At 57.1% G+C, this 57671-nt stretch carries 49 protein-coding genes and 1 tRNA gene (2 of these 50 only partly in view); 22 read left to right on the forward strand and 28 right to left on the reverse strand.

The features are described from left to right. Together FHT87_RS28840 and FHT87_RS28845 are read right to left on the reverse strand one after the other, a co-directional pair. Positions 1 to 493, reverse strand: the 5' end (the start) of a protein-coding gene (locus FHT87_RS28840; RefSeq protein WP_210277930.1) for an asparagine synthase-related protein. The gene continues 1049 nt to the left of window position 1, outside the view; only the first 493 of its 1542 coding nucleotides appear in the window; its start codon is at positions 491 to 493; its stop codon lies off the left edge, out of view. A 15-nt stretch (positions 494 to 508) separates the two neighbouring features. Then, entirely contained in the window at positions 509 to 1513 is a 1005-nt protein-coding gene (locus FHT87_RS28845; protein ID WP_183806071.1) for a class I SAM-dependent methyltransferase, read from the reverse strand. A 492-nt stretch (positions 1514 to 2005) separates the two neighbouring features. On the opposite strand from FHT87_RS28845, the gene FHT87_RS28850 reads away from it, so the two are divergent. Both FHT87_RS28850 and FHT87_RS28855 read left to right on the forward strand, forming a co-directional pair. Further along, positions 2006 to 2263, forward strand: a complete 258-nt coding sequence (locus tag FHT87_RS28850) for a CrpP-related protein (protein WP_183806072.1) — start codon at positions 2006 to 2008, stop codon at positions 2261 to 2263. A gap of 222 nt (positions 2264 to 2485) precedes the next feature. After that, positions 2486 to 2854, forward strand: coding sequence for a hypothetical protein (locus FHT87_RS28855; protein ID WP_183806074.1), 369 nt, complete (start codon positions 2486 to 2488; stop codon positions 2852 to 2854). On the opposite strand, the gene FHT87_RS28860 is transcribed toward FHT87_RS28855, so the two are convergent. After that, positions 2814 to 3167 (reverse strand): hypothetical protein, encoded by a 354-nt coding sequence (locus FHT87_RS28860; protein ID WP_183806076.1) that lies wholly within the window; start codon positions 3165 to 3167, stop codon positions 2814 to 2816. The genes FHT87_RS28855 and FHT87_RS28860 overlap by 41 nt on opposite strands. Positions 3168 to 3588: 421 nt before the next feature. Between FHT87_RS28860 and FHT87_RS28865 the strand changes: the two genes are divergently transcribed. The 4 genes from FHT87_RS28865 (at position 3589) to FHT87_RS28880 (ending at position 7964) form a co-directional block, all read left to right on the forward strand. After that, on the forward strand, positions 3589 to 4335 hold the full coding sequence (locus FHT87_RS28865) for a hypothetical protein (RefSeq protein WP_183806078.1): 747 nt from the start codon (positions 3589 to 3591) through the stop codon (positions 4333 to 4335). A gap of 24 nt (positions 4336 to 4359) precedes the next feature. Beyond that, positions 4360 to 6189, forward strand: a complete 1830-nt coding sequence (locus tag FHT87_RS28870; protein WP_183806086.1) for a peptidoglycan-binding protein — start codon at positions 4360 to 4362, stop codon at positions 6187 to 6189. 45 nt (positions 6190 to 6234) lie between these two features. Continuing rightward, positions 6235 to 7344 carry a hypothetical protein gene (locus FHT87_RS28875; RefSeq protein WP_183806088.1) on the forward strand — a complete coding sequence of 370 codons (1110 nt, stop codon included), beginning with the start codon at positions 6235 to 6237 and terminating at the stop codon, positions 7342 to 7344. A gap of 83 nt (positions 7345 to 7427) precedes the next feature. Further along, positions 7428 to 7964 (forward strand): hypothetical protein, encoded by a 537-nt coding sequence (locus FHT87_RS28880; RefSeq protein ID WP_183806089.1) that lies wholly within the window; start codon positions 7428 to 7430, stop codon positions 7962 to 7964. A 101-nt stretch (positions 7965 to 8065) separates the two neighbouring features. Here FHT87_RS28880 and FHT87_RS28885 read toward each other — a convergent pair whose 3' ends face one another. From FHT87_RS28885 to FHT87_RS31325, 6 genes are all read right to left on the reverse strand, one after another. Continuing rightward, positions 8066 to 8836: an SOS response-associated peptidase gene (locus FHT87_RS28885; RefSeq protein ID WP_183806091.1), complete on the reverse strand. Its 771-nt coding sequence runs from the start codon at positions 8834 to 8836 to the stop codon at positions 8066 to 8068. 76 nt (positions 8837 to 8912) lie between these two features. Beyond that, positions 8913 to 9392, reverse strand: a complete 480-nt coding sequence (locus FHT87_RS28890; protein ID WP_183806093.1) for a hypothetical protein — start codon at positions 9390 to 9392, stop codon at positions 8913 to 8915. 267 nt (positions 9393 to 9659) lie between these two features. After that, complete coding sequence (locus tag FHT87_RS28895; protein ID WP_183806095.1) at positions 9660 to 10916, reverse strand: hypothetical protein; 1257 nt, start codon at positions 10914 to 10916, stop codon at positions 9660 to 9662. A 156-nt stretch (positions 10917 to 11072) separates the two neighbouring features. After that, positions 11073 to 14333, reverse strand: a complete 3261-nt coding sequence (locus FHT87_RS28900; RefSeq protein WP_183806097.1) for an error-prone DNA polymerase — start codon at positions 14331 to 14333, stop codon at positions 11073 to 11075. Then, positions 14330 to 15844 carry a DNA polymerase Y family protein gene (locus FHT87_RS28905; RefSeq protein ID WP_183806140.1) on the reverse strand — a complete coding sequence of 505 codons (1515 nt, stop codon included), beginning with the start codon at positions 15842 to 15844 and terminating at the stop codon, positions 14330 to 14332. Before FHT87_RS28905 ends, FHT87_RS28900 begins: the two co-directional genes overlap by 4 nt. Then, positions 15765 to 16520: an ImuA family protein gene (locus tag FHT87_RS31325; RefSeq protein ID WP_246699684.1), complete on the reverse strand. Its 756-nt coding sequence runs from the start codon at positions 16518 to 16520 to the stop codon at positions 15765 to 15767. The genes FHT87_RS28905 and FHT87_RS31325 overlap by 80 nt, the downstream gene beginning before the upstream one ends. Before the next feature lie 145 nt (positions 16521 to 16665). Between FHT87_RS31325 and FHT87_RS28915 the strand changes: the two genes are divergently transcribed. Together FHT87_RS28915 and dinB are read left to right on the forward strand one after the other, a co-directional pair. Then, positions 16666 to 17109, forward strand: coding sequence for a hypothetical protein (locus FHT87_RS28915; protein WP_348649394.1), 444 nt, complete (start codon positions 16666 to 16668; stop codon positions 17107 to 17109). Positions 17110 to 17124: 15 nt separating this feature from the next. Continuing rightward, positions 17125 to 18216 carry a DNA polymerase IV gene (gene dinB / locus FHT87_RS28920; RefSeq protein WP_183806149.1) on the forward strand — a complete coding sequence of 364 codons (1092 nt, stop codon included), beginning with the start codon at positions 17125 to 17127 and terminating at the stop codon, positions 18214 to 18216. A 58-nt stretch (positions 18217 to 18274) separates the two neighbouring features. Here the strand turns inward: dinB and FHT87_RS28925 are convergent, their stop codons facing one another. Further along, a complete protein-coding gene (locus FHT87_RS28925) occupies positions 18275 to 19201 on the reverse strand; it encodes a Kiwa anti-phage protein KwaB-like domain-containing protein (RefSeq protein WP_183806101.1) in 927 nt (308 codons plus the stop codon). Continuing rightward, the gene (locus FHT87_RS28930) at positions 19201 to 19806 is read right to left on the reverse strand and encodes a hypothetical protein (protein WP_183806103.1); all 606 of its coding nucleotides are present in this window, start codon (positions 19804 to 19806) and stop codon (positions 19201 to 19203) included. Before FHT87_RS28930 ends, FHT87_RS28925 begins: the two co-directional genes overlap by 1 nt. 186 nt (positions 19807 to 19992) lie before the next feature. Here FHT87_RS28930 and FHT87_RS28935 point away from each other — a divergent pair, with 186 nt between their 5' ends. Together FHT87_RS28935 and FHT87_RS28940 are read left to right on the forward strand one after the other, a co-directional pair. After that, positions 19993 to 20895 carry a Ku protein gene (locus FHT87_RS28935; protein ID WP_183806105.1) on the forward strand — a complete coding sequence of 301 codons (903 nt, stop codon included), beginning with the start codon at positions 19993 to 19995 and terminating at the stop codon, positions 20893 to 20895. 11 nt (positions 20896 to 20906) lie between these two features. Then, on the forward strand, positions 20907 to 21731 hold the full coding sequence (locus FHT87_RS28940) for a Ku protein (RefSeq protein ID WP_183806107.1): 825 nt from the start codon (positions 20907 to 20909) through the stop codon (positions 21729 to 21731). 912 nt (positions 21732 to 22643) lie between these two features. Here FHT87_RS28940 and FHT87_RS28945 read toward each other — a convergent pair. From FHT87_RS28945 to FHT87_RS28955, 3 genes are all read right to left on the reverse strand, one after another. Continuing rightward, positions 22644 to 23318: a hypothetical protein gene (locus tag FHT87_RS28945; protein ID WP_183806109.1), complete on the reverse strand. Its 675-nt coding sequence runs from the start codon at positions 23316 to 23318 to the stop codon at positions 22644 to 22646. Beyond that, positions 23315 to 26191 carry a VPA1269 family protein gene (locus tag FHT87_RS28950; protein ID WP_183806110.1) on the reverse strand — a complete coding sequence of 959 codons (2877 nt, stop codon included), beginning with the start codon at positions 26189 to 26191 and terminating at the stop codon, positions 23315 to 23317. The genes FHT87_RS28945 and FHT87_RS28950 overlap by 4 nt, the downstream gene beginning before the upstream one ends. Positions 26192 to 26373: 182 nt before the next feature. Beyond that, positions 26374 to 27939, reverse strand: coding sequence for a site-specific integrase (locus FHT87_RS28955; RefSeq protein ID WP_183806112.1), 1566 nt, complete (start codon positions 27937 to 27939; stop codon positions 26374 to 26376). Between the two features lie 1068 nt (positions 27940 to 29007). Between FHT87_RS28955 and FHT87_RS28960 the strand changes: the two genes are divergently transcribed. The 3 genes from FHT87_RS28960 to FHT87_RS28970 all read left to right on the forward strand — a co-directional run bounded on the left by FHT87_RS28960 (position 29008) and on the right by FHT87_RS28970 (position 30066). Next, positions 29008 to 29475 (forward strand): hypothetical protein, encoded by a 468-nt coding sequence (locus FHT87_RS28960; RefSeq protein ID WP_183806113.1) that lies wholly within the window; start codon positions 29008 to 29010, stop codon positions 29473 to 29475. Between the two features lie 216 nt (positions 29476 to 29691). Then, a tRNA-Arg gene (locus tag FHT87_RS28965) sits at positions 29692 to 29789 on the forward strand. 115 nt (positions 29790 to 29904) lie between these two features. Next, positions 29905 to 30066, forward strand: a complete 162-nt coding sequence (locus tag FHT87_RS28970; RefSeq protein ID WP_183806115.1) for a hypothetical protein — start codon at positions 29905 to 29907, stop codon at positions 30064 to 30066. Between the two features lie 71 nt (positions 30067 to 30137). Here the strand turns inward: FHT87_RS28970 and FHT87_RS28975 are convergent, their stop codons facing one another. Together FHT87_RS28975 and FHT87_RS28980 are read right to left on the reverse strand one after the other, a co-directional pair. Next, positions 30138 to 30428 (reverse strand): BON domain-containing protein, encoded by a 291-nt coding sequence (locus FHT87_RS28975; RefSeq protein ID WP_183806117.1) that lies wholly within the window; start codon positions 30426 to 30428, stop codon positions 30138 to 30140. Positions 30429 to 30488: 60 nt separating this feature from the next. Continuing rightward, complete coding sequence (locus FHT87_RS28980; protein ID WP_183806151.1) at positions 30489 to 31136, reverse strand: hypothetical protein; 648 nt, start codon at positions 31134 to 31136, stop codon at positions 30489 to 30491. 379 nt (positions 31137 to 31515) lie between these two features. Here FHT87_RS28980 and dxr point away from each other — a divergent pair, with 379 nt between their 5' ends. Next, entirely contained in the window at positions 31516 to 32688 is a 1173-nt protein-coding gene (gene dxr / locus FHT87_RS28985; RefSeq protein ID WP_183806119.1) for a 1-deoxy-D-xylulose-5-phosphate reductoisomerase, read from the forward strand. Positions 32689 to 32721: 33 nt separating this feature from the next. Here dxr and hemA read toward each other — a convergent pair whose 3' ends face one another. Next, positions 32722 to 33936 carry a 5-aminolevulinate synthase gene (gene hemA, locus FHT87_RS28990; RefSeq protein WP_183806153.1) on the reverse strand — a complete coding sequence of 405 codons (1215 nt, stop codon included), beginning with the start codon at positions 33934 to 33936 and terminating at the stop codon, positions 32722 to 32724. A gap of 344 nt (positions 33937 to 34280) precedes the next feature. Here hemA and FHT87_RS28995 point away from each other — a divergent pair, with 344 nt between their 5' ends. The 3 genes from FHT87_RS28995 to FHT87_RS29005 all read left to right on the forward strand — a co-directional run bounded on the left by FHT87_RS28995 (position 34281) and on the right by FHT87_RS29005 (position 42822). Further along, the gene (locus tag FHT87_RS28995; RefSeq protein WP_183734325.1) at positions 34281 to 34535 is read left to right on the forward strand and encodes a YMGG-like glycine zipper-containing protein; all 255 of its coding nucleotides are present in this window, start codon (positions 34281 to 34283) and stop codon (positions 34533 to 34535) included. 173 nt (positions 34536 to 34708) lie between these two features. After that, positions 34709 to 36634: an autotransporter assembly complex family protein gene (locus tag FHT87_RS29000; RefSeq protein ID WP_183806121.1), complete on the forward strand. Its 1926-nt coding sequence runs from the start codon at positions 34709 to 34711 to the stop codon at positions 36632 to 36634. An 80-nt stretch (positions 36635 to 36714) separates the two neighbouring features. Beyond that, on the forward strand, positions 36715 to 42822 hold the full coding sequence (locus FHT87_RS29005; protein ID WP_183806159.1) for a translocation/assembly module TamB domain-containing protein: 6108 nt from the start codon (positions 36715 to 36717) through the stop codon (positions 42820 to 42822). Positions 42823 to 42845: 23 nt separating this feature from the next. Here FHT87_RS29005 and FHT87_RS29010 read toward each other — a convergent pair whose 3' ends face one another. Continuing rightward, entirely contained in the window at positions 42846 to 43274 is a 429-nt protein-coding gene (locus tag FHT87_RS29010) for an Lrp/AsnC family transcriptional regulator (RefSeq protein WP_183806123.1), read from the reverse strand. A gap of 131 nt (positions 43275 to 43405) precedes the next feature. On the opposite strand from FHT87_RS29010, the gene rocF reads away from it, so the two are divergent. From rocF to FHT87_RS29030, 4 genes are all read left to right on the forward strand, one after another. Continuing rightward, positions 43406 to 44341, forward strand: a complete 936-nt coding sequence (gene rocF / locus FHT87_RS29015; RefSeq protein WP_183806125.1) for an arginase — start codon at positions 43406 to 43408, stop codon at positions 44339 to 44341. A 13-nt stretch (positions 44342 to 44354) separates the two neighbouring features. Beyond that, positions 44355 to 45554, forward strand: coding sequence for an ornithine--oxo-acid transaminase (gene rocD, locus FHT87_RS29020; RefSeq protein ID WP_183806127.1), 1200 nt, complete (start codon positions 44355 to 44357; stop codon positions 45552 to 45554). Positions 45555 to 45634: 80 nt separating this feature from the next. Then, positions 45635 to 45898: a hypothetical protein gene (locus FHT87_RS29025; protein ID WP_183806129.1), complete on the forward strand. Its 264-nt coding sequence runs from the start codon at positions 45635 to 45637 to the stop codon at positions 45896 to 45898. Continuing rightward, positions 45898 to 46374, forward strand: a complete 477-nt coding sequence (locus FHT87_RS29030) for a chemotaxis protein CheW (protein WP_183734330.1) — start codon at positions 45898 to 45900, stop codon at positions 46372 to 46374. The genes FHT87_RS29025 and FHT87_RS29030 overlap by 1 nt, the downstream gene beginning before the upstream one ends. 206 nt (positions 46375 to 46580) lie before the next feature. Here the strand turns inward: FHT87_RS29030 and FHT87_RS29035 are convergent, their stop codons facing one another. The 10 genes from FHT87_RS29035 to soxR form a co-directional block, all read right to left on the reverse strand. Beyond that, a complete protein-coding gene (locus tag FHT87_RS29035) occupies positions 46581 to 48239 on the reverse strand; it encodes an OFA family MFS transporter (protein WP_183734331.1) in 1659 nt (552 codons plus the stop codon). Between the two features lie 93 nt (positions 48240 to 48332). Next, the gene (locus tag FHT87_RS29040; protein WP_183734332.1) at positions 48333 to 48578 is read right to left on the reverse strand and encodes a formate dehydrogenase subunit delta; all 246 of its coding nucleotides are present in this window, start codon (positions 48576 to 48578) and stop codon (positions 48333 to 48335) included. Then, on the reverse strand, positions 48568 to 49395 hold the full coding sequence (gene fdhD, locus FHT87_RS29045) for a formate dehydrogenase accessory sulfurtransferase FdhD (protein ID WP_183734333.1): 828 nt from the start codon (positions 49393 to 49395) through the stop codon (positions 48568 to 48570). Before fdhD ends, FHT87_RS29040 begins: the two co-directional genes overlap by 11 nt. Further along, positions 49395 to 52274 (reverse strand): formate dehydrogenase subunit alpha, encoded by a 2880-nt coding sequence (gene fdhF, locus FHT87_RS29050; RefSeq protein ID WP_183734334.1) that lies wholly within the window; start codon positions 52272 to 52274, stop codon positions 49395 to 49397. Before fdhF ends, fdhD begins: the two co-directional genes overlap by 1 nt. Positions 52275 to 52277: 3 nt before the next feature. Next, positions 52278 to 53834 carry an NADH-quinone oxidoreductase subunit NuoF gene (locus tag FHT87_RS29055; protein WP_183734335.1) on the reverse strand — a complete coding sequence of 519 codons (1557 nt, stop codon included), beginning with the start codon at positions 53832 to 53834 and terminating at the stop codon, positions 52278 to 52280. Further along, positions 53831 to 54310 carry a formate dehydrogenase subunit gamma gene (locus tag FHT87_RS29060; protein ID WP_183734336.1) on the reverse strand — a complete coding sequence of 160 codons (480 nt, stop codon included), beginning with the start codon at positions 54308 to 54310 and terminating at the stop codon, positions 53831 to 53833. The genes FHT87_RS29055 and FHT87_RS29060 overlap by 4 nt, the downstream gene beginning before the upstream one ends. 135 nt (positions 54311 to 54445) lie before the next feature. Continuing rightward, positions 54446 to 55339: a LysR family transcriptional regulator gene (locus FHT87_RS29065; protein ID WP_183734337.1), complete on the reverse strand. Its 894-nt coding sequence runs from the start codon at positions 55337 to 55339 to the stop codon at positions 54446 to 54448. A gap of 73 nt (positions 55340 to 55412) precedes the next feature. Then, positions 55413 to 55754, reverse strand: a complete 342-nt coding sequence (locus FHT87_RS29070) for a metalloregulator ArsR/SmtB family transcription factor (RefSeq protein ID WP_183734338.1) — start codon at positions 55752 to 55754, stop codon at positions 55413 to 55415. 101 nt (positions 55755 to 55855) lie between these two features. Beyond that, on the reverse strand, positions 55856 to 56626 hold the full coding sequence (locus FHT87_RS29075) for an SDR family oxidoreductase (RefSeq protein ID WP_183734339.1): 771 nt from the start codon (positions 56624 to 56626) through the stop codon (positions 55856 to 55858). A gap of 91 nt (positions 56627 to 56717) precedes the next feature. Continuing rightward, complete coding sequence (gene soxR / locus FHT87_RS29080; RefSeq protein WP_183734340.1) at positions 56718 to 57182, reverse strand: redox-sensitive transcriptional activator SoxR; 465 nt, start codon at positions 57180 to 57182, stop codon at positions 56718 to 56720. A gap of 81 nt (positions 57183 to 57263) precedes the next feature. Here soxR and FHT87_RS29085 point away from each other — a divergent pair, with 81 nt between their 5' ends. Further along, positions 57264 to 57671, forward strand: partial view of an NAD(P)H-dependent oxidoreductase gene (locus tag FHT87_RS29085; protein WP_183734341.1) — the 5' portion only. The gene runs 168 nt beyond the window's last position; the window shows 408 of its 576 coding nt (coding positions 1–408); the start codon lies at positions 57264 to 57266; the stop codon falls past the right edge of the window.

The following is a 57671-nucleotide window of genomic DNA, read 5'->3' on the forward strand; positions in this document are numbered from 1 at the left end:
AGGCGAAGCAGACGAGGCCGTCACCCTCGCTGTAATAGAGCGGCTTGATACCGATGTGGTCGCGGGCGGCAAAGGTGTCACCCGTTTCCGGATCGTAAATGACAAAGGCGAAGATGCCGTCTAGCCTCTGCAGGCAAAGGGAGCCCCACGCGATGAAAGCCTGAAGCACTACTTCGGTATCGCTGGACGTGCGAAAGACATAACCCAGGCTCTGCAGTTCGATCCGCAGCTCGCGATGATTATAGATTTCGCCGTTCATAACGATCACTCTGCGTGAGGCCGGATCGACAATGGGCTGCTTGGCCTGATCCCTATCCACGATGGCGAGACGATTCGTGCCCATCGCTCCCTTATCGAAGACGAGACGTTCAGCGAAATTGTATGCGTCGCCTCGATGCCGGATTGCGCCAAGCATGTGCAGCAATGCAGCTTCGAGGTCTCTTGGATCGCTCGGGCTGTTTTGAGATGAGAATACGGCGGCGATTCCACACATGTCTGATCCTCCGGATTAGGATTTCGTACCGACGGCGACGAGCGCCTTGCGCGGTATGGTCGCGACGAAATCGTCTTCCGCCTTGTTGACGTGAATTTCGCCCAGCGTTTGCTCGACACAACGTGCAACGCGATTGGTGATATCGCCGCTTCCGTTGGCGATCTTTACCAGGTCGTACATGTGGTACATGTGCATGAGCGCATTCGATACGGCCTCATCAGCAGTAGCGCCCGGTAGAGTGAAGGGATCGTTCAAATCGAAGACGCGCACATCACGGAAACCGGCCGCACTGAAGCGCTCCCACATTTCCGGTCGCGTAAAATGCGGATGGGGATGGCCGGTTCTGGAATAGACGTGCACTACCTCCTCGAACCAACGTGCAGTCTCCCCGCCGGTCTCGAAATCGTGCAGGACCAGCCGTCCGCCGGGTTTCAAAGTCCTATAGGCTTCCGAGATCGCCAATTGTCGATCATCGTCAGCCAAGTGATGGCTGCCGTATGCGATCAGCACGCCATCAAGTGAGTTGTCTTTGAACAGGCTCCTCGTAGCGGACTGACGGACACACGGCAGACCCTGCCTCATGCACGCATCCACCATGAAGCGTGAAAGATCGGCGGTAAAGATCGTTGGTCGTGGCCCATCAAGGCTATGGACAAACCGGGCGATTGTCCCATCGCCACCAAGGACGTCAAGAATTTTGGTGTCAGCGTCCGGCATGTCACGGAAACTGGGCGAAAAGCACTTCAATAGAGCGACCATGCCCTGTTGACGATTGCCTACGACCTTCTGGGCGACGTTATAGGCGGCACCCCTGCCACCATCCGCCAAGTCCTCGAACTCCCAAGAGAGCGAGTTCATGACTCGCAGATAGTCGTCGAGCCTGTCGCCAGTTATCGCATCCTCATCTAGAAGGTCGCATAGGTCAGGGTGGGACGTTACCGCCGTGCGGTAGTAGTCGGAGAAGGTCATCCCCGTCAGATATTCCAAACTCGGGAAAGCGGCATTTACTCTATTCAGCATTCCGGCTCCTTTCAGTTTCACGTATCATTACGTGTAAATAATTCCAGAATCAACACCTATGGTTGCACATAATTTCGCCATGAGGTGTGCTGAAATTAGGCAATGCGTCTGATTTATTTGCTACTCCTGCGATTAATTGGCTGGGGCTACGATCCAGAAGGGTTGGACCCGCGACACTCTTGAACCTCCCGATGCACCCCGTGGTGCCATCGGTCACTCGCGGTCCGGCGCAGCCGAGATGTAGTCGCCACCTCAACGAACGGTCCGTATTGACGAAGCACTTATTGCACCGTTGGCGGTCACTATTGCATCACCGGCAGCGGGCCGAAGAGCTATCTGCGGCGCTGAAACATCTGGGCCTCACAAAGTGTTTCTGAACCGGTCGATCAGAGGCGCTCTCTACTCGCAACTGTCCTGAATTAACCCATATTTTAGTGCTCTCTTGTATGCGCAGACTACGATGCTACCGTCGCCGTCATCGTGGGAGCGCATATGACAATTGAAGAATTGATCGATTTGCAGGAAGCAGGCTCAAGGGCACGGGTGCTCGGCCTGAAGGCTCACGAGAACCCATACCTTGCGGCCCACAGGATGCCTACTGGCGATGCCGGTGCTCTCGGGGATTGGCTGGCAAGTCACGATGCATGGAAGTTCGGCTGGGAAGCGGAGGACGCCAGCCGTGAAGGTAAGATCGTTGATCACTTCAAGGAGTTGATTTCGATTGCTAAGCGACGTGCGGTCGATGTGTGACCTTACTAAGGTGGTTGTGGCTCCGACATAAGGTCGTAGAGCGCCCCTTCTTCTGCGTTCGGCAGCCTCGCGTCCAAAACGGGTAGCGGGTAGAAGACCTGATACGACCCTAAACGCAATTTTCCAGAGCATTAACCTGAAAGCAAAATCTGTCGTTTTGCTCGGTGACAGACCTGTCCAGACAACATAAGACCGCTTCATCTTTCGACGAGGGCAAAATAGATGATCGGAAATCCGAAAAAAGAGACCATCCGAGACCTGCGCGTTGGAATCATTCTGATCGACGGCATCGATCTCTATTTCGCTCGGATCAATGGCGCGGCCTCTCAACTCGTCCGAGGGGTGGACCAACTTGCGAAACTTCTCGGTGGGATTTCTGACGAAGAGCTGAAAGAACATATCAAGGAATCTCTGAAGAACCTTCGAACTCTTGCAGAGGACGGCACCTCAGTAACTGCGCTCTTCGCCAACCAGGAGTTTCGAGGATTTGAGGTCGCATCGGTCGTCCCAGGCGGAGAAACAGAGTTAATTCCGGACTGGGACGCTTTGGTTAAGTATTTCTCGGATACCAAAGCCAAGCTTGGCCATTAAGCCGCTTGTATGCCTCAGCATTTCCGATTTCCCTGTCCATTTCATCTTTTGGCAGACGGCGCAGGTATCTCCGGACACTTTCGTCATCGATGTTGAGCGCCGCGCCGACGCCATGTACCGCGTCAATCGCGCTCCATTTTTGCAGCAGCTCCTCCCAATCGGCCTTCTGCCGTAAGTCGGTTTCCGTAGCCTCTTGAGCGAACCACTCTCCGTATCGCTTCAGCCAGTAACCTAAGACCTTCACGTCACCGGTTTGCGCATGCCAGCTTAGCTGCTCCATTGGTGGGATATGTCGATAAAGTCGCTCGTCCACTGTTCGTCACCCTTCTTATTCTTATCAGCAGAAATAAAGGTACGGACAAATCTCGTCGGCCGAAAGGTTAAACTACATGGCTAGGTTACTATCCGCGTCGCACTGGAGCCCCGTCTCAGATTCTCAAACAAAAGGCTGAGGTTTGCCCCAAGCCCATTGCTCATTTGTTGGACACGGCACGCATCCTTCTAAGAAAAACAAGAATACTATTCACTCTATACAAATATTAAAAACATCTATAACGTGCATTTGAAGAAGGCCGAGGGGGTCTTCTGGTGAGGTTTAGCACAATATGGTGTACTTGTCGCGATATCTTCTATCGCCATTTCAACTCGTCCTAATGTTTGGCTTATTGAGTTCCTGCACAGCAGCGGGATACCAAGAATTTCAACTATATAGCCAAGCCTATGACGCCCAATATGTGCAAGCCGATACGGTGCTGCAGGCCGTCGGAAGTGCAGAACGTTCAATTTGGACACATCGTCAAACACGAACGAACAAATTCGGGTACTTCGAACCAAATGATGCAGCCTATTACATAGATACGGTCGAACCTCCAAAAACTGCGGCCATCCGGGCCAGCCTTCTGGTGATCAAGAGCTACAATGAGGCGATGATCGGGCTTGCCAGCGGGGAGAACGCAAAAGCGCTGTCCGCCAAGATTTCGACACTGACGGTCAACGTCGCGTCCGCAGCGCTCGCTGTTGCCGCTATGACCACACCGGCCGCGACTACGGCACAAGTTGCGGCGTCGAAAACAGGTCAGTTTGCGAGAGCTATGACAGGGTATCTCGATTACTTGCCATTCGTGACCGAGGTCGCAAACGTCGCCAGTCGGGAGGCGTTTCGAAAGCAACTGATCGAGTCCTATCCGACGATCAGAAATATGCTGCTGACGCTTAGAAATGATGGCACACGCGTGATGTACGAGGTACTGCGCACGCCGGACGATAACGGCGTCGACAGCCCGGCTCCGAAGACGGACGCGGGGGCGCAGAAACTGCTAGCAGGCTGGGTGCTCCTACTGGACAAGACCAACCTCGCTCTCGAAGCCGCTGTGAACGCCGCCAGGAGCGGGTCTCAGATCAATCTTGATTCACTGTCGCAGGCGTCTGTCGAACTCACCGTTCTCGCAGAGCAAGTGAGGGCTGCAAAACTGAAGAAATAAGAATTGCACTCTGGGGAGAGACCAATGGCAAATGACGTGTTGGACCCAATTAAGGAGTTGGATCAGCTGAGGTCGGATACCTGGTACGCCAGGGAAGATGCAAAGGCCAAGGGTGACAACGATTCGGTCGAGAAGCTGACTACGCTCCTTATCGAGATACGCGATGCTCGTGAGGACGCTGTCTTCGACCTTTTAGGAGGGATTGCAGCGAAACTGGCTGATTTCGCCAGTCGTCTGGCAAAGATCGTGGCGCGGGTTAAGAGCTGGCCGTTTGGTACCTCTACAGAGCACGAAAAGCAATTCCACGACCAACACCTGCCTGACAACGACTTCGAGGACGAAGGGCCGGATGCCGCACCGATCAAACCGGCACCCGTCCCAGCGGGAAAGCTCCCGGTGGTTTCTGCTGCCTGGGCTGAGAACTATCAGACTTTATGGGATACGATGACAGTCGCCGATGACTGGCAGTCGAAAGCGGTGAAGATTGCCAAGGACATCGTGAGTGGCCAGGCAAAATATGCGGCAGTTGTCAGTGGCACGAATGTGCCTTGGTGGTTCGTCGGGGTCGTTCATTCGATGGAGTGCGGGCTGGACTTCATGACACACCTGCACAATGGCGATCCGCTGACGGATCGAACGCGAAATGTCCCCGCCGGGCGACCGCCGATCATTCAAGGATTACCCATCGATTGGGTCTACAGTGCTCGGGACGCAATAACCTACGAGAAGCTTGACAAGATCGTAGACTGGTCGCTCCCTAGCGTCCTTTATCACTGGCATCGCTACAATGGCATAAATAACGAATATAAGGCGCGACATATCCCGACGCCCTATCTCTGGAGCGGGTCACAGCACTACATCAAGGGAAAGTACGACCTCGACGGCCACTTCAATCCAAGCATGGTTTCGAAGCAGGTTGGCGCAGCAGTCCTCCTGTGGGCCCTGATCACGATCAAGGCCGTTATCCTGGGCGGCGCAGGTTCGGCGACCAAAAAGAAAGCTGAAGCGGGGCCTCAGACCCCGGTCTCCAATCCGGCAGCTGCGGCGCAGCACGTTGCGTCTCTTGATCTCGATTTGAGCGGCACTCCGTTCAAACATCTCGCGGTGGAGCTGAACTTTCCCGGCGCGCTTGAAGCTGGCTCTACAAAGACGGCCGCTGTCAAACGAATGCAGGAGTGGTTGAACCTTCACGGGTTCGTCACATCGATTGACAGCGATTTCGGTCCCTCGACTGAAAAGCAGCTCGGAAGGTTCGCAACCGCAAACAGCAGACCCGCTACAAGCAAGCTCGATGAAGAGCTTTGGGCTCTTCTCACGGCTCCCTTGCGCAAGGCCCTTGCTCCGATCCCAGCGACGCCATCGCTTGAGGATGCGGTCGTTAAAGTAGCCCGTCAGCATATCGCTCAAATGCCCACCGAAATTGGCGGAAACAACTGCGGCCCGTGGGTCAGAGCATATATGCGCGGCGACGAAGGCGAAGATTGGAAGTGGTGCGGTGGCTTCGTCAGCTTCATGATTGAACAGGCCACGCGTGACCTGGGGGTGGACATCGACTTCAAACGACAGGTCGGTGTTGATGAACTTGTCAATGACGCCAAGAAGGCGGGCCGCTTTATTCGTGAGAATGAAGTTTCAACACCGTTGCTGCGCCAGTCGAAATTAAGTCCCGGATATCTCTTCGTGGTTCGCGAAACGGCAACCAACTGGACCCATGTCGGGATCGTTTCGTCCGTGATGTCCCAGACCTTCGACACCCTTGAGGGCAACACGGGCGGAGATGGAGGGACTGACGGCGCAAACGCTCGCGAAGGTAACCGGAGCTATCCGGATCGCGACTTTATTCGACTGCTTTGAAGGGGACGCTGCCAAAACGTCGACATGACACGATTGGGGGATACAATGGGATTATCATTCAGCGGCATCCTAGACATCGCGATCAGCCTGATTTTTCTGTATCTTTTGATCAGCTTGGTCTGCACCTCCCTATGTGAATCCATCGCCACGCTTCTCAAATTGAGAAGTCGTTCCCTCAGCGTTGGGGTTGCTAAAATCTTGGAGAACCCAGAGCTGATCGATAGGTTTTACGCGAATGGTCTCGTTAAAGGAGCGATTTCAGCGTCTCAATGGAAAAGCGCTCCAGTTGAAGGTGTTCCAACGAAATATGGACACTCGTCCTATATGGACAGCCGCAGTTTCTCGATGGCCCTTTTGGCTAGCCTCAATCCCGACAAGCCGGTACCGGGCGTGGCCGACATTGAGGAAAGCCTAAAATCAGCGAACCTGCCGAGCGCAATTAAGGACGTCTTGTCCGCCGCGCTGACTACGGGCGTGAAAGACATGACCGCGCTGCGAGACGAAGTCGCATCCTGGTTCGACAGTGCCATGGATCGGTTGAGCGGCGAGTACAAACGACAGCTCAAGTGGATTTCGTTTGGCGTCGGCCTGTTTATCGCCATCCTTCTGAATGTCGACAGCGTCGATGTAGCAACGAGGCTCTGGAAAGACCAAGCGCTTCGCCAACAGCTCGCCAGCGCGGCCGAGACCTACGTGAATGGTAAACAAGTCTCCTGCCCTGTCGGTGGTGGGCAAAAATCGGGGACAACGCCTGCGAAGAAAGACGCTGCTTCTACTCCTCCGAAGCAAGATTCCGGAAGTCAGACACCTGCTGCTAGCGATGCTGAGAGTGGCGGAACGAAGCCGGAGGACGTGGGGAACCAGGTGGTATCAGAGTTGAATTGCCAACTCCGTACAATGAATGATGCTTTGTCGGCCGCTCGCCCCTTCCCCATTGGTTGGACCACCACTACGCCTGTGGACGGCGACAAAGATACTTCTCGTAACTTCCCGGCAATCCTCCACGATATGCCGCTTATGTTCAGTAAGATTGTAGGTTGGCTCTTTACGGCCGTCGCACTGTCGTTGGGTGCACCGTTCTGGTTTGACACACTGTCGAAATTCATGAACGTCCGTGGTGCTGGAAAGAAACCAGAGAAAGTTCAGGTTAACTGACGGAACGAGTTGGGCTCGCAGCGGAGATTTGGCGTGAAGAAGTCTAAGTCGGTTATCTGTGGAATATCGAAATAGGTGGCAGAATGGATGTATCTTTAACGTCTATTGTCTCGTTAGCAGCAGGCATTATTGGCTCCGCAGTTGGCTTTGCGGGATATCAGGTCCGCAGAGCAGATCGACGGTACGTGATATACGATGAGCTGCGGCGCATCTTTGATGAGTCGCCCGAATATAGCCGAATCTTTAATGCCTTGGACCTCATCGATGACAAAGACGAGAAGAAACGAAATAAGGGGCGAGACCAGCTCTCCGAGATCAAACCAGAGGTTCGCCATGGGTTTCTTGCGTTTCTTGAGCGCATTGCGCTTATCTGGCGCTCAGGTTTAGTCAATATTCGAGTCTTAAACTACAACTTCGGATACTGGATCGTGCTTGCGTTCGATACCGACGAGATGTGGCCAAATGGAGAAGATCGGTCGCATCCTTATTACGCTTCGCTTAGCAATTTCGTCGATCAATTGCGTCGAGAGAAAGAAAAGCTGGAAGGCAATCCAGGAAGATACGCAAAATACGTGAAGGTGGGTGGCTTCAGAGATTTGCTTTGGAATCCATTTTCCTAATTTTCACTTTGATCAGAGGGGAAAATCGGTCACTGCAGCCCGGGTCGGGCTCACAAATACCAAATAATCCGAAACCATGGTCGGAGCGGCCCTGCCCTATTTTAAAGCAAGGTTGGTTGAGATATCGGTTCCCCAGAGTTCGTAACAATGGTCGAACCATACGACTCACGCGACGTCACCACGATCTGGTCGTTCGGAAGCGGCCGGGCAAGCGCCTTCGCCTCTTCCCATGGCGCATGCATCCATACATCGGTCTCCTCCTTGGTCAGCAGTAAGACCGGCATCGCCTTCTGATGGATTGGCTTCACAACGTCATTGGGATCGGTTGTCAGGAACCCGTAGAGATCGTCGGTCGTCAGTCCGTCCTTGACCTTTCTGACGCTTGTCCATTGAGGGACCCAGATTCCGGCGAAAAACATCAGTGACTTGTTTTCGTCGCGTGCAAACCACGCGTTAGGAGTGGCTCCCCCGTTTTTGCTGGCGGGGTCCGGTTCGGCAAAGCTCGTTACAGGCACGAGGCATCGATGCTCCACGCCGAACCACTGTATCCAATGTTTCAGGTGGAGCTTTCTAACGTTGGTGACGCCCGGGTCCAATGCCATACGGGTCAGCAGCTCCATGTCAACAGATTGTCCCTTCTTCCGCAAATGCTCTGCCTTGCTTTCGGCCGCCTCCTCAAGCACCCGACGTGGCGACGGGAGACCCCAACGAACGTGAGCAAGTTGCTTGCGACCGTGGGCCGTGTTGCGAACCACCGGACCCATTTGGTTTTTGTAGACCTGATAGGTTGGCATCAAATTGACTAGGCTCTCAGCGTCCTGAGCCCATTTAGCGACCCAATCCCGGTCTTCCATGCGGTAGAGATTGCACATTTGATGCCACCGTCTTTCACAATGTGGCCAGCCTACCCTACGGGTGAAGGGCTGGCCACAGTAACGATGTTCGCGTTCAAGCACCTGCGGCCAATCTATGGCCCGAACCAGCTGTTCCAGGATTGTCGTCGAAAGGAACATACAATCCTGCATCATCTGCCCATATTGCCTGCGCGAGTTCTTCTTCTTCCGCCGACATTTGATAGACAACCAGCTTCTCGATGATCGCGTCGACCTCAGCCAAAAGACGGAGCAGCTCGACGCTTTTCCCCATATGCCCTCCATCCCCAAACGTGTCGAAGCAATCGCCGCCAACATGTTGATAAAGGTCGACGATCCTCTTTGCTATCTTGGCAGGGACAACTGGGTCCGCGCCAAAATCGAGACCATCAATGACATCGCGAACTTTGCTTGCCAGACTGTCGGAACGTGCTTTCTCGCCACCCTTAGAAAACTCGTCGAAGCATTTCTGCCCGACGTGCTCGACAAAGGTAGCTACCGCCCTGATCTCGTCCGGAAGAATGCTCGGATCGTTCAAATACAAAATCGTAGGCATGCATAATCCTCCTTACTCGTGTGGATTTAGTGCGGTTGCCGTACGGATGTTCTTATTTTGTTCTATTTCTTCACAGAGTCAAGAGCGACGTTTTCTAAGGGCTGCCAGTGCCGCTTCAAGATCAGTATTGGCTGCAAACATCAGGGCGTGGTTGTCCGCCAATTCGATGATGGTGGTCAACACTTCGTCAGCCTGCCAACCAAGCGCGACCGCTCGATCTACAAAATTCGCAAATGTCGCCTCGGCTTCTTGCGAAGACTCTTGACCTCACTTAGTCCCTTCAAACGCGATCAATGCAAGACGGCCTGTAGATTCAGCAAATTTCCGCGCGACGGTAAAAATGTCAGGCGGGGGCTCCTCAATACCGTAGACAAAGTAGTTATTAAGATCGACGAAGAATTTTTCGTAATTAGAAATTCTCGAAATATCCAACATGAGAGCGTGGTCCCAATCCATTACCTCAATCGACATCGATCCTGTATTTGACTTGACAAAAATTATGGACATGCTGGGAGGATTTTTCTTAGTGATTTTTCCTATTGTCTTTAGTACCGCAGTGGAAAAATCGTAGTTATACCCCTTGGCGATAGCGCTGATCTCGTTCGAATTCTCAGAATCCCACCCACCCGCATTGAACCCTTGATAGATGTCATCGGATGAAAAATTAGTTGGATATACTAATACGGCAAGCTTGCTTCGTGGGACACCAAATGAATCGGAATTGAATTTCGGTAAGATCGACAAATACGCCTTCGCCAAATCTGCTTTGCGGCTTGCATCAACACCCCGATCACGAAGAAGAACAAATGCATACATGCCAAAACCTGAATATGATTTTTTATTGGGCCTCTTCGGCAGGAATGCTCGGCAGAGAGCTTCGATCTCAAGACCGTTAGCGGTCTGATAGTCCTTCAAATTAGTGCTTGGAAAATCCAGAAGCATACCGAAATTTCCGCCACCGCCAGAATACAGGTCATATAAATCGAAAGCGTATGCCGTGTTTCCTTCTGAGTCAGAGATGATACTCTGTACAGCGGAGTTGAACATTTTGTCATAATTACAAAATGTCGCCCTAAATTTTCCGTCCCCAGCTCGTGTGTAGGTCAAGCACTTTGTCTTCTCCTCCGGAGTGGATGGCGTATCCGTCATTTCCAACTGGCTAAAAGGGAATTTAAACCGTATCAAAGAAAGTTGTGCCAGATCAATATTGTGGACGCCGCCCTTCGGTATGTCGATTATCTTAAGCTGATCTGCGTTCGCGTGGTTGAGGGGCAAAAAAAGGCAGGCGATTACGAATGAAAGGAAAGCTTTGATCAATATTCGAGAAAGGCGGCAGGCAAGCCAAAGTGCAAGAAAAATTATTATTGCAAACCCAATAACTTCATATCTGCTAAGTGGCGCAGCAATGTAAATGTCGGCATATAACCATATAAGGACCAGAGATATCGTTGTCCCTATTAACGGGACAGTTTGCGCCCAGATAAACCCAGCTATTTTTTCGAGATACGGCTTCAATATATCCATGATGGCCCCCTCGGAATTAACATATCTCGCGCCACCGAAAATTATGACGGTGGCCAGCTCATTTCCCTCTGTATACTACCACAGGACTAGAAATAGTTTCTAACAAGATTTGACAATTAAAGTATCGAACCTATGCGAGTTCCGATCTGAGCGAGATTAGCAGAAATTTCTCGACTTCGTCCTCAATGTATCAATGGGTAAATCCGGTATGAAAATGTCCATTGGCTTGATTTCCACTTTCTGACCTTTTGAATCCGTTTTGTCAGCTTTGCCATGAGCGAATTCATCACCTCTCCCTGTCGGCAGCCTGAGTTTCAGGTCGCGATCCGCCAAGCCTGTCAGGTTTCCTGAAAGATCGAACAGCTGCTGGGCCACCAGGTGAACGACGTCACCTTCCCGCTGAATGCGGCCATTGATCGCCATCATCGAGGCTCCAAGCGCAATTCGTCTCGACCGCTCGAACAGCTTGGGCCAGATCACCACATTCGCAACGCCCGTCTCGTCTTCAATCGTCATGAAGATGACGCCCTTTGCGGAGCCCGGCCGCTGGCGCACCAGAACCAGCCCGGCCGCCATCAGCCAACGACCGTCGCGTGCTGACATCGCTTCCGTGCAGGTGACGATCCGCCGTTCAGCGAGTTCCCGCCGAAGAAAGCTGACGGGATGCTCACGAAGGGTCAGGCCGGTGTGCGAGTAGTCCAAGACGACGTTGTGGCCTTGTGTCATCTGTCGAAGATCGACCTCGGGTTCTTGTTGCTCAGCAATCGTCCTGGCTTCTCTTTCGGCTGCGGCAGCGAACAACGGTAGAGGCTCGTCTCGCAATGCCTTGATCGCCCAGAGCGCATCGCGACGTTCCAATCCAAGAGACGGTCGAAAGGCATCCGCCTCGGCCAGCTCCACCAGCGATGCAGCCGGAACGCCTGATCGCCGCCACATATCGTCAACGCTGTCGAACGGCTGATCGGCACGGGCAGCAACGATCCTGGCAGCGTCGCCGGTGGCGAGCCCGCGCACCATCCGCATACCCAGACGAACGGCATGTCGGTCGGACCCCTCGATGGGTTCCAGCGTGCAATCCCATCGCGACCGGTTGATGCATATTGGCCGGACTTCGACGCCATGTTCGCGGGCATCCCGGACGATCTGGGCAGGCGCGTAAAAGCCCATCGGTTGCGAGTTCAGCAGAGCCGCACAGAAGACGTCGGGGAAATGGCATTTGATATAGCTGGACGCATAAGCGATCAGCGCAAACGATGCGGCATGGCTTTCTGGGAAACCATAGGACCCGAAACCTTCGAGCTGGCCGAACGTCTTCTCGGCAAATTCGGGCGCGTAGCCGTTCCGGATCATCCCAGAGATAAGCTTGTCCTTGAAACGGCTTACGCCCCCTGTGAATTTGAACGTTGCCATGCTCTTTCGGAGCTGGTCCGCTTCTCCACCCGTAAACCCGGCACAGACCATGGCCACCTTCATGGCGCTTTCCTGAAACAACGGAACGCCAAGCGTTTTGCTGAGGACGGCCTCCAGTTCAGGCGTCGGGTATTCGACCTTCTCCTTCCCTTCCCGGCGACGAAGATAGGGATGGACCATATCACCCTGGATCGGCCCCGGCCGAACAATTGCGACCTGGATCACGAGGTCGTAGAAGGTTCGCGGCTTCAGTCGGGGCAGCATCGACATCTGCGCCCGACTTTCGATCTGGAAGGTGCCCAGCGTGTCGGCCTTCCGGATCATGGCATAGGTGGCCGGGTCTTCCTGATGGATCGTTGCCAGATCGAGGCAGATGTCTTTTTCTTCAGCAAGGAACGCGAAACTCTTGGCCATGCAGGTCAGCATGCCGAGCGCCAGCACGTCGACCTTCATCATCTTCAGAGCCTCGACATCATCCTTGTCCCACTCGATGACCTGGCGATCCACCATGGACGCCGGTTCGATTGGTACGAGGTCATCGAGCCGGTCATGGGTCAACACGAAACCGCCGGGATGTTGACCCAGATGACGAGGTGCGCCCATCAGCTGCTGCGCCAATTGAAGTGTCAGGGCAAGACGCCGATCATCCGGATTGAGGTTGAGGTCCCTGACCTGCTTTTCGCTGACCGCTTCCGACCATGCCCAGACACCAGATGACAGCGCCTTGATCAGGTCCTCGGGCAGGCCCAATGCCTTGCCGACGTCCCGGATCGCACCCTTGGTCCTATAGCGTGTGACCGTCGCGCAAAGTGCCGCCTTGTCGTGGCCATAGGTTCGGTAAATCCACTGGATGACCTCCTCGCGCCGCTCGTGCTCGAAATCCACGTCGATGTCCGGCGGTTCATCGCGTTCCTTGCTGACGAAACGCTCGAACAGGAGGTCATTGGTTTCCGGATCAATTGAGGTGATGCCAAGGACGAAACAGACCGCTGAGTTGGCGGCGGAACCACGCCCCTGGCATAGGATGCCCTGGCTGCGAGCAAACCGGACAATGGAAAAAACTGTCAAAAAATAGGGGGCGTAGCGCATCGTCTTGATGAGCCCAAGTTCGTGATTGATCGTCTTTTCGACGTGCTCGGGCAGCCCGTCCGGATAACGATTGGGGATGCATTCTCGGACATAGTGCTCCAGCGATTGCTGAGCATCCATTCCCGGCAGCAGGGTTTCCTCTGGGTATTGGTAGGTCAGCTCTTCCATGCTGAAGCAACAGCGCTCAACGATTTCCATCGTGCGGGAAAGCGCCTCGGGATAGCGGGCGAACAGACGCTCCATTTCTTCCGGTGGCTTCAGATACCTATCGGCGTGCCGTTCACGCTCGAAGCCGACGTCATCAATGGTCGTCTTCGTCCTTATGCAGGTGACGACATCCTGGAGTTGGCGGCGGCCGGGCTCGTGGAACAAGACGTCATTCGTGACGACCGCCTTCACCTTGTGCCGAACGGCCATGTTGGAAATATCATGCAGCCGCATCTGGTCGTTCGGTCTTCTGCGCAGGCAGAGCGAAACATAAGCACGGTCATCGAAAACTGCCGCCATTTTCCGAAGCTGGATCGCGCAGCTCTCATCCGGTAGATCGGGCACGAGGATGCCGATCAGGCCTTCGGAATAGCGGGCAACGTCATCAAGCGTCAGGATGCACTTGGCTTTGCCGCCCCGGGATTTGCCGAGCGTCAGCAACTGGGTCAGACGAGAGTAAGCAGCTCTGTCCGTCGGATATACGAGGATCGACATGCCATCATGCAGATCGAGGCGGCACCCGACGACCAGCCGCAGACCTGTGGCACGCGACGCTTCCACCGCCCGCACGATACCGGCCAGAGAGTTTCTATCGGCGACACCGATGGCATCGATGCCGAGCATCTTTGCTGTCGCGAATAGCTCGTCAGCACTGCTCGCGCCGCGCAGGAAGGAAAAATGCGTTGTGACCTGAAGTTCCGCGTACGTCATGCGAAAACCCCATGGATGAACCACCGATGCGATCCCGTGTCCGCGTCAACACCATCACCGGAGCGGAATATCCAGTAGCGTTCGCCGGTATCATCCTCGACGGTGAAATAGTCACGGACGGCTGCCCATTCGGATGTTCGCTGCCACCATTCTCCGAAGATGCGCTCAGGTCCGTCCGCCCGCTTCACACGCCGCCGCTTGCCACGCCAGGTAAACCAGACGGGCGGGTGGTCGGGAAGCAGAGCCATGACTTCGATCAGCTCCGGGCGATCCATCAAACGAACGGGTCGCGGCCAGATCATTGGCCAAGATTGGCCCTCCTCCTTGGCGACCGGTGAGACCCTCTGTATTGAGCGCTCCGGCACATCGCTGGCGACCGGTGCCATGCGATAGATGCGATAGGTTCCCCTGTTGCCGAGAACGTCGACGAATGCACCAACATCAACCGTGGTATCTTCCACGAGGCTGGATGCGATTTGCTTGTCATCCAGCGGTTCGACCAGGGTCGCAGCGAGACTGAGCTTCTCGATGCCGAAGCCTGGATCGATCCTTTCGATGCGATCATGAAGGAGCTTCGTCAGCCAAGCCACATCTCGTACTGGCTTTGCCGTCCCCGCCCTGAGTGCCTGGATCGTGTTGTCGACACGTTGCACAATCAAGTCGGCACGACGCACGCCCAGGCCTTTTGCCTGAAGTTCAAGACAGAGTTTTACGACAAGGCGAGCAATGTACTTTGCGATGGTCTCAGCCGCGCCAATCGGCTCAGCGAAGGCTCGATGGACTTCGACGATCTCAGGACAGCGGATCGGGTCAATGGGCTCGGCGACCCTGCCGAACATCTGGTCAAGACGACGGCCGATCTCAGGGCCGAAACGTAACGTCAGCGGCGCACGAGGCGTCACAGCCAGATCACCGACCGTTTTGAAGCCAAGGGTCCGCAGGCTCACTATGGTCTCAGCATTCAACCGCAGCGACGACAGAGGAAGTCGGGCAACGGCATCAGCCGTTTTCCCAATGGGAATGACCCTCGTCTCCGCCGTCATTGATCGAGCCAATCCGAATGCGGCTCCCCACGTGTCGGCGACGACAGCACGGGCCACCAGACCCCGGGCGCGAAACCGGTTCACGAGACCGGACAGCATCAGTTCTTCACCCCCTTGAAGATGATCGGCTCCTTCGGTGTCCATGACGATGCCATCCGGTGGATCAGCTGCTACGACCGGCGAGTATTGAGACAGCGCCCAGAGCGTCAGGCGTTCGAGGGCCGCAAGGTCAGCGACGGGATCGGCATCGACCATGTGGAGCCCTTGCACCAATGCCTGAGCCTTCGCAGCAGCCATGCCAACGTGCAGGCCGAGTTCGGCGGCGTTTGCATCGACCGCCGACAGCCAGCGTTTCGAGCCGCTCCTTGCGACAACGACGAGCGGCGTCTCAACCGGTATGGACGGATCGGCGCGTCTGATCCGATCCGTCGGCAGCGTCGGAAGAAATACTGATACGACCCTGACCATCACATGCACCTATTACGAAATCGGCACTCTCTCCTGCTTTCACCCTGATCAACTCCGCCAGCCATCGCGCCCGACCGATACCTGGCACCGGAAGCGGCTCCGACGGCAGAACGGAAATTCGCCATCGTGTTGCGGCCGCTGTCGGATGCCCGAAATCTCCGGCCTCGGTCTGCCGCCGCCATCGTCGGACAACGAGGCCAATGGTGCCGGAGCCTTCGGCGGCCAGCTGCAGACGGCGCGAAACGATCATTGGCAAACGGACTGTTTCGGCGACGACCGCACCAAGACCACCGAAACGGAGAGCTTCCTCGCAGGCTTCAACGACGTATTCTTCCTTGATCGCTTCGACGTAGATGACGCGATCCGGATGAAGGCCGACCTGGGCAAGTGCGGGTGCGAACAGGTCAGATCGGGCGAAGCACCAAACCACCTTTCCCTTCGTCCGAGCAGCGACCCCTCCTGCGAACGTGGCTGCGGCAGCCCCGTCAACAGCACCCGCCCCTCCTCCAGCAAACTCGTGGATCGCTCCATATGCCAGGCCGCCGCCGGGAAGCCGCTCGTCGATCTCGCGAACACCAAATGGCAGAACGGTTTTCGGACGGGCCACCCCGCCTTCGAGATGCTGGATGCGATCTCGAAGATCGGAAATAATCGCGCTCGCACCTGTCTGGGCCATTCGAAGCCTTCGTCAAAATCGGGTTTTCATCTCACTCGAAAGCGAGTATGTTCTGTATTTGTTCCCAATCCACATATGAGTCAATGTGCATGTAGTGGCGAGTGATCCGAGAACTGCAACCTGACCACATGTTGTCGAAGCCGAAGTGCGAATAGATTCAATTACCTGCAGCGAGACCGCCAACGTTCGTCAAAATGTCATCGATAAGAAAAAATACCTATGGCCGCTTATGTCAGAGAATGGGACCTCTTTCGACGCAAGCCTGCAAATCGGAGCGCCTTTTGGAACCACAGCAGAGGAATTGCGCATCGCTGCGATTGGATCGAGAATCCAGTTTGCCCAAAGCGAGCTTCAGACGGTCCAGGCCTACATCGACGTCATCCATGCAGGAAAGATCATGGTGACGCCTGACGACGGCAGCGAGTTGCCTGCTGACTCTCTCGTACATCTCGGGAGCGTCCTTTCAAACTACGAGCAGACGTTGTTCGACCAGATCGCGGAGCTTGAATATAAGCAAGAGATGCTGCTGTTCCCGCCAGACGAGGATAGCCGCGACGATGACGGCATCCCGGATAATGAAGACGCCTAATTGAACATGGACGATGTGATACGCGACAACGGAAACAGACAGCGCAAGATCATTCATGTCGACATGGATGCCTTTTACGCCTCCGTCGAACAACGCGATAATCCCGATCTTCGCGGCAAACCGGTTGCGGTTGGTGGTTCAGAAGCACGTGGCATCGTCGCAGCAGCAAGCTACGAGGCCCGAAAGTATGGCGTTCATTCGGCGATGCCGTCGGTCACGGCCAAACGCAAATGTCCCGACCTCATCTTCGTGAAGCCGCGTTTCGATGTCTACAAGGCGGTTTCGCTGCAAATCCGGCAGATATTTGCCGAGTACACACCGATAATCGAGCCGCTGTCGCTCGACGAGGCCTATCTCGACGTCAGCGAAAACCTCAAGGGAATGGAAATCGCGACGGAAATTGCTGCTGAGATCCGCGCGAAAATCAAAGCTACCACAGGACTCAATGCGTCGGCCGGAATCGCTTACAACAAGTTCCTGGCAAAAATGGCGAGCGATCTCAACAAGCCGAATGGACAGGCGGTGATCACTCCGAAGAACGGCCCCGCGTTCGTGGAAGCTCTCCCAGTCAAGAAGTTCCATGGTGTCGGTCCGGCAACAGCCGAGAAAATGCATCGGCTCGGCATCGAGACCGGAGCCGATCTCAAAGCCCGCAGCTTGGACTTCCTGATCGATCATTTCGGGAAGTCAGGACCCTATTTCTACGGCATAGCACGCGGCATCGATGACCGGCAGGTCAAGCCAAATCGCGTCAGGAAATCCGTCGGCGCGGAGGACACATTCATGGCCGATATTCATTCGTTCGACCCGGCCCGAGAAGGCATCCAACCGTTGATCGAAAAAGTCTGGGCCTATTGCGACGCCAACGAGACCAGCGCCAAAACGGTGACGCTGAAGGTGAAGTATGCTGATTTCACTCAAATCACGCGCAGCAAAACGATGGCGTTGCCGTTTGGATCGCTCGACGACTTGGAGGATGCGGTGAACTTGCTCCTGCAGGCGATCTTCCCGGTCAGCCGGGGGATTAGATTACTTGGTGTGACGCTGTCGTCGCTGGAGCGCAAAGTGGCTGAGAGCGAGCCACCACAGTTGCTGCTATTCAAGTAATTCTGGACCAACTTCGCCTTTGAACGCATGTTCCAAAGCTTCGAACAAACTCGATATCTCAGAGCTGTACCGGAGTGGTATCCTGAACGTCGTAGACCAATGTCGAGAAGCCAGATTTAAGTCGGTGATCCAGCAATGCCTTAATGATTTGGGCACATGTTTCGGGCGTTGCAACGATTTTCCCGTCGCCATCGAATTGAATAACCAGCCCGTATTCGGCTTGATTCTCTCTCAACCGCTGCATGAAATCAGCGTCGCGATAATGGCCTTTTTCTCGTATCGCACAGGCGCGTCTTAGCTGAATCTTGTTGTCTCCAACATATTCGACGAGTGGTGCGACGTCCACGAATGCGGCCAAGAATTCTTCTTCAGCCTGAAGTTCAACAAAGTCTTCTCGCTGAGTGCTTTTATAACGCAGCAATGACTCGAACGCGGCTTTGTTTCGAACCAGGATCGTGTCGCCAAATATGACGAAGTCAAACGTCTTGCTTAGCTCGAAGTGCGGCCTATCATCGATGGCCAGCTGTTGGTCCGCGAAATAAAGGTTCCTGAAAGACGCAGCTTTTTTCGTCTTCCAGCTGGGTTCTGTTTTGCGAACGGCAAAAGCGATCTGCTCATCGACTATGAATTTCGCGACGTAGAATTTCGAGTTCAACAGGTGATTGATCTGAGAAGCTTTTTTGCCATCCAACTCGGCAGCAACCTCGTCCAACAATAGGCCTGCGTGCGTCTCATCGGCGGGTATTTGAAGGGCGCTGGCTTCGTTGTTCTGGGCGAGTAGGCCATATTCGATCACCTCCTCTATCTTAGCGAGTTCGGCAACGAGAGATTCTTTCAATGCGGCATCGACCTCATCCGTTGTCTCCACCCATCGACCCGAAAAGTGGGGCGCTTCCGCCGCTGCTCCGGTAGGTCCCTTTATAGTCCACAGTGTTACCTGGGCAGTCGCCAGGTCAAGCGCTCTTAAGTCCTCTAGTGCTGGCATCAGTCACCGCCCTCTGATGTGGTCAATTTTATAATCCTGACATCTTGAATGGTCGCGACATTGCAGCGGTTTCCAGGCTGCAGGTTGTCTTTTGATAAGGCCCAAGATGAGATTTTTGTTTCGCTTTTGCCTGGATATGAAAGCGTTACCTCGTAGAGTCGCCATCCAAAAACAATGAGAAGCGGGTTGAGGATCAACTGCCCCGATCTGTAGGTGATGACAAACATCCAACCCAAGAAGATAAGTAACCCAACAAGTTTTCCCGTATCCTTATATTCAAGGCTCATGAACGAAACGACATACGGAAGCGTATAAGCCATCAGCTCGGCTGGAATGTACTTAGCCTCTTCGATGTCTACGGGTATTTTCGGTTTTACCGTCGCTAGAACCCCTAAAGAAAACAATAGGCAGATTAAGCAAACGGCGAAAATAATTAGGGAAAGCGCCCCATTTTGGAGAGGAACAACGCATTTCCCTGTGCCAGGAGGCCAACAAAACGGAGCCCACAACAAATCATAACGATAGTCTTGGGCAAGAAGGATCAAGCTCAGGGGAAAATATGAGCCAATAAATACAGTGAGTGATGCTACAAACCTGAATTGCAATTCTCGCGCCCGCCCTTTCTTGCAATATGCACGAGGCCGGTTGCAAATGCGAGGGATGACTACCTAAAATGAACAGCTTTTGACTGCAACACCCCTCATCTCGCGAAATAATACTTGCATTGATTCGGAACGAATCGCCTCTGGAACGATTGAGTCGCGACTCAGTGTTTCGGGGAGTAACGCGTCATGCCAAGTGGTCACCGCGCTCAGTGGAAGGGGTTCATCAAGTTTGGCGAAGTAAGCTGCGGTGTCGGCCTTTATACTGCTGCCAGCACATCCGAGCGGATCACGTTCAACACCATCGATAAAGCCACCGGCAACCGCGTGAACCGCGTGTTCGTCGACAGCGATACCGGCGACCCGGTGCCACGCGAAGCTCAGGTCAAGGGGTTCGAGATCGAGAACCACCAGTACATCATGATCGATCCCGAAGAAGTGACCGCCGTCATTCCGGAGAGCAACAAGACGCTGGAGATTGAAGCGTTCATCCCCTGCTCGGACGTGGACGACGTCTATTTCGACAAACCCTATTATCTCACCCCGACCGACAAGGTTTCCGAGGATGCCTTCACTGCTCTACGGGATGGCATGCGCAAATCGAAGGTCGCGGCGATTGCGAGAACGGTACTGTTCCGGCGCATGCGGACAGTGCTTATCCGCGCTCATGGGAAGGGGCTGATCGCGACCACCCTGAATTACGACTATGAGGTCCGGTCGAGTGCGAAAGCGTTCGAAGCGATGCCGAAGATCAAAATCGAGGGTGAAATGCTCGATCTCGCCAAGCATATCATTTCCACGAAGAAGGGCAGCTTCAATCCGGCCGAGTTCGACGACCGCTACGAGAGCGCTCTGGCGGAACTCGTCAAAGCGAAGATCGAGGGGCGCTCTCTGCCGCAGAAGAAGCCGGTCAAGGTATCGCAGCCTAACGAACTGCTGGCTGCGCTGCGTGAGAGCGCTGGCATGATGAAAGCGACCCAGAAGCCCAAGCGCACGGCCGCCAACGCTAATGCAGGCGCGAGCCGTGAGAAGGCCCGCCGTGCATCGCCGAAATCTCGGACTGCGTCAGCTGGGCACCGCAAAGCGAGCTGAGGAGATTAGTCATGGCACCGAGACCGTACTGGAAGGGCTATCTCAAGCTTTCGCTGGTCACCTGTCCAGTGGCGATGTCACCAGCCACCAGTGAAAGCGAGAAGGTTCGATTCCACACGCTGAACAAGGAGACGGGCAATCGCGTCGTCTCACAATACGTGGACTCGGTAACCGGCAAGCCGGTGAAGGATCAGAACGAGGCAAAAGGCTACGCTCGCGGTGAGAACGATTACATCATTCTGACCGACGACGATCTCGACGCAGTAGCGTTAGAAACCGTTCGAACCATCGATATCGAGAAGTTCGTTCCGAGAGACAGCATCGAATGGGTCTACTTTGAAAAGCCCCATTATCTGATGCCGGATGATCCGGTCGGCCACGAGGCCTTCGCCGTTATCCGCGATGCGATGGCGGCCGAGAAAGTCGTCGGCGTTTCCCGGTTGGTCATTGGCCGCCGCGAACGAGCCGTGATCCTCGAACCCCGTAGTGAAGGCATCGTTCTCTGGACTCTGCGGTTCGGCGATGAGGTTCGGCCGGAAGATAGCTACTTCGAAGACATCGACGAGGAAGCGGACCCGGACTTAATCCCGCTGGTGCAGCAACTCATTAAACAGCGCACGAAAAAGTGGTCTCCGGCCATGGTGACAGACCCGATCCAGGAAAGTCTGCTGAAGATCATCGCTGAGAAGAAAAAGGCGCTGATGCCCAGGACGAAATCAAAAGGCGCGAACAAGGGGACAAAGGAAGAGCCCTCTTCGAACGTCATCAACATCATGGACGCGCTGCGCAAGAGCATGGAGGCTGAGCTTCAGGGCCGGAAGCACACCAAGCGCTGAGATGGGCGGTCAGGGCAGTGCTGGTTCCTAAAATGTGGGATCATCGCCTCGGGATAATGATCCGAGCCGCTCTTGCGTCTCCCGACGCCAATCTTCTCTATCCTGCTTTAAAGCGAGCCCGAAGAGGAACTCGTCGAATCCATTTGGAAATTTCCGATGTATTTTGAGGTCACGATGACGAACTCCGGACTCATGAAACATCACCCAATCATACCCCATTGACCTAGCGAATTCGAAGACGTCCAAGATGTCCGCTCCATTAAACGGGTCCAGACTGGGCGAAAGATCAAAAAACTCGCACTTGCAGAACCAACCTTCGTACGCTCCGTACGGTCCTCCAGGAAAAGGCCAATAATAGGGATTGACCAACGCAAGGTAGCGAGCAGAGTCGATATCGAGATGATCGCTGCTCACAGAGAGGCAACCAAGCGGCAGGTCCATTATGCTTCCTTTCATCACCCTGATGTGGTGTGCGCTGACGAATCAGTGACAATAATTTCCGAAAAAGAGCGGTTGCTCGGTCTGCTCGCCTACGCTATTGGAGGGATGTTGTGTCCACGTAGCTCAGCAGGATAGAGCACAGGATTCCTATGAAATTGGGGGTTGCGCATGGAAACGGCGCAATCGATCTGCTCAAAGTCGGGGAACGCTTCGCTGGTCTTTCAGCATGCCAATCCCGAGCCAAGCTCCAGGGAAACCTGGTGAAGGTGTAGAGACTGGATGGGCAGCGCCTAAAGGTCCTCGGACCCATGGTGAAGGGACAGTCCAGACCACGAACGCTATGCGGCGGCGAAAGTCGAAGTGGTATGAATCCTGGGGTCGGAGGTTCGAATCCTCTCGTGGACACCATCAGCGCCCCGATGGCAGCGACACTTTGGACGGCGGGAAGCATGACCGCTGAAGGTGATGACATCATAGCGCTCGGATAGCTTCCAAGGTCTTTTTGTCCATGATAAGTCGGCCAGGCCTGACTACACGGCTCAGGCGTAGACCGCTCTCATCCTCTACCAGGAGACTGTCCGGGTCTTTCCAGCTGGCTACCCATTTGCGGATTGGCCCCATGCTGACAATCTGATTTTCAAATCCGTCAGCTGGCTGATTCCAGGAGGTTTTGGCATATAACGTGCCCTGTGGGACCATCTGTGCCGTTTCATGCCTGTGACGATCCAGCTCAACTTCGAGCCGCAACACTTTGGCACGTAAAATCGCGATTGTTGCTCCAGAGTCCGGACCTCCGTTTTTCGGAATATTGTCCGTCAGCGCTCGCTCCAGAAGCTCGTTTGCGAGCAGATGAATGATCTGGTAGTAAGCACCTCGCCAAACAGCAACCGTCTTACGATAGTAGTTTTTCAGCGTCTGACGGGCTGGAAACAAGGGATACATAAGCTTGCCCCGCTCCAATATATTGTCGTAGTTCGGTTCAAGCGGAGGCTTTTGCGTCACCAAAAACTCGCCTATCGACGCAATTTTCTCGACGTTGGCGCGAGACGTATCAGTTTTGGCTTCTTCGGACTTGACGACCGCAGATAGTTCCCCCGCCGTCTGCAAGACGGTGGCGATAGCTTTTTTCACACCATCCCGTTTCACGAGCGAACTCCCGACTGGCCTTTGGAAGCGCTTCGCGGCCCACTTATCAACGCCGGTTGTGAAAGGGTAGGAAGCGGCATCAATTCCAGGGCGTTGAAAATTTCTGCAAAACCGAGGCTTGCAGGCGTCACGGTCCCATCTTCTAGCGCAATCAGTTGTTGTCGGTCGATCTTGGACATGATCGCATTCGCGGTCCGAACGTAGTCGGCCTTCTTCTCTTCTGGTGTCCGCGCGTTCAGCGATATTGGACTATAACCCGCCTCGACCATCAGATTGTCGACAGCGTGTTTGAAGCTCGCCTCGGCTTCCGCATCGAACATGCCTGTGTAAAGTTCGGCCGTTCGAACTATCCTAGTTAGGTGTTCGAAGTCGGAGATTGGCACCCACTGATCAGGCAATGCTCCTTCTGTCCATTGGTCTAGCGCATTCTCAGGATGTACCAGCTTTCGGCCGCCTGACGTTCCATCACCCTCGGTATAGTCGCCCCGTTCCAAGACCCGAAGTTGCTCGATATAACGCTGCCCGTAGGCAATGCTCTTACTTATGGCGGTCTGTGCTCCGACGATATCGTTCAGATTTGCATTCAGGGAACGTATCTGCTGATCGCGATTAACACTGTCAGCCGATGCAAGATCGAGATGTGAAGGTTGCTCCAGTTGATGAAGCTTTGCCTCTAGCTCGATATACCTACGAGCGAGCACTAGGTTTCGCCGCATTTGAAGCTCGCCGTGGTCATAGAACGCTTCGATGTACGAGGGATCGGTCATCAGATGCCTGCAGAGGATGCAATTGCCCGTTTCTACGGACTCATAGACTGATCTATCCACCCCGTTCCTGATATCGCGCCGTATGCATTCACCGCCATCGTGGCAACGCTGCCCCATCCAGGGGCATATTCCCAGGTCGCGCTCTACCCACAGATTTTTGTCAGCCCGATACGCAGCCTGTACAGCATCTTCCGATCCACCGACCGTCCTCCGTCGGGCCTGCTCGAAGGACATCCTTTTGAGACTTTCGATCCCAATGTCTTGAGTGCCCGACCCATGCTTTGCTCGGAAGTCGGTCATCATGTCGGAGTAGTATGCAGGATCGTTTTTGTTGTACCTGGAAGTCATGAGCACAGTGGCATGGCCAACCAGAAGTCTGCTGACAACGGATATAGGGACGCCCGCTTCCAGCATCAGCGTAATGCCAGCTACTCTCATGCCGTGCGGCATGTAATCGCAAAGGATCGGTTTGCCTTGTTTGTTAACCGTGACGAAATAGAGGGCCAGCTCCGGCGAAACACGAGCGTTATACCGATTTTGCGTCTCCAGCATCCCGTCGAGCCAGAACTGTCGGAATACATGCTTGTTAACCGGCAGCCCACCTTTCTGACTATTTTTCGGCGGAAGCCGAAAAACCGGAAAGATGTCTGGAAATCGGTTGAGATAGTTTTTGTCATAGTGTTTAAGCTCGTCGCGGTATACCGCAGCCTTAATCGGCTGTGATAGCGGGACCCAGCGCTCTACCCATTCACACACTCTGGCCAACATATTGTGCGCCGTCTCGTTCTGCCACGGAACGACAAAAGGGCGGCCAGTTTTGTTTGTATTAAAGTAGAAACCAGTAATATTCGGATTCCTGGTTCTTCGAGCATAGCCACGGGGCTCCTTGGACCTGAGGGTGCGTTTCCAGTAGCCCGCATTGGATGACCAGTTCGCTTTCTCCCAACGCATTTTGCGCCCGTCGAAACGCGCGATATCTCCCTCTCCGGTGTCCATAGTAAGGAGTTGTATGAAGCGTTGAGGAATCTCAAAAGGAAAAAGGAACAGCGTGGGTAGAACTGGACAATAACGTTCAGCTCCTTCCAAGAAAAAGTGGCACATTTCGTGCCTGCCGGGCCACCCATTCTCTCCTTCCAGCAATATCTCCTGCCAAATCGCATAGAGCACAGGTGGAAGTGGATTTGACGAGGCCTCGCCTGAATCGTTGATCTGTCCGCTTTTGCTCAGTCCAACGGTATAATTCTTCAATTCCTGATCTGACACCAGCGGATATATCCGCTTCCCAGCGTCGATCAGACCGCTTACCTCTGCAACATATTCCGAGAACCGTTTGATGTCGGAGAATTCGGTCCGCGCACTCCCACTGAATTCCTTCTGCTTGTTTGTCTTCCTACTTCGCAGAATGAAATCGATGAAGCTGTTATCTCTCTTTGTTGAAAGGAACACTGCGGGATCGATCACTTCCTCGCAACTGAACTCAGAATTCAGATACATCAGCAATCGACCCATCGCGGGGTGCGGCGCTTTGGACCTCGGCGGTACAGACCTTCGCCAGTCGTCATAGAGATTTCTCCAACCTTTCAAATGCTCGGGCGGCATCGCGAAGAGGTTGATAGGAATCGAGCCAGTCCCATTTTTAAAAACACTGTCCCTTCGGTCTGCTCTGTAAAATTGTCTGAGTTCCTGGCTTTCAAACAGATGGCCCAGGACCCGAGCCATCTCTCGTAGAAACTTGCCGGGCCGGTCATAGGTGGTGCCCCAAAGGTCCAGCCGTTTAAAACTCCTCAGCTCGGGGACACTGAAACTCGTGAGGATCGCTAAGAAATCGCTGACCTTCAAATCTTTGGAAGATTTTGCGCCGCTCACCGACATCGCGATTGCTGCGATGAGCCTATGAAACACCGCCAGGTAATGTCTCTTGTTTGCATCGTCGACAAAACCACTCAGCTGGTCGCGAGGAATACCGTTCTCAGCGAAAAGCTTCATCAATGATTTTGCTAAAGGAAGGGATTCGATGCATATCTCCACCGTCCGCGAAGATACGACCTTTTCCGCCTTCCATCCGAAGGTCGCAATCGGCAGTCTGACCAGACCCTTACGGTTCATTTTGCATAGGAACCTGGTGTTATCTTCAATCATAGGAATGGAGGAACTGGATTGGCCCCTAGCGATCCTATGCCTCTCGAATTCCGGAAGACCCGTGATTTTTTCGTACGCGGCAGAGATGAAGTCGTCCAGTTCACAATCTTCGACCTCAAGATCGTTTCCAAGATTCAATTTTACGGCCACTAGGCAACCCCAGCAGAAACGGTGAAAAAGCGTCCAAGTTCGGCAAGCTTCTCGCGGTTGATCTTTGCGTGGTGCTCGAAGGCAGCGCTGGACTCGCCATCCGAACGCATAGTGTATCGTCGGGTGCTCAGAATTGATCGATGGTGCATGTCCTTTTGGATGTCCTGAGGCTTTATTCCGATCTCGTCGGACGTAACGCCAAAGCGATGCCTCATGCCGTGACGGGTGGTCCCATATTCCTTGCCGTATTTAAGACCTGGGTTATGAACAGCAAGGCGTTCGATGCCTCGCATCCAGCTATACCTCGCTGGCGAAAGCGTGAGCGGATCGCCGATAAACTCTTTACGTTTCTCGCAGGTGCTAACGAGCAGAAATGGATGGTCTGGAAGGCCATGCCGTCGCCGCTTTTCCATGATTTCGGGTCTAACCGACCCAAGGTAGTCACTAACAAGATCGGTGAGATACTCCTGAAAGCCGTCGATGGGCATCCATCGTATCGTTGCCCAGTGCTCGATGTTGAGACGCGGCTTCTTGAAACCAACCCTGAGGCGCTTGATTTCCCTAGTTCTGGGAGGGCGTTGATAGCGTTCCAGCAGAAGGCGTTCACGGCTCTTGCCGTCCTGGTCACGAAAGCTTTCGGGATGCCGAAGAAACGCAAGCGTGCGGCCGTTCACTACCTGAAGATCGTTGGTCCACATATGAAGGCTTTCGCTGCCTCGCCCGCCGCCGATAGATATCGCGGCGAAGAGGCGACCAGTCCAATCTGCCTGGTCGAGCAAACCGAAGGATTTCAGATTTCTATCAAAGCCAGTCATAATAAATGGAGCTACAAGCTCCTTGGGAAACGCATAGAGTGGCTCTAATGGGACCGAATCGAGTTCATCAATCATAGAGGCTGAGTCAGATTGGCGACCTGAAACCGGCCTATCGAAAATCGCCGTTCCGAGTGGTTCACGCTGGACGCCACTTGATTCGTGTCGAGAAAGATGCGCCAAAAAGCTGTAGCGCCTTTTCCGACGGTGCTCCGCCGCGATACGCCAAACGTTGAGACTTGCCCCTTCGAAGAACGGAAGCGCTGCTGCTAGCTCATGAGTTCGATCAATCTCGGTGAAATGATCGAAGATTTTGTCGAGCCAGGTGCCCATTCCCTTCAAGACGTCGACGGAGCAAATTGGTGGCCACATCAGCCCTGTTGCGTCCGTCAAATTGGCGTTGAGGGTCCCGTAACGCAGCGCATTACAGAACTCATCGAGGATCACCCTTCTATTGGGGCTCACCTCGCCATCGAACCGCCGTCGATAATGATCTTCAGTCTGCAGGAAGTAGTCATAGAGCAAGCCCAGACCACGAACTGGCTTCCAATGTGTCGTAATCGAAAAACCTGAATGAGCGTGTATGAAATCGACCAAGGGCTCGAAACGCCGCGTCTCACCATGACTGGCGGTCCTTTCACCTTTCTTGTAAAGGTATAGTACCGGAACATCTCCACCATAGTTCGGATGGTATTCAATCCGTGTAAAATGGTGCATCGGCATATGTTCTAGAGATTCTGGACCCGCCCTCATGATCGATCTCCGCATCGATGATCGGGTAAACGGCAGGCATCGAAGATGCACCGAGTACAATAACCCGGACTCCCTGACGTCGCCGGTGGCCTTTTGCACCATCCAATGCCAATGGCGACTTCAGGCTTTTCATTTATCCATCCAGCGAGTGCATTGATCACGCTATCGGCCACTTGATGGCGGACAAACCATTCCCGCCAGGAATCAAGGTGCAACTCCGAACTACCTGGTATTTCACGCACCCTGTGCACTTCGGGCCAGCAGAGAAACTGCTTGAGCAGATTCGATTTTCGGTAGGATACGGAGAGATGTCTTGCGCGATCAGTGTCTCCTTTGAGCGACCACGCGCTGAGCATGGGCGGCACGCCCCGCTTCTTGGTATTCATGCTAACGACTCCAAAAATTGCGTACATTCCTCCGCCCGCCCCGGATGAGATCATCAGGGTAACTGCTAGTCCGGAGGCCTGGACGCAAAAAATCAATCCCGCTTGGTCCACCATCGAGAGGACGATGACGAACCACGCTCGTTCCACAGTTGAGTGAATTTGGAGATTATGGTAGCTATGGAGGCATATCGGTTTTCCCCGAAGCAGTGGATGACGGATATCGGGCGGTTTGCGTTCCAGCGCAGCCGCCCAATTTTTTTGAACCAGCTTGGGTCATCCAAATCGATTCGACCCGAACGCTAGTACATCATTGCCCTAACGACAACCACCGAGTTCCTTTTCTTACGGCGTCTGGGATGCTGGAAACGATTTCCCTTGGTAAAGAGAAATGTCAACATTTACCGGCATTTGGAGTTTTCGGGGATATTATTTTGGGATTTCCTTGCGAAACGCTTCCTAAGCTGATTGGCGTTTGCTAAAACGCTGATCGAGGGGTTCGCCCTGACGTGAAAAATACAGAATTGAGAGGAAGTTACGAACCAGAGATAGATTTTGTCACGGGACTATTTTGACACGGCTGATCGCGCTCAAGAACGCGAAAACTTCAGTCTGCGATATATTATTGCCGAAAATAGCGTTATAATCTCATTAAATGCCATGATTCGTGTGACGGATGGAGCCTTTGGTAACTGAACCAGCGATTGACGAATCGGACAGTCGGGAGCTTGTATCGGCCGTCAAATCGATTAGAGCCGACATCAAAAAAACTCGCATCGTCATCGCCCAGTTGACGGAAGAAGCTGCCCGGAAAGAGCAGATAGTTCGTTCCCTTGAAGAGATGATTCGCGGAAAAGGTGGCTCCCCAAGGACAATCAACCGTCGATCTCAGAAAAAGGAACCGGGCTATCGCAGGGTGGCTAGACTGGCTCGCGAGCAGATGATCAAGGAAGGTAGACCACTTGATCGCTATGAGGCCCTCTCGAAGATCACCGAAGCGGGTTTCGCGCCGGATGTCAGCAATCCGCTTCATTTTGTGGCCAAGACGCTCTGGGCGAGTGACGAGTTCATACCCACCAACAAGGGCTACTGGCCCAGCGATCTACCATTGCCTGAAGGTGTCATACCTTCTGACCGGCGGCGAGCCGACTAACCATTGCTCCTGCCCTGACTCGTTCCCCCGTGACCAAGATTTATACAAATACGGAATCCGCCTTTGGCGGATGCTTCGTTTGTCGGCCACTCCTGGCTGACCCCGTAAAGGCCCGCTCCTTCGTCGCTTAAAGCCTTGACTGGGCCATCCAGTCGTAGCGTTGGCTTGGGAACAGCAAGGCCAAGTATGGCCATGCTGTCCATTTGACGACTGGTGGAAGAACCGGTACGTTTTGGTACTATCTACTCTCCTTATAAAAGAGCATCAGATTCCTAATCTGAGGGTCACGCGTTCGAATCGCGTCGGGATCACCATTCTCTCACGGATATCTAGGTCGCCACCGCATGGCGCGTTTTGCGCCAACACCGAAAACACATGCGGAACTTCGGGATTCTCTCCGCGTTTAGCGACAAAACGGGAGTATCCGCCATGCGTATTCGAATAATTCTGCTTGCGATCGGCTTCGTCGTCAGCGGCCTGCTGTTGGTAATCGCCCATCAACCGCAAGGCCCCGTTACCACACCGAAGACCGATCGGCTTGTCGGCGAGAAAGCCCCCGCCGGTTTTCTGCCGGAACGCTTTGCCGGCTGATCCGCTGAGCGACGGCTTGCGCGCCACGACGTTGAAATATTCTTCGTCTGCCGGCGTCTCGCCGCCGACCATTAATGTCGAACGTCAACCATCGAGCCAGTGAGCAAAATACGGTTTCGCACTGTATGAACGCCTTCGACTGTTCTTGCGATGACTGTTGCCCGTTCGATTTCGTCGACCGTACCGACGCTGCCGCTCAGAACGATCTCGTCGCCTTCGGCCGTCACCTCGACATCGGATGCGTCAATGCCGCCGGCAACCGCCAGCGCATTGGCGACCGCAGCTTCCAGTGTTGCGCGATTGGCATATTCAGCCTCCGCTTCGGGCTGATGGCCGTGAAATGTCGGTTCCTTGAAGACCATCGTTCTGTCCTCCTTGGTGGTGAAGAAGAAGAAACGCGGTCGACAGGGCTTTGGTTTCGCCTACCAGCGAAGCTGATAGTTCAAATTGACATTTCCCGCCCGCCCCGTCGAAAGCGGATCGGACACAGACGCGCTCAATCCGAGGCTGGGCAAGATGTTCTGACTGACGGCGACGGTGCTGGAAAAGTCGCCGCTGACATCACTGATGCTGCTGCCGGCCGAAATCGATGTGCCAGTCCACGGATAGATCAGTTTGACCGCCTGCGAAGCCGACACCGTCGCTTGACGCGCATCGACAGCGTTGTAACCGAGGCTTACCGCACGGGTCGTCTGCATGTCGAGCGAATCCGAGAGTATCCAACTGCGCGAACGGCTGAGCATCAACGCGCCGCTGCCACGCAAAGTATCGACCTGCAACGTCACATCCTGTTGCGCACGGCTGGCCGGCGTAACACTCACCTTCTGCAGCTTGCCCCAAAGCATCGCCTGGCCGGAAGCCGGCAGCGGTGCCCCGCTCTTGTTGGAGGCAAGCGCGAAATCCGCACCGGCGCTCGTTTCCCATTCCATCGGCAAACGGAACCCGACCGTCGTCTTATAGGAACGGTTGGACACCTTCACCGGCGACCAGATCACCAGGTCATCCGCAAATACCGAATTGGCCAGCGGCAGAAGGGCAAAAACAAAGCATACAATCTTTATTTTCGTCATAGTATCGCATCGTTTTGAACTTGCACGCCGATCGCGCAACCATGGGCACAGAGCGGACGTGGAAGCGCTCGCGTCGAACGCAATGAAGGATGGCGCAAACACGCAATCCCGGTTCAGTCTTCGATTTTTGTTTGGCTGTCGGCCAGTGGCATAAATTTGCCGGTTGCTCGTCGGACGCATTGGCGCCCAGCGGATTTGCCTTTCGGCCGTAACCGACCGCAGCAAATGATCATCCTCGTGAGGACGGTTGTCAGCATCACATCATGGCGGAGTTAAGTAAACCCCTCTGGAGTTGAAATTTGCTGCACCGCACACTTGCTGCCTCCCACGATCCCCTGTAGAGCCGAGGGCAAATATGCAATTTCTTGCGAAATCGACCATGACGGGCAAAATCGCGCCTCGGCGCCTCAGCATCTTCGGTTCGACAGGCTCGATCGGCCAAAATACGCTTGATGTCATCGATCATCTGGGCGGCCGGGACAATTTCGAAATTTCCGTCCTGACCGGCAACGGCAATGTGGAATTGCTGGCGCAGCAAGCGAAATCGTCAGGTGCGCATCTGGCCGTCATTGCCAATGACCAGCATTACGAATCGCTGAAGAGCGAGCTTTCCGGCAGTGGCATCGCGGTCGCCGCCGGAAAGTCCGGGCTGATGGAGGCCGCAGACCGCGAGGCGGACTGGGTGATGGCAGCCATCGTCGGCACGGCCGGCCTTGCACCCACACTTGCAGCGGCACGCCGCGGCGCCGATATCGCACTTGCCAACAAGGAATGTCTGGTCGCGGCCGGCGATCTTTTCATCGAGTCGGTGAAAAACGGTGGCGGCAAGCTGTTGCCCGTCGACAGCGAACATAATGCGATCTTCCAGGTGCTGGAGGAAAACCAACGCCATGCCGTGGAGCGCATCATCCTGACGGCATCGGGCGGTCCCTTCCGTACATCCTCGCTGGAGCAGATGGCCAACGTCACGGTAGAGACCGCACGCGCCCATCCGAGATGGTCTATGGGTCTGAAGATCTCCATCGACAGTGCGTCGCTGTTCAACAAGGCACTGGAGATGATCGAGGCGAAGCACCTTTTCGGCCTGCGCCCCGACCAGGTGGAGGTGATCGTTCATCCGCAGTCGGTCATCCATTCGATGGTCGGCTATACGGATGGCTCGGTGCTGGCACAGCTCGGCGCGCCGGATATGCGCACCGCAATCGGCTACGCCCTTTCCCATCCGCGCCGGGCGAACCTACCGATCGAGCGGCTGGATTTCGCCAAGCTCGCGCGGCTGGATTTCGAGGCTCCGGATGAAAAGCGTTTCCCTGCCCTGCGGCTTGCCCGACTGGCAATGACGCGCGGCGGCGTCCAGGGCGCGGTTCTGAACGGCGCCAAGGAAGTTGCACTCGAAGCCTTCATCGAGGGCCGCCTGCCCTTCCTCGCCATGGCCGAGATCACCGAAAAAGTCATGGACGATCTCATCGATCTGCCGGCAGCTGCGACGATGGACGATGTCTTCGCCGCAGACAAAGAAGCCCGGCAGCGGGCTGCCGGGCTCATCCGATAAAGAAATTTTCCTGAAAAATCAGGCGACGTGACATCAAGCGACGTGACGGGCGAGCGCGCAACGCGACCAGAGCGAATGCAGCGCGCCGACGAGATGCTCGATATCGGCATCCGAATGCAGCGGCGTCGGCGTGATGCGCAGGCGCTCGGTCTTCTTCGGCACCGTCGGATAGTTGATCGGCTGCACATAGACGCCGAAATTGTCGAGCAGCAGATCCGAGATCCACTTGCACTTGGCGGCATCGCCAACCATGACCGGCACGATATGGCTCGGGTTCGGCATGTGCGGAATGCCCTGCTGGTCAAGCAGCGTGCGCAGTTTTCTCACGCGATCCTGATGGCGAGCGCGCTCAAAGGGGCTTGCCTTGAGATGCCGTATCGACGCGACCGAGCCGGCAGCAAGGGCCGGCGGCAGCGACGTCGTGAAGATGAAGCCCGACGCAAATGAGCGGATGAAATCGCAGAGCGCGGTGGAAGCCGCGATATAACCGCCCATGACACCGAATGCCTTGGCAAGCGTGCCTTCGATAACGGTGATGCGGTCCATCAGGCCTTCGCGCTCGGCAATGCCGCCGCCGCGCGGACCGTACATGCCGACGGCATGCACTTCATCGAGATAAGTCATCGCGCCATACTTGTCGGCGAGATCGCAGATTTCCTTGATCGGCGCGATATCGCCATCCATCGAATAGACGGATTCGAAGGCGATGAGCTTCGGTGCCTTGGGATCGGCAGCAGCCAGCTTGGCTTCGAGGTCGGCGATGTCATTGTGCTTCCAGATGACCTTCTCGCACTTGGCGTAGCGAATGCCCTCGATCATCGAGGCATGGTTGAAAGCATCGGAAAAAATGATGAGGCCGGGGATCCTGGCGCCGAGCGTGCCGAGCGCTGCCCAGTTGGAAACATAGCCGGATGTGAAGGTCAGCGCGGCTTCCTTGCCATGCAGATCGGCGAGTTCCTGCTCGAGCAGAACATGGTAATGGTTGGTGCCAGAGATATTCCGGGTGCCTCCCGCACCCGCGCCACAGTGATCGATGGCTTCCTTCATCGCCTCGATCACCTTGGGGTGCTGGCCCATGCCGAGATAGTCGTTGGAGCACCAGACGGTCACTTCCTGTTCGCCATCAGCCGTGTGGCGTGTCGCGCGCGGAAAGTTGCCGCGATGGCGTTCCAGATCGGCAAAAACGCGGTAACGGCCCTCAGAGTGAAGCCCGTCCAGCTCGCTTTTGAAAAACGCTTCGAAATCCATCATATGCTCCAGTTCGTACGGCTGTTTTCTTGCTGAGACGGCAACCGTACGTCAACCCTTGGTCCCTGCTTTACCATCAACTGCGGCAAAAGGCGCAGACTTTTGAATGATTCCAGATAAAAAATATGCGAGCCGCGGCCAGTGAATTTGATCGGCGTCAATTCCGGGAAAAAATTCCCGAAACTCCTGCTTTTAATCGTGGAAAGAAACCCGCGCCTTACGAAAAAAGGTCCGGTGATGGTGGACAAGCCCTTCTTGCGACATAATTTCCGGGCTAGCCTGAGAAAAAACAGGTTAGGGACGACGTCCGCCCGCTGGGGCGCCAAAAACCTCGGAGAGAAGAGATGAAAAGAGTCCTCGTATTCGCATTGATCGGCCTTTCGATCGCAAGCTGTACACCCACACAGCAAGGCGCCGGCATCGGCGCAGCGTCGGGTGCCGTTATCGGGGGCGTGGTCACCGGCGACGTGCGCGGCGCGGCAGTCGGCGCAGCGATCGGCGGCGTTTCGGGCGCGTTGATCGGCAGGGTCGCAGAGCAGCCTGGCCAATGCTATTATCGGGACCGGTATGGTCGCCGCTACATCGATGATTGCCGCTGAGATCTGCAATCAGAATGGGAAAAACGGAAATCCCGGACCCTCGTCCGGGATTTTTTTGTACTAAATTAGTGCGTCAGCAGTTTAAATTGGTACACGTGACGGGATTTTGCCGCTAAGCTTATTGTTGGCTGGGCAACGCAGAGCTTCATTTTAATGTAACCCAAAAGCGGCGGATGCGGATTAGAGGAACGGGCCTGAGAACTGGTATTGCGTATCGAGCAGGCGCCATGGTGGTGGTCGCAGCGGCGGCTGCATTTTCACCCATCCTCGTGGGCAAAGCTTACGCATTCAAGCTTTTTGGCATCACCATATTCGGCAAGGATGAGGACGAGAACCTCCAGGTGCCCGATCCCGTGCGCTATGACGTCGACCTCGAAGCCGGGACAGCCGATAGCGACCTGAAGGAGGCGCTGCAGAACAGCTCTCGCCTCGTCGGCGACAAGAATCGTCCGGTTTCAGGCGATCTGGGTGTCGTCGTGAAAGCCCGCGACGACCGCGACAGGCTGATCGCCACGCTCTACGAAAAGGCGCGCTATGGTGGCGTAGTGACGATCACCATCGACGGTCGCAACATTGACGACCTGCCGCCGAATCCGACCTTCGACCGCTCCAAACCCGTCCCGGTCAAGGTGAACATCGCGCCAGGCCCTGTCTTTACCGTGAATGAGGTTCAGTTCGGTGGCGATGCCGCGCACCGCAATCCCGCCGACTACGATCTCGCTCCGGGTGAGCAGGCAGGCTCGCTCGCGATCATCAAGGCCGGCGATACGATCGTCGACCAGTTGAAGAGCGAGGGCAGACCCTTCGCCAAGCTGACCGAGCGCCGCGTGGTCGCCGACCACAGCAGCAATACCGTCGATATCGTTCTCGCTACCGAAGGCGGCCCTGTTGCCCCGATCGGCGATGTCGGCGTCACAGGCGAAAGAATGGTCAAACCGGAATTCATCCAGCGTTATTCGCGCCTGCAGAAGGGCGAAGCCTATTCGCCGGAGGCGCTGAGGAAAGCAGGTGAACGCCTGCGGGCGCTTGGCGTCTTCTCAAGCGTCACGATCCACGAGGGCGACGCACTTGCTGCCGATGGCACTTTGCCGATGACGATCGAGGTTTCCGAAGGCAAACGGCGCTATCTCGGCATCGGCGCGCAATATTCGACGATCGACGGTTTCGGCATCAACGGCTACTGGGGCCATCGCAATCTGTTCGGCGGGGCCGAATCGCTGCGCATCGAAGGCGCTGTCTCGCGCCTCGGCGAAGCATCCGACCTGGGCGATCTCGATTATTCCGCCGGGATCCTTTTTACGAAACCGGGCTTTATCCACCCGTCTGCTACCCTGAAGGCCGGCATCGTCGCCAAGACCGAAAATCCTGATGCTTATAATGCGAAGCTCATTACCGCCTCGCTCGGCCTCTCCTATGAATTGACGGATCAGGACACCATCTCCGCAGCCGGCGAGGTGAGCTTCGAGAATGATGACGACGCCTTCGGCAACAACAACTATCTGACCTTCACGCTGCCGATCACCTACGATCGCGACGCCCGCGACGACAAATACAATCCGACCGGGGGCTACCACGCCACGCTGTCGGCAAAGCCGGGTTATGAGTTCATGAACGGCACGGTCTATTCGGCCTTCGAGGGCTCGATATCAGGCTATCTCGGTCTCGGCGCCGAAGACGGCATCGTCCTTGCCGCCAAGCTCGCAGCCGGCACGCTGATCGGCGGCGACGGCGTTCAGGATATTCCCGCTACCCAGCGTTTCTTCGCCGGCGGCGGCGGTTCGGTGCGCGGCTACGGATACCAGGAAATCTCACCGCGTAACGAAAACGGCGATGAGACCGGCGGCCGCTCCTTTGTGACCACCTCATTCGAGGCGCGCGTCAAGATCACCGATACGATCGGAATCGTACCCTTCATCGATGTCGGTACGGTTTCGGACAGCATCGCGCCCGATTTTTCCGATATCAGGACCGGCGCGGGCGCTGGTATCCGCTATGCAACGCCTTTCGGCCCCCTTCGGCTTGATTTTGCCGTACCGCTGAACAAGTACGATGGTGGGACGGATTATGGAATTTATGCCGGCATAGGCCAGTCGTTCTAGGCCAGTCATTACAGGAAGGCCGATTTCACAGTGTTTTCCGACCTGTGAGCTGTCATGAAAACAAGATAGTGTCCGCTCTTATGCAAATGTTGGCGAAAATCATGAAATGGATGATACGGCTGCTTGGCTACGGCCTCGGTGCGGCGATCATCCTTGCCGTCATTGCTTTGGCGATCTTCGGCTTCACCTCCTTCGGCGCACGTATCATCACCGAAAATGTCGCCTCCACGCTTTCCAATCGCGACATGACGATAACAGTGCGCGAACCGGAGGGGCTGCTGACCGGCGGCTTACGCGCAGCCGAGATCACCTTGTCAGACACACGCGGCACCTTCGCGGAAATTCGCGGCATTGCCATCGACTGGAACCCACTCGCGCTGCTAACTGGCACCTTCCATGCCAAACAGGTCTCGGTCGCCTCCATCGACGTGCGCCGCCCGCCGGTGCGAACCCTGCCGTCCAAACCGGTGGCCCCGGGCGAAGAAAGCAGCGGTGGTTTCCGCCTGCCGCTGAAGATCGATATCGAACATATCGCCTTGCCCAATATTTCTCTCGCCGCGCCGCTGACCGGCCGCGCTTTCTCGCTTGCCGCGACGGGCAACCTCAAGGCCGATGGCGATGGCGGCGAAGCCCTTGTCAGCGTCAACCGCCATCAGGTCCCCGACGCAAAACTCTCCGCTGATATCGCCTTTACCCCGGCAAACGGTGACCTGCGGCTGAACGCCCAGCTTGCCGAACCGCAGGGTGGCCTGCTCGTCGGTTTCCTCGGTTTGCCCGGCAGCCCGGCTGTCAATATCGCGCTGAACGGCGAAGGCCCGATTTCCGATTGGAACGGTAAGCTGCAGGCCGCCCTCGATGGCCAGCAACGAGCTTCGCTGGAGGGCAAGCACGCGATCACCCCCGACGGCTTGCATCATCTCGACCTCAAGGGCGGCGGCGATGTCAGCTCGCTGCTTCCCATGACATTCCGGCCGCTTTTTGCTGGCCAGACGAATATCGATGTCTCCGCTACCTTCGACAATCACGGCAAGATCGATATCCAGACCGGCAATCTCGCGACTGGCAGCGTCGTCATCGCCGCATCCGGCACGCTCGATCCCGCCGGCAATAACAGCCTGAACGCCAATGTCCTCGGCACCTCCGGTCCGGTCGATTTCCGCTGGCCGCTCGCCGATGGCGAAGCGCGTTTCATGATTTCAGGTCTCAATCTGGCGATGACCGGGCAGGCCCAGGCGGTGCGCATCAACGCCAGCGGATCTCTGGATTCCGCCACGATGCCCCAGGCCGATATCAGCAACGTCAAACTGACGGCCAAGAGCGATGCCTTCAATCTCGCCAATGGCGCCGGCGATATCGAACTGCGCCTCGTTGCCGGAGACGCGACCTTCACCGAGCCCAATCTCAACCGCGCGGTTCGAGGACCTGTCACGCTCGTCGCTCCGCTTCAGATTTCGCGTAACGGTATCGGTTTCAACGGCACGAGCATCGAAAGCGCCAATATCGGCGCCGATCTCAACGGCTCCTATCGCCTGGCTGACAGCATGCTGACCGGCAATGCGAAATTTACCGTGCAGACGGCCGCCCTGCCGCCGGCTGTAGCAGGAAAGTTCGATGCGCCGATCGATCTCGAAACCCAGGTTGCCGGAACGATCCCTTCCAAGGTGACGCTTTCGAACATCGTTTTGAAATCGCCGTCCATTGAGGCGGCCGGCAATGTCGCGCTCGACGACGACAACCTGACGGCCGATCTCACCGGCAAACTTCCCGATATCGGCAAGCTGCTGTCAGGCACGAGCGGTGCGGCCGATTACAGCATCAAGGCGAATGGCACCCTTCCCACTCTTGCTCTGACCGCAAACGTGAAAGCCGCCAGCCTGCAGATGGCCGATCGTAAGCTCGGCGATCTGAATATCGACCTGACCGGCACCGCCGATCCTGCCGCTCCACAAGGAAAGATTGCCGCAACCGGCACGATCGACGGCCAGCCGATCGGCATCAACGGTGACGTCAAGTCCGAAAACGGAACGATCTCCATCCCCGCGCTGACGGCCGATGTCGGCGGCAATCGCCTGTCGGGCAACCTCACGCTTTCGCCAAGCACGACGCCGGCGGGCGCACTGACCTTCGACTTTCCGGATATCAGCCTGCTTGCCGCCCTCGGCGGCCAGAAGGCGGAAGGCGACCTCAAGGGTTCCATCGACATTACCGGCGATGATGGCAAGATCGCACTCAAGGTCGCCGCCAATGGCAGCGGCATCCGCCGCGACACGCTGACGATCCTCAAGCCGACAGTGGATGTTACCGTCAGCGACCTCATGGCCTTTGCGGCTAATGGCACTGTGCGTGCAGACGAGTTCGGCTTCGGGACCAACAAGCTCACGGGCATCGCCCTCGACTTCGCACAGGAGCAGACCCGCACAGATTTCAAGCTGGATGCGGGCTACGACGGCAATCCGCTGCAGGCGGCCGGCAACGTGCAGTCGGCAGGCGGCATGATCGACCTCAGCCTCGATCGCTTCATTGCAAAGCCGCGCAACATCCCGGTCGAACTCGCCTCACCCGCAAAGGTCAACGTCACAAACGGTGTTGCCAGCCTGAGCGGCGTGACCGTCAAGACCGGCAATGGCTCTGTCGCGGTCACAGGCTCGGCCGGTGAGACACTGAAGCTCGATGCCGTCGTCACCGACTTGCCCGCAAGCCTCGCCAACAGCTTCGTCCCCAATCTTGCCGCCGACGGCACGATTTCCGGGACGGTCAACGTGACCGGGACGCCGGCCGCCCCGACCGTCAATTTCAAGCTTGACTGGAAGGATGCGGCCACCAGCCATACAAAAGGCGCCAACATCGCGCCTCTTGGCATCACAACGTCAGGCACCTTCGCCGACAACAAGCTGAATTTCGATGGCGGCATCAGCGGCGCTGACGGCCTTTCCCTGAAGACGGCGGGCGACGTCGGCCTTGCCGATCCGAGCGGCCCGACACTCAACATCAACGCCGATATCGTCAGCCTGCCGGCAAAGATCGCCAACGGCTTCGTCCCCGATCTCGCCGCCGAAGGTACCGTTTCGGGAACCGTCAAGGCAACGGGCACGCCCGCGACACCGGCTGCCGATTTCAAGCTGAACTGGAAAGGCGCCGCGACAAGCCAGACAAAGAGCGCCAGGCTTGCCGGCCTTTCGCTCAATGCATCCGGCCGGTTTGCGGATAACAAGCTCGATTTCGATACGGCGCTTACCGGTAAGGGCGGAGTATCGCTGAAAGCGCTCGGTAATGTCGCTGTTACTGGAACCACGATCGGCAACATCAAAGTCGATGCCGAACTTGCGAATGTTCCGGCCAGTATCGCCAACAGTTTCGTGAAAGATCTCGATGCCGGTGGGATGATCTCTGGCACTGCGTCGGCATCCGGGACGCTGACCGCACCGGCTGCGGATTTCAAACTCATCTGGCAGGACGCCACGACACGGCACACCAAAACCACCGGTCTGACCGGTTTGGACCTTGCGGCAACCGGCCATTTCGCCGACCAGAAACTCGATTTCGATGCCAACCTCAGCGGACCGAAAGCCCTGTCGCTAAAGGCGACAGGCAATGTCGAACTTGCGGGAACGACGGTTCGCAATCTCAAGGTCGATGCCGATCTCGCCAATCTTCCGGCCGGCCTTGCCAATGGCTTCGTTCCCGATCTCGGCGCTCAAGGCACGATTTCCGGCAAGGCATCCGCCTCCGGCTCGCTGCCGGCGCCTGCTGTCACCTTCGATCTTGCTTGGGCGAATGCGGCGACACGCCAAACAAAGAGCAACGGACTTACCGATCTCTCCGCCAAGGCGACCGGCAAATATGAAAACAACAGGGTCGATTTCGATGCCAATCTCGGCAGCGGCAATGGCGCACTGCTGAGGGCGAACGGCGGCGTGACGATCGATGGCACCGCCATTCGCGACCTCGCCGTCAACGCTGACATTGCCGGCCTGCCCGCAAACCTCGCCAACGGCTTTGTGCCCGGCCTCGAGGCCGAAGGCACGATCTCCGGTACCGCTGTCACCTCAGGCACGCCGACAGAACCGGCGGTCGATTTCAAGGTCGACTGGACGAATGCGGCAACGCGCCACACCAAGACCGCCGGTCTTTCCGGGCTGGCGATTGCCGCTTCGGGCAAATATGTCAGCAACCGCTTGGATTTCGACGCCAATCTGAATGGCAAAGGCGGCGTCTCACTGAAGGCCGCCGGCAATCTCGCCCTCGCCGGCACGACGATCCAAGGCATCGATGCGAAGGCCGACATCACCAATCTGCCGGCAGCCGTCGCCAATGGGTTCGTTCCGGATATTGGAGCCGGAGGCATCATTACTGCGACGGCCACGGCTTCCGGTTCGCTCGCCGCGCCGTCGGCCGATTTCAAGATCGACTGGAGAAACGCCGAAACGAAACAGACCAGGACTGCTGGTCTGTCTGGCCTGACGCTCGCCGCTTCCGGCAAGCTCAGCAAGGACCGGCTGGATTTCGACGCCAATCTCAATGGCAACGGCGGTGTTTCGCTGAAGGCCGTGGGCAATCTCGATATTTCAGGCACGACCATAAGGGGCGTCAACGCCAAGGCCGATATCACCAATCTACCGGCGGCCGTCGCCAACGGGTTCGTCCCGAACCTTGGTGCCGAAGGCGCCATCACCGCGACCGCGACTGCTTCGGGATCGCTTCCCCTTCCCTCGGTCGATTTCAAGGTCGACTGGAAGAATGCCCAAACGAGCCAGACGAAGGGCGCCGGCCTTGCCCCGCTCACCCTCGGCGCAAGCGGCAAGCTTGCCGACAACAGGCTGACGGTCGACACCAGCCTTGCCGGTGACGGCGGATTGTCGCTGAAAGGCGGCGGCACTCTCGCAATGACGGGCAACCGCGCCATGTCGATGCGCTTCAACGGCAGTCTTCCCTTCGCCGTTCTTGGTGCACAACTCGCCCAGCAAGGTCTCGTTGCCGAGGGCGTCGCCAATGTAAACCTGGAAGTCAGCGGTACGACGGCAGCACCCGTCATCAACGGAACGGTCACCACGGATGGCGCAAAGCTGATCGACGTGCGCCGCAACCTCGCCCTTGAAGGCCTCGGCGCGACCATCACCTTCAATGGCCAGCAGGCCGTCATTTCGCGGCTGAACGGCAGGCTCGCAAGCGGCGGCTCGATCTCGGCGAGCGGCTCGGTCGGCATCAGCGGCACCTTCCCCGCCGATCTTTCCATCCGCCTGGACCACGCCGTCTATGTCGACGGCACGCTGGTTGTCGCAACGGTCGACGGCACGCTCGGCCTTAGGGGACCGCTGCTTTCCAATCCCACGCTTGATGGTAAGCTTCACATCGACAAGGCTTCGATCACCGTGCCGGAGAGGCTGCCGACATCGCTGCGTGAAATCGATATCCGCCATATCCACGCCCCGCCCGCCGTGCTCGCCCAGCTCAGGGATAATGCTCAGCAGCAGCCCCGGCAAAAATCTTCGACCATCATGCTCGATATCCAGCTCGATGCGCCCTCGCAGATCTTCGTGCGCGGCCGCGGCATCGATGCAGAGGTCGGCGGCAACATTACGATCCGCGGCTCGGCTGCCGCGCCCGAAGTTGTCGGCGCCTTCACCATGCGCCGCGGCCGTCTGACGATCCTCAACCGCCGCCTCGATTTTTCCGATCGCAGCCGGATCACCTTTGCCGGTGACCTGACACCTGCCCTCGACATGGAGGCCACCTCGACCTCGGGCTCCACGACGCTCACCGTGGATGTCGCGGGGCTTGCGACCGATCCGGCTATTACCTTCTCCTCCTCGCCTGCGCTGCCGCAGGACGAAGTGCTGGCCCAGCTCATCTTCGGGCAGTCCATGTCCCGACTGTCGCCGGTGCAGATCGCCCAGCTAGCCGATGCCGTCAGCCAACTCGCCGGCAATCGCTCCACTTCGCTCTTTGAAGGGCTCCGCAACCAGCTTGGTGTCGATGACCTTGACATCAGTACCGACGAGAAGGGCAGGACCAGCGTCAGCGTCGGCCGTTACCTCAACGAACGCACCTATTTCGAGCTGCAGCAGGGCGGAGAGGCCGGCGCCAAGGCAATCATCAATCTTGATGTCGGCCGCGGCGTGAAACTGCGCGGCGCCGCCGGCGGTAATGGCGCAGGCGAAGCCGGCATCGTCTACGAGCATGAATATTGATGGCTTGGAAGATTAGGGGCGGCCTAGAAGCTCGCCTTGCTGGTCTTCAATAGAATGTTGGTTTCGGTCGTGTTGATGCCGTCGAACAGGCGTATCCGGCGTAGCGTTTCATCGAAGGAAACGAGATCGCGGTCCTCGAGCTCAGCGACGAAATCCCATTTGCCGTTGGTGCTGTGCAGCGCGCGCACTTGCGGCAGACCGCGGAGCTGAGTGGCGACCTTATCGGCAAGCTTGCCATGGACTTCGATCATGACGATCGCCCGAACACCGGCGGACCGCGTCTCGTGACCAGTGCGGATGGTGAAGCCGGAAATGGTACCGTTTTCGACCATCCGGTCGATCCGCGAGGCAACCGTCGCCCGTGAAGCGCCTGTCATCGCAGCAAGCGAGGAAACGGAGATTCGTGCATTGTGCCGAAGTGCGCTCAAAAGCTCGTTGTCGAGATCGTCCACGGTTTCACTTTGTCAAATTAGCTTTATCAATCTGCGTAATCATAATCCATTTCGGACACTTTTCCATCTATTTGCCGCCACCACTTTATCCCACTATCGGCCGAAACAGGCCTCACAACGGAGCCCTCGGAATGGAAGCACAATCACGATCTGTCATCCTCATCGGCATTCCGCTTGAGGAAGGTTCCGGCCGCAGGGGCGCTGGCATGGGACCGACGGCATTGCGCATTGCGGGCATCGACAAGGCGCTGATCGATCTTGGACATGACGTCGTCGACATGGGCGACCTCAATGTCGTACCGGCGAGGGATCTTCCCAATCATGCTAAGGCGCACAATCTTCGCACTGTCGGCGCCTATACCCGCGCGCTTGAGGCTGCGACTTACGATGCCGCCAAATCCGGCCGCTTCCCGCTGATCCTCGGCGGCGACCACAGCCTGTCCATGGGCAGCGTTTCCGGGATGGCACGATATGCCGCCGAAAAGGACCGCCCGCTCTTCGTTCTCTGGCTCGATGCCCATTCGGACTTTAATTCACCCGAGACCTCGCCATCAGGCAATATTCACGGCATGCCGGTCGCCTTCTTCTGTGGTCTGGCGGAATTTGCCGAAATCCTGCCCAAGGATCGTCCGTTCGTCGATCCGAAGAAAGTCTTCCAGGTCGGCATTCGTTCAGTCGATGCCTCGGAACGCCAGGAAATTCGCAAGCACGGCGTCAATGTCTTCGACATGCGCTCACTCGATGAACAGGGCGTGGCTGTGATCCTCCGCCAGATCCTGGAAACGATCGAGAAGGCAAATGGCCTGCTGCATGTCAGCTTCGATGTCGATTTCCTCGATCCCGATTTTGCGCCTGGCGTCGGCACCACCGTTCCCGGCGGCGCCACGTTCCGCGAGGCACATCTCATCATGGAGATGCTGTCAGACAGCGGCCTCGTCTCCTCGCTCGATCTCGTCGAGCTCAACCCTTTCCTTGATGACCGCGGCAAGAGCGCCCGCATCATGGTGGAGATGACGGCAAGTCTGTTCGGCCGCCGCATCTTCGATCGTCCCACACGCGCCGCATAAGGGAGCACCGGCCATGAACACCTCGTCGAACCTCATCGCCACGGAACAGCGCCTTGGAGCCAATAACTATAAGCCGCTGGATGTGGTGCTGACGCGGGGGCAAGGTGTTCATGTCTGGGATACGGATGGCAAGCGCTATCTCGATTGCCTCTCGGCCTATTCCGCCGTCAACCAGGGCCACTGCCATCCAAAGATCCTTGCCGCCATGGTCGAGCAGGCAAGCCGCCTGACGCTCACCTCGCGTGCCTTCCGCAACGACCAGCTTGCCTATTTCTACGAGGAGCTGGCGGCGCTCACCGGCTCGCACAAGATCCTGCCGATGAATTCGGGCGCGGAAGCCGTCGAGACAGCCATCAAGGCGGTTCGCAAGTGGGGTTACGAGGTGAAGGGCGTGCCGGAAGGCCAGGCGGAGATCATCGTCTGCGCCAACAATTTTCACGGCCGCACGCTGAGCATCATCAGCTTCTCGACCGATCCCGACGCTCGCGCCGGCTTCGGACCCTACACGCCCGGTTTTCGCATTATTCCCTTCGGCGACGCCGAAGCCTTTGCGGCCGCCATCAATGCCAACACCGTTGCAGCACTGATCGAGCCGATCCAGGGTGAAGCCGGTGTCATCATTCCGCCGGCCGGTTATTTCACCCGTGTGCGCGAACTCTGCACGACAAACAACGTCACGCTCATCCTCGACGAGATCCAGACCGGCCTCGGCCGCACCGGCAAGCTGCTTGCCGAGGAGCATGAGGGCATCGAAGCCGACGTCACGCTGATCGGCAAGGCGCTTTCCGGCGGCTTCTACCCGGTCTCCGCCGTACTTTCGAATTCGGAAGTCCTGGGCGTGCTCAAGCCCGGCCAGCACGGCTCGACCTTCGGCGGCAATCCGCTCGCCTGTGCGGTCGCCCGCACGGCCCTGAAAGTGTTGACCGAAGAAGGAATGATCGAGAACGCCGAGACGATGGGCGACTACTTCCTCGAAGGTCTGCGCTCCATTCGCTCCAACATCGTCAACGATGTGCGTGGCCGTGGCCTGATGCTCGCGGTCGAATTGGAGCCGGAGGCCGGTGGTGCCCGGCAATATTGTTACGCGCTGAAGGATCGCGGTCTTCTCGCCAAGGACACGCACGACCACACGATTCGCTTCGCACCACCACTCGTTATCAATAAGGAACAGGTGGATTGGGCGGTAGAGCAGATCGAAAAAACCCTCACCTAAAGTAAAGCAAAACGGCGATCGTCGAATCCTCGCTCGAACAATCGACCGGACTTGCGGAAATCAACAAGGCCGTCAACATCATGGATCAGGGCACGCAACAGAATGCCGCCATGGTGGAAGAGACGACGGCAGCAAGCGCCCGACTTTCGTCCGAGACTGAAAACCTTCGCAATCTCGTCTCACAGTTTAGATTTGGGCAACACTCTTCCGCTAATGTCGTCGATAACCGTAACGATGCTTCGCCAAGTGCAAAGCCATCGCGTGGTGTGAAGGCAAAGCTCGTCCGCGCCAATGGTGGCGCATCCGCTTCTGCCCTGGCTTATGACAGTTGGGAAGAATTCTAATGGCCACGATCAACTCTACTAGCTTCAGCGGCGACACGCTCGAAATCATTGCCTTCCGCCTGCACGATCAGGAATTCTGTGTGAAGACCACGACCATCCGCGAAATCCGCGGCTGGGCGCCGTCGACGCCGATCCCGCACTCTCCGGCAGACGTCATCGGTGTCATGAACCTACGCGGCTCGGTCATCCCGATCATCGACCTCGCCTACAAGCTTGGCATGAAGGGCACTGTCGCCAACGAGCGCAGCGCCATTGTCGTCGCCGAAGTGCACAATATGGTCATCGGCATGCTGGTCGACCGCGTTTCTGACATCCTGACGATTTCTTCCAGCCAGGTACAGCCTGTTCCGGAAGTGACCGCGTCCTTCGACCGAGCCTTCTGCGAAGGGATCATCGCTTCCGAAAACGGCATGATCTGCTTCCTGAACCTCGCAAAGATGTTCAAGGAGAACGAGACGGACGAGCTGGCGGCCTGATCGCCTCACGACACGACACGAACGAGGAACCGCCCCACAAGGGCGGTTTTTTTGTTCAAGCTCTCAGGCGGCTCCTGAGCCGGCGTGAACTCAGCCCCGTCGAGCTTTTGCAGGCTGCAACGAATTGATCCTCCAAAACCGGGCGGCAAGCACGCTTTCCGCCCGATCTCCAGTCTCTCCACAACTCCCGCAAGGGAGCTTCCTTTTTAACCGAACAATGCCAGGGTCGCCCTCAGCGTCACCCAGACACCCCAGAGCAGCGGAATGCCAACCACCGCCCAGGCAAGCGCCGCCTTGGCATCGAGACCGCCTGTACCGATGCCAAACGAACCGGTCGGCCCGGCATTGGCAGCGGCAGTCTTTGCCTGAAGGGCGGCGACCTCATTGTCTGACATGAACCACTTGTCGGCGAGCGGCCGCACAAGAGCATTGGCGATCAGGCCGAGCGCCAGCATGCAGGCGAGGATGTACATCGTGCCCGTATAGAGCGCCGGTCCAGGCGCGACGCCGGCGGCGATCTGCGCTTCACGGATATAGTTGACGACCACGGGACCGACGATGCCGGCAGTCGCCCATGCCGTCAGCAAACGACCGTGAATAGCCCCGACGAACTGCGTGCCGAAGATGTCCGCCAGATAAGCGGGGATAGTCGCGAAGCCACCGCCATACATCGACAGGATGATGCCGAAGGCAAGCACGAAGAGCGCCTTGTTGCCCATATCCGCCAGTGTCGGAGCGGCGGCGTAGAGCACGATTCCCAGGATGAAGAAGGTGTAGTAGGTGTTCTTGCGGCCGATCTTGTCTGACAGAGAAGCCCAGAAGAACCGCCCGCCGATGTTGAAGAGCGACAGCAGACCGGCAAAGCCGGCAGCAATCGTCGCGATCGACGCCTTCTGACCGGCATCAAGCTGCGCGAACCCGACATCCGGCAGGCCGATCAGCGAACCGGCGAAGATTTCCTGCAGCATCGGCGAAGCCATGCCGAGAACGCCGATACCCGCCGACACGTTGAGGCAGAGCACCGCCCAGATCAGCCAGAACTGCTTCGTCTTGTGGGCATCGCGCAGATGCACGTGTTTGGTAGTGATCATCGTGCTTTTGGCGGCAGGCGGGGTCCAGCCTTCCGGCCGCCAGCCGGCCGGCGGAATACGGTAGCCGAACGCGCCGCCGATCATGAAGACGAAATAGATGGCCGCCATGACGATGAAGGTCTGCCAGACGCCGACGGACGTATTCGTCTTGAAGGTGTTCATCAGGAGGTTGGCCAGCGGAGCACCGATCATCGCACCACCGCCGAAGCCCATGATCGCCATGCCGGTCGCCATGCCGCGCCGGTCCGGAAACCATTTGATGAGCGTCGAAACCGGCGAAATGTAGCCGAGACCGAGGCCGATGCCGCCGATCACGCCCGCACCGATCCACATCATCCAGAGCTGATGCGTGATGATGCCGAAAGCGGCGATGATGATGCCGCCGCACCAGCAGCAGGCCGAGACGACACCCGCCTTGCGCGGGCCGACACGCTCCAGCCAGCCGCCCCAGATGGCGGCGGACGAACCGAGCAGCACGAAGAACAGCGTATAGATCCAGCCAAGGTCGGCAACGCGCCAATCGCAGCTGGTAGTAAAGAGTGCCGACGCCAGCGTCAGCTCCGGGCAGACGGTCGATGCCGTAACGCCGAGGGATTTCGACAGCGGTAGCCAGAAGACGCTGAAACCATAGGCCATGCCGATGCAAAGATGGATGGCGAGCGCCGCCGGCGGCACGAGCCACCGATTGAAGCCCGGCCTTGCGATGATCCTTTCGCGATCCAGCAGGCCCACACCTGCCAGAACATCGCCTGCACTTGTATCCGCTGCAGTCATGAACAACTTCTCCTTGATCCAGACCTTGCTGTCACAGGTGCATGTGCAGGCGGGTTGATTCCCGTCTCCCCTCTTTCACGCACCGATGTTCGTTTAACGAAGCGGCTGTTCTGCCGGCTCCGGTTTGTGGATCAAGGGAACGGCCTGCAGCACGAGCGCATCGAGGCCGTTGTCCTCCTTCTCCAGAATTTCGAAGAGTTGCCGCCGCATGCGCGGTTCCCAGAATTTGTTGATATGGGTCGCGACCCCCTGCGCAGCTTCACTTTCGGGCTGGGTCTTGAAGAAGGTTGCGATCTGGTTTGCCATGTAGACAAGTTTGGTCTTGGTATCATGCGACATCGGCAATGCTTCCGGGCGACAGGCGGTGCGGGTGGGTGAAAATCTCGAAATCCTCGCCGCGCACGAGGGCGACAAGCGTCATCCCGGCTTCCTCGGCGGTGCGGATGGCAAGTGCCGTCGGCGCGGAAATGGCGATCAATACGGGCGCTCCGAGGATCGCCGTCTTCTGGACCATTTCGACGGAGAGGCGGCTGGTGACGGCCACAGCGCCTGACGCGCCCATAGCGCCGGCTCTGATGACGGCTCCGCAGAGCTTGTCGAGCGCATTGTGCCGGCCGACATCCTCACGAACGGCGATCAATCCCCTGCCGGGAACATAGAAACCTGCCCCATGAACTGCCCGCGTCTCGCGATGCAGCGGCTGGGAATCGTTAAGCAGTGCGATCGCCTTGATGATATCGGCATGCGACAGCGACAGCCCGACCTTGGAAACGGCAGGCACCTTGCGAACTGCCTGCTCGATCGATTCGATACCGCAGAGGCCGCAGCCGACAGGTCCCGCCATGCTGCGTCGACGCTTTCTCAGCGCATCCTCGACATCATCGAGAAGCGTCACCTGGACATCGATGCCCTTCTCATCCTCAATGAACTCGATCCCGGCGACCTGGCTGCGGTCGGTGATGATGCCTTCTGTCAGGCTGAAACCCACAGCAAAATCCTCGAGATCGGCAGGCGTGCCCATCATGACCGCATGCGAGCTGCCGCCATAGGAAAAGGCGATCGGCACCTCCTCAGGCACGATACGCTCGCCCCGCGTCATGATGCCACCCTTCCAGGCGACCTCCGTCACGGCCGTGCGGGTCGACCTTTCCGTCATTATTCGGCGGCCTCCATCTTGCCGGCGATACGGCGAGACTGGCGAGCCTGTTCATCATACTCGATCTGCCAATCGGACGGCCCGTTGGAGGGCGAAACCTGCACCGCCGTCACCTTGTATTCCGGGCAGTTCGTCGCCCAGTCGGAGAAGTCGGTTGTGATGACGTTTGCCTGCGTATCCGGATGATGGAAGGTTGTATAGACGACGCCAGGCGCCACGCGATCGGTAATCAACGCGCGAAGCGTGGTGTCGCCCGAGCGGCTGCCGAGCTTCACCCAGTCGCCATCGCGGATGCCGCGCTGCTCGGCATCATGCGGATGAATTTCCAGCCGGTCTTCGGAATGCCAGACGACATTATCGGTGCGGCGCGTCTGCGCCCCGACATTGTACTGGCTGAGAATGCGCCCGGTCGTGAGAAGCAGCGGGAAGCGCGGACCAGTGCGCTCGTCGGTCGCCACATATTCCGTACGGATGAACTTGCCCTTGCCGCGTACGAACCCGTCCACATGCATGATCGGCGAGCCGAGCGGATGCGCCTCGTTGCAGGGCCACTGAACCGAGCCCATCTTTTCGAGATAGTCGTAAGAAACCGAAGCGAAGCTCGGCGTCGTCGCGGCAATCTCGTCCATGATTTCGGACGGATGCGCATAGTGCCAGTCGAGGCCCATGGCCCGGGCGAGCGTCTGTGTCACTTCCCAATCGGCATAGCCATTGCGCGGCGTCATGACCTTGCGCACGCGGTTAATGCGGCGCTCGGCATTCGTGAAGGTGCCGTCCTTTTCCAGGAAGGTCGAACCCGGCAGGAAGACATGGGCATAATTCGCCGTCTCGTTCAGGAAGAGATCCTGCACGACGACACATTCCATGGCGGCAAGGCCGGCGGCCACATGCTTGGTATCCGGATCGGACTGTAGAATGTCCTCACCCTGAATGTAGATCCCCTTGAAAGAACCGTCGACGGCGGCATCCAGCATGTTCGGGATGCGCAGACCCGGCTCGTTGTTGATCTTCACGCCCCAGAGCTTTTCGAAGATATCGCGCGTCGCATCGTCGGAGATATGACGATAGCCCGGGAGTTCGTGTGGGAAGGAGCCCATGTCGCACGAACCCTGCACATTGTTCTGGCCGCGCAGCGGGTTCACGCCGACACCCGGACGGCCGATATTGCCGGTGGCCATGGCGAGGTTGGCGATCGCCATTACCGTCGTCGAACCCTGGCTGTGTTCGGTCACGCCGAGGCCGTAATAGATGGCGCCGTTGCCGCCGGTCGCATAAAGCCGGGCAGCACCACGCACGTCTTCCGGCTTGACACCGGTGAATTTCTCGACGGCTTCAGGGCTATGCTGCGGCTCGGCCACGAAAGCTGCCCAATCTTCGAATTCCGACCAGTCGCAACGCTCGCGGATGAATTTCTCATCGTACAGCCCTTCGGTCACGATCACATGCGCCAGTGCCGTCATAACAGCGACATTGGTGCCAGGCTTCAGCGGCAGGTGGAAGGATGCTTCGACATGCGGCGACCGGACGATATCGATGCGGCGCGGATCGATGACAACAAGTTTGGCGCCCTGCCGCAGACGCTTCTTCAGGCGCGAAGCGAAGACCGGATGCCCATCGGTCGGATTGGCGCCGATGATGACGACGACATCGGACTGCTCGACGCTGTCGAAATTCTGCGTGCCGGCAGAGGTGCCGAAAGCCTGACCGAGACCATAACCGGTCGGTGAATGGCAGACGCGGGCGCAGGTATCGACATTATTGTTGCCGAAGCCGGCGCGAACCAGCTTCTGGACAAGATAAGTCTCTTCATTGGTGCAGCGGGACGATGTGATACCGCCGATCGCTTCGCGGCCATACTGATACTGGATGCGGCGGAACTCGGAAGCGACATGCGCATAGGCCTCGTCCCACGTCACCTCACGCCAGGGATCCGTCACTTTTTCACGGATCATCGGATTGAGGATGCGGTCTTTATGGGTTGAATAGCCATAGGCGAAGCGGCCTTTGACGCAGGAATGACCGCGATTGGCCTGCCCGTCCTTCCACGGTACCATGCGCACCAGTTCCTCGCCGCGCATTTCCGCCTTGAAGGAACAGCCGACGCCGCAATAGGCGCAGGTGGTAACAACCGAATGTTCCGGCTGGCCGATGCGGATGACCGATTTTTCCGTCAGCGTCGCCGTCGGGCAGGCCTGCACGCAGGCACCGCACGATACGCATTCGGAATCGACGAAATGCTCATGCATGCCCGGCGAAACGCTCGAACTGAAACCGCGGCCTTCGATCGTCAGCGCAAAGGTGCCCTGCACCTCTTCGCAGGCGCGCACGCAGCGGGAGCAAACGATGCACTTTGACGGATCAAAGGTGAAGTACGGATTGGACTCGTCCTTCGGCATCCATTTCAGATTGATCTCACCATTGTTGCGGGCCTTGACGTGGTTGTCGCCCTCATAGCCGTAACGCACGTCGCGAAGACCAACGGCGCCCGCCATGTCCTGCAGCTCGCAGTCACCGTTGGCAGCGCAGGTCAGACAGTCGAGCGGATGGTCGGAGATATAGAGCTCCATGACGCCGCGGCGGATATTCTTCAGGCGCTCGGTCTGCGTATGGACGACGATGCCGGAGGCCACCGGCGTGGTGCAGGAGGCGGGCGTTCCGTTGCGACCGTCGATTTCGATGAGACAGAGTCGGCAGGAACCGAAGGCATCGACCATATCGGTCGCGCAGAGCTTCGGCACCTCGATGCCGGCCTCCATGGAGGCGCGCATGATCGAGGTTCCCTCGGGAACCGTCACCTGACGGCCGTCGATGGTCAGCGTCACCATCGTTTCGGATTTCGGGGCCGGCGTTCCGTAGTCGATTTCGTGAACAAGAGACATGGTCTATTCCGCCGCTTCTGTGAGAGGAGTCGGAGCAAAATCTTCGGGAAAGTGCGTCATGGCGCTCATGACAGGATAGGGCGTGAAGCCGCCGAGCGCGCAGAGCGAGCCGAATTTCATCGTATTGCAGAGGTCGGCGAGCAGCTCACGGTTCTTTTCCGGCTCGATCCCCTTTGCGATCTTGTCGGCCGTTTCGACGCCGCGTGTCGAGCCGATGCGGCAGGGCGTGCACTTGCCGCAGCTTTCCACCGCGCAGAACTCCATCGCGAAACGCGCCTGTTTCAGCATATCGGCCGTGTCGTCGAAAATGACGAGACCGGCATGGCCGATCAGTCCGTCCCTGGCGGCAAAGGCTTCATAGTCGAAAAGTGTATCGAAGAGCGCTCGCGGGAAATAGGCGCCAAGCGGCCCACCCACCTGCACCGCCTTTACCGGCCGGCCGGATGCGGTACCGCCGCCGATGTCATCGACGATATCGCCGAGCGACAGGCCGAAGGCGGTTTCATAGAGACCGCGATATTTCACATTGCCGGCGATCTGCAGCGGAATGGTGCCGCGTGACCGGCCCATGCCGAAATCGCGATAGAAGGCGGCCCCCTTGTCCATGATCACAGGCACAGAAGCGAGCGAGATGACGTTATTGATGACCGTCGGACAGTCAAACAGGCCCTTATGCGCCGGCAGCGGCGGCTTGGCGCGGATGACACCCCGCTTGCCTTCAAGGCTGTTCAGCAGCGCCGTCTCCTCGCCGCAGACATAGGCGCCTGCACCGGTGCGGATCTCCATGTCGAATGCCTTGCCGGAACCGAGCACCGAGGCGCCGAGAATGCCGGCCCTACGGGCGATCTCCACCGCCTCTGTCATCGTTGCGATGGCATGCGGGTATTCCGAGCGCGTATAGACGAAGCCCTTCATGGCGCCGGTCGCAAGCCCTGATATCACCATGCCTTCGATGAGCACGAAGGGATCGCCTTCCATGATCATCCGGTCGGCGAAGGTTCCGCTGTCGCCCTCATCTGCATTGCAGACGATATATTTGCGCGAACCCGCCGCATCGAGCACCGTCTTCCATTTGATGCCCGTCGGAAAGCCGGCGCCACCACGGCCGCGAAGGCCGGAATCGGTAACTTCCTTGACGACATCGGCAGGCTGCATCGACACCGCGCGGCGAAGACCCGCAAGCCCGCCATGGGCTTCGTAATCCTCAAGCGAAAGCGGATCGGTAATGCCGCAGCGGGCAAAGGTGAGACGGGTCTGGCCTTTCAGGAATGGGAGGTCCTCGACCTCCCCGAGACAGAGCGCATGCGTGCCGCCGCCTATCAATCCCGCATCGAACAGACTGGCAACATCCTTCTCCTTGACCGGCCCATAGCCGATCCGCTTACCGGAAAGCTCGACCTCGACCAGCGGTTCCAGCCAGAACATTCCGCGCGAGCCGTTGCGCACGATTGTGGCATCGAGGCCGCGGGCGGCGATCTCCTGGGTAATCGCCTTTGCCACCTTCTCGGCCCCGAGCGAGAGCGCTGCGGCATCGCGCGGAACATAAATCTTCACAGTCATCGGCGCGCCTCCTCGATGAGTTCGGTCACCAGTTCGTCATCGACCCGGCCATGCACCTCACCATCCAACATGGCGGCCGGCGCGCAGGCACAGAGACCGAGACAGTAGACCGGCTCCAGGGTCACGCTGCCATCGAGAGTCGTCTGGTGGAAATCGATGCCGAGCAGGGTCTTGATACGTTCGGCCAATGCATCGCCTCCCATCGACTGGCAGGCTTCGGCGCGACAGAGTTTCAGCACGTGCCGACCGGCAGGATGATTTCGATAATCATGGTAGAAGGTTACGACCCCGTGAACCTCGGCGCGGGAAAGATTGAGCTCGTCGGCGATGACCGGTAGGGCCTCCTGCGGCACGAAACCGAACTGGTCCTGGACCTCGTGCAGAATGGGGAGCAGTGGGCCTTCGAGGGATCGAAGATCAGCAACGATCGAACGGATACGCCCGACGATATCGCCCTGGGCGATACGTATATTCATCAGCAGCCTCCCTTCGGCTTACGCATTCCTTGAAAACCGCAAAACTCCCCATGTCATTGCGATTTCTACGGAACTGTCTCAGGGAAGCAGGCTGCAATCAATAAAGCAGTCTCGTTGCTCGATAGGTTTTTCCTATCAAAGTTCTGCGTCTTCAACGAGTGTTCTTGCTTCATGCAACAAAGCGGAAACAAGCGGCGTGAAGGGTTCACGATAGGGAGCAACCAGGCCGACGAGATGGTGCGCCTCCGGCTCGACAATCGGGATCATGCGGATCTCTACAGGAAAGCCAAATGATTTCGCGACGTTACGAGGCATGATGCTCGCCCAGCGACCGGTCCGTACATGCGAAAAAAGCACGATCATCGAGTTGGATTCAAGCGTCGGATGCACTGTTGCACCGGCTTCGGTCAAATGTCGGTTGATGATACGCCGGTTCTGCATGTCGGCCGTCAATAGGCAAAGCCGAAGATCGCCCACTTCACGCCACGTCACACTCTCGCGATCCGAGAGCGGACTGCCGGCGGCGGTGATCAGGTTGTAGCGCTCCGCATAAAGCGGCACCGAGGTGACGCGCCCAAGCGGCTCGTTTTCCAGATAGGTGATGCCGGCATCGATCTCGAGATTTTCGAGCATGCTCAGCACCTGCAGCGAATTGCGCGAGACGATGGAGAAGGTGACATCGGGATGCCGCTCCTGGAAGGGCGTTGTGATTCGCGACAACATGGCGAGCGCGGTCGGAATGGAAGCAAGACGCAGATGGCCAGAGAGGCCTTTGCGGGCGGCGCGCATTTCCTCGCGCATGGTGCGCGTGTCGCCGACAATGCGACGCGCCCATTCGAGCACGCGCTGCCCTTCCGGCGTCAATCCTTGAAAGCGAGAGCCGCGCTGCACCAGCATGACGCCGAGTTGATCCTCAAGCTGGCGAATGGCGGCCGAAAGCGTCGGTTGGGAAACGCCGCATTCCTCTGCCGCACGGCCGAAATGTTTTTCGTTGGCGAGCGCAATGAAGAATTCCAGCTTGTCGATCATCCGGCCTCCCCGCCGAGTTCGGGATGAGGCCTATTTTTGCGGCTTGTCCGCCGCTTCGCAAGAGCCGTGGGCTCTAACTTTTCTCGGCAACCGGAAAGAGACTGAAAAGTGATTCGAGGAAAGCCAGAACGCTTTCATTGCCCGTGCTGTAATAGACGAGCCGTCCTTCGCGCCGCGTATTGACGAGGCCTTCGAGCCTCAGCCGGGCAAGCTGCTGGGACACCATAGCCTGCTGTATACCCAGGATATCCTCGATTTCGCCGACCGTCTTTTCCCCTTCCGACAGGATACAAAGGATGAGCAACCGGGTCTGATGGGCTAGCGCCTTCAGGAGATCACTCGCCTCGTGGGCTTTGTCAGCAAGCTTCTGCAAGTCCTGGCCAGTCATGCCCGGCTTCGGTTTAGGCAATGGCATTTGCTTCTCGGAAGGAGGTAATAATGTAGATCAGTACACTATCATATTCGCAGAAGCGAATTGGTCAAATGTCATGAAATACCAAAAAAAGTCCAACCAAATCAGCAAATAAGCTGACCACCGTTGATCTCCAGCACTTGACCTGTGATGTAGCCAGAGAGTGAAGGAGCCGCCAGGAAGAGATAGGCAGGCGCGCAATCCTCCGCTGTTCCAAGCCGCTGCAGCGGGATAGACCTGCGAGTTTGCTCCAGTTTTTCGCGAGATGAATAGCGTGCATGGAAATCGGTATCGATCGTTCCGGGCGAGACGCAATTGACCCTTATACCGTCAGGTGCGAGCTCCCGGGCAAGCGCCTTCGAATAGGTCGCAACGAAAGCCTTCGATGCGGAATAGATCGCCGAACCGGGGCTTCCGCCCGTCAGCGCCGAAATCGAAACCGTGTTGACGATGGCAGCACCTTGCGCCGCCCGCAGCGCCGGAAGCAGAGCGCGCGTCAACTCCACCACCGACGTCTGGTTGAGACGCACGATGGTCTCGTACTCGGCATCAGTGAGCTCTCCGGCCAGAAAGCGACCGTGCATGGTACCGGCATTGTTGACCAGCACATGCACCGCATCGAAGAATTCAAGCGCCTCCTCCGCAAACTTTGCGGCCCCGCCCGGATGCAGGAAATCGGCCGGCAGCAGCAGCGCCCGCCGCTCCGATTCGGCTGTCAGCAGAAAATCCGGCAGTTCGCGCTCCCCATCACGCCCGGTATGAACGAGTACGCGCGCCCCGCAATCCAGAAACTGTCGGGCGATTTCCAGGCCGATACCGCGGCCGCCCCCCGTGACGACGACATTGCGGTTCTCGAACAGTTTGGGATGAAACACGAAGCTCTCCTCCTTGCGGGCGGCCGGTCCCGCTGCTTGCACTATCAGGGCCTAACATATGCGGCCATCAGCCAAAAGAAAGCCCGAAGGTCTAAGCACCCGGATCCAGAAGCCGCGCACCAGCGCCTTGCCTGCCGAGAACGTCGAAGGGATTGCGCAACGGACAGGCGTCGATGGAGAGGCAACCGCAGCCAATACAGCTCGTCAGATGGTCGCGCAGCAGGCTCAGTCGCTTGATGCGGGCATCGAGGTCATCTTTCCAGAGCGCCGACAGCCTCTGCCAATCCTCGACTGTCGGCGTCCGGCTCTGCGGCAGGGTTTCGAAGGCAGTCTGGATTTCGGCAAGTGGGATGCCGACGCGTTGCGCCACTTTGATGATACCGAGGCGCCGTAGCACATCGCGGCCGTAGCGGCGCTGGTTGCCGCGGGTGCGGATGCTGGAGATCAGCCCCTTCGTCTCGTAGAAATGCAGGGCAGAAACCGCAAGCCCGCTTCGCTCTGCCACCTCACCCACCGTCAGGAGCTTGCTCAACGAGAATGTCGAATTCTGCTGCATGGCCTATTGACCTCAATGTTAGTTGAGGTTCTATAGACTGCGCTCCCGAGGCCGTAAAGCCGATACGAGAAGGAGCAATGCATGCAGAAACCCATGAGGCTTGCCGTCATCTACGGCAGCACGCGCGAGGGACGCATCTGCGACAGGGTGGTGAAATGGCTCGAAAGAGAGCTGGCCCGCTTTCCGCAATTCAAAATCGACATCATCGATCCGCTGGCATTTTCGTTGCCGCGAGAGCATGCGCCGCATCATCCGGAGGCAAGACGGCTTGCGGACAGGCTCCATCAGGCCGATGGCTTCATCCTCGTCACGCCGGAATATAACCACAGTTTCACCGCCTCACTGAAATTCCTCATCGATCTCTTCATCGAGCCCTGGCACGGCAAGCCGATTGCCTTTGTCTGCTATGGCGGCGTCTCCGCCGGATTACGGGCAGTTGAACAGCTCCGCCTCGTCTTCGCCGAACTCCATGCCGTCACGATCTGCGAC

The organism is Rhizobium sp. BK316 (assembly GCF_014193695.1).
Lineage (GTDB): Bacteria > Pseudomonadota > Alphaproteobacteria > Rhizobiales > Rhizobiaceae > Rhizobium.

Coding starts and splice junctions, on each gene's coding strand:
- FHT87_RS28845 (WP_183806071.1), bottom strand. CDS start 1,513: ATGCTGAATAGAGTAAATGCCGCTTTCCCGAGTTTGGAATATCTGACG.
- FHT87_RS28850 (WP_183806072.1), top strand. CDS start 2,006: ATGACAATTGAAGAATTGATCGATTTGCAGGAAGCAGGCTCAAGGGCA.
- FHT87_RS28855 (WP_183806074.1), top strand. CDS start 2,486: ATGATCGGAAATCCGAAAAAAGAGACCATCCGAGACCTGCGCGTTGGA.
- FHT87_RS28870 (WP_183806086.1), top strand. CDS start 4,360: ATGGCAAATGACGTGTTGGACCCAATTAAGGAGTTGGATCAGCTGAGG.
- FHT87_RS28875 (WP_183806088.1), top strand. CDS start 6,235: ATGGGATTATCATTCAGCGGCATCCTAGACATCGCGATCAGCCTGATT.
- FHT87_RS28880 (WP_183806089.1), top strand. CDS start 7,428: ATGGATGTATCTTTAACGTCTATTGTCTCGTTAGCAGCAGGCATTATT.
- FHT87_RS28885 (WP_183806091.1), bottom strand. CDS start 8,836: ATGTGCAATCTCTACCGCATGGAAGACCGGGATTGGGTCGCTAAATGG.
- FHT87_RS28890 (WP_183806093.1), bottom strand. CDS start 9,392: ATGCCTACGATTTTGTATTTGAACGATCCGAGCATTCTTCCGGACGAG.
- FHT87_RS28895 (WP_183806095.1), bottom strand. CDS start 10,916: ATGGATATATTGAAGCCGTATCTCGAAAAAATAGCTGGGTTTATCTGG.
- FHT87_RS28900 (WP_183806097.1), bottom strand. CDS start 14,333: ATGACGTACGCGGAACTTCAGGTCACAACGCATTTTTCCTTCCTGCGC.
- FHT87_RS28905 (WP_183806140.1), bottom strand. CDS start 15,844: ATGGTCAGGGTCGTATCAGTATTTCTTCCGACGCTGCCGACGGATCGG.
- FHT87_RS31325 (WP_246699684.1), bottom strand. CDS start 16,520: ATGGCCCAGACAGGTGCGAGCGCGATTATTTCCGATCTTCGAGATCGC.
- FHT87_RS28925 (WP_183806101.1), bottom strand. CDS start 19,201: ATGCCAGCACTAGAGGACTTAAGAGCGCTTGACCTGGCGACTGCCCAG.
- FHT87_RS28935 (WP_183806105.1), top strand. CDS start 19,993: ATGCCAAGTGGTCACCGCGCTCAGTGGAAGGGGTTCATCAAGTTTGGC.
- FHT87_RS28940 (WP_183806107.1), top strand. CDS start 20,907: ATGGCACCGAGACCGTACTGGAAGGGCTATCTCAAGCTTTCGCTGGTC.
- FHT87_RS28950 (WP_183806110.1), bottom strand. CDS start 26,191: ATGAACCGTAAGGGTCTGGTCAGACTGCCGATTGCGACCTTCGGATGG.
- FHT87_RS28955 (WP_183806112.1), bottom strand. CDS start 27,939: ATGAGGGCGGGTCCAGAATCTCTAGAACATATGCCGATGCACCATTTT.
- FHT87_RS28970 (WP_183806115.1), top strand. CDS start 29,905: ATGCGTATTCGAATAATTCTGCTTGCGATCGGCTTCGTCGTCAGCGGC.
- FHT87_RS28975 (WP_183806117.1), bottom strand. CDS start 30,428: ATGGTCTTCAAGGAACCGACATTTCACGGCCATCAGCCCGAAGCGGAG.
- FHT87_RS28980 (WP_183806151.1), bottom strand. CDS start 31,136: ATGACGAAAATAAAGATTGTATGCTTTGTTTTTGCCCTTCTGCCGCTG.
- dxr (WP_183806119.1), top strand. CDS start 31,516: ATGACGGGCAAAATCGCGCCTCGGCGCCTCAGCATCTTCGGTTCGACA.
- hemA (WP_183806153.1), bottom strand. CDS start 33,936: ATGGATTTCGAAGCGTTTTTCAAAAGCGAGCTGGACGGGCTTCACTCT.
- FHT87_RS28995 (WP_183734325.1), top strand. CDS start 34,281: ATGAAAAGAGTCCTCGTATTCGCATTGATCGGCCTTTCGATCGCAAGC.
- FHT87_RS29000 (WP_183806121.1), top strand. CDS start 34,709: ATGCGGATTAGAGGAACGGGCCTGAGAACTGGTATTGCGTATCGAGCA.
- FHT87_RS29005 (WP_183806159.1), top strand. CDS start 36,715: ATGCAAATGTTGGCGAAAATCATGAAATGGATGATACGGCTGCTTGGC.
- rocF (WP_183806125.1), top strand. CDS start 43,406: ATGGAAGCACAATCACGATCTGTCATCCTCATCGGCATTCCGCTTGAG.
- rocD (WP_183806127.1), top strand. CDS start 44,355: ATGAACACCTCGTCGAACCTCATCGCCACGGAACAGCGCCTTGGAGCC.
- FHT87_RS29025 (WP_183806129.1), top strand. CDS start 45,635: ATGGATCAGGGCACGCAACAGAATGCCGCCATGGTGGAAGAGACGACG.
- FHT87_RS29030 (WP_183734330.1), top strand. CDS start 45,898: ATGGCCACGATCAACTCTACTAGCTTCAGCGGCGACACGCTCGAAATC.
- FHT87_RS29035 (WP_183734331.1), bottom strand. CDS start 48,239: ATGACTGCAGCGGATACAAGTGCAGGCGATGTTCTGGCAGGTGTGGGC.
- FHT87_RS29040 (WP_183734332.1), bottom strand. CDS start 48,578: ATGTCGCATGATACCAAGACCAAACTTGTCTACATGGCAAACCAGATC.
- fdhD (WP_183734333.1), bottom strand. CDS start 49,395: ATGACGGAAAGGTCGACCCGCACGGCCGTGACGGAGGTCGCCTGGAAG.
- fdhF (WP_183734334.1), bottom strand. CDS start 52,274: ATGTCTCTTGTTCACGAAATCGACTACGGAACGCCGGCCCCGAAATCC.
- FHT87_RS29055 (WP_183734335.1), bottom strand. CDS start 53,834: ATGACTGTGAAGATTTATGTTCCGCGCGATGCCGCAGCGCTCTCGCTC.
- FHT87_RS29060 (WP_183734336.1), bottom strand. CDS start 54,310: ATGAATATACGTATCGCCCAGGGCGATATCGTCGGGCGTATCCGTTCG.
- FHT87_RS29065 (WP_183734337.1), bottom strand. CDS start 55,339: ATGATCGACAAGCTGGAATTCTTCATTGCGCTCGCCAACGAAAAACAT.
- FHT87_RS29070 (WP_183734338.1), bottom strand. CDS start 55,754: ATGCCATTGCCTAAACCGAAGCCGGGCATGACTGGCCAGGACTTGCAG.
- soxR (WP_183734340.1), bottom strand. CDS start 57,182: ATGCAGCAGAATTCGACATTCTCGTTGAGCAAGCTCCTGACGGTGGGT.